Origin of the sequence: Haemophilus sp. HMSC066D02 (genome assembly GCF_001810545.1) — a bacterium.
Lineage (GTDB): Bacteria > Pseudomonadota > Gammaproteobacteria > Enterobacterales > Pasteurellaceae > Haemophilus_D.
This window is the reverse complement of record NZ_KV801824.1, coordinates 81,936-124,271: the sequence shown is the minus strand read 5'-3', so window position 1 is coordinate 124,271 and position 42,336 is coordinate 81,936. Positions and strand designations below refer to the sequence as shown.

The following is a 42,336-nucleotide window of genomic DNA, read 5'->3' as shown; positions in this document are numbered from 1 at the left end:
TATCCCAACAGTTACCTCGGCGACTCATACTTTGAGTTACCTGAATGAAGGTTGAGCGGAATAGCTACACCTTGAGTTTGAAAAAATGGAAAATTGATGTGAAAAATTGCGAGATTATTGTTTACGCCACGTCGTGCCGTTGGCGCCATCCTCTAACACGATGCCCATTGCCGTAAGTTCATTACGAGCCGCATCCGCAGCTGCCCAATCTTTAGCAGCACGCGCTTCGTTGCGTTGTTTGATGAGCGCTTCAATTTTTGCGACTTCATCATCGTCTGAGCCGGCTTGTAAGAATTTTTCTGGATCTTGTTGAAGTAAACCTAAGATACCCGCTAACTCACGTAAACGCGCTGCAAGGCCATTGGCTTTTTCTGCATCTTCAGTTTTCAATTTATTGATTTCACGCGCCATTTCAAATAAGACAGAAAGGGCATTCGGCGTATTGAAATCATCGTCCATTGCTTCACGGAAGGCTTCGACAAAATTTTCACCGCCTGAAGCGACCGCACTTTGATCGGTGCCACGTAAAGCCGTGTACAAACGTTCTAATGCACCTTGTGCTAAGTTCAGGTTTTCTTCGCTGTAATTGAGCTGGCTGCGATAGTGTGCGGTTAATAAGAAATAACGCACCGCTTCTGCATTGTAATGGTTTAATACATCACGAATAGTGAAGAAGTTGCCGAGGGATTTCGACATTTTTTCTTTATCCACCATAATCATGCCGGAATGGATCCAATAATTGACATATTGACCGTCATGAGCACAGCAAGATTGCGCAATTTCATTTTCGTGGTGTGGGAACATTAAATCAGAACCACCACCATGAATATCAAAATGTTCACCAAGTTGTTTGCAGTTCATTGCTGAACATTCAATGTGCCAACCAGGACGACCTGCGCCCCATGGGGATGGCCAGCTTGGTTCGTTTTCTTTTGACATTTTCCAAAGCACGAAATCCATTGGATTTTTCTTAATTTCATTAATTTCAATACGTGCACCGGCTTGTAACTGGTCGAGATCTTGGCGTGATAATTTGCCGTATTCCTTAAAGCTTTCCACATCAAACATCACGTCGCCATTGTCTGCAACATAAGCATGACCACGTGCAATCAGTTTTTCCACAATCTCAATAATTTCAGGAATATGATGTGTCGCACGAGGCTCAAAATCTGGACGTAGTACGTTTAACGCATCAAAATCTTTATACATTTCTTGCACCATGCGATCTACAAGTTGATCGCAGGTTTCTTTGTTTTCTAATGCACGTTTAATGATTTTATCGTCCACATCAGTGATATTACGCACATAAGTTAAATCGTAACCTAAAGAACGTAAATAGCGGGCAATCACATCAAAACATACAAAGGTACGACCATGGCCAATATGGCATAAATCGTAAACGGTCACGCCGCACACGTACATACCCACTTTTCCTTCATGGATAGGTTTGAATACTTCTTTTTCTCGAGTGAGGGTATTAAAGATCTTTAGCATATTTTTTCTCTTAGAACTGGTTGGAAAACGACCGCACTTTTTCTGCTCATGGTGGCACTTTCTCGCCATTTGTGGAATAATGAATGCCTTAATTTTCAAGAGGAAAACAACATGGTTACATTACACACAAATTTTGGCGATATTAAAATTAAACTTGATTTTGATAAAGCGCCAATCACTGCAGAAAACTTTTTAAACTATTGTAAAAACGGTTTCTATGATAACACAATTTTTCATCGTGTTATTGATGGATTTATGATTCAGGGCGGTGGTATGGAAAGCGGAATGCGTGAAAAAGCAACAAACGCACCGATCCAAAATGAAGCTAACAATCGTTTAAGTAACAAACGTGGCACAATCGCCATGGCGCGTACCTCTGATCCACATTCTGCAACGGCACAATTCTTCATTAACGTGGCAGATAATGACTTCTTAAACTACCGTTCAAAAGAGATGTTTGGCCGTGAAGTTGTGCAAGAATGGGGATATGCCGTATTCGGTGAAGTGGTTGAAGGCATGGATGTGGTTGATAAAATCAAGAAAGTAAAAACCGGTAATAAAGGCTTCCACCAAGATGTTCCGACCGAAGATGTGGTGATTACATCCGTTTCTGTTGAATAATTAATTCGGTGTGTGGATGCGCAATCTACACACCTTTTTTCTTAACTGAAATAACACTATGCCTTTCTTCGATACTCATACTCACCTTGATTATCTTCATCATGACACAGGTGAGCCATTAGCTCAGCTGGTGGATAACGCTAAGCAAGCTGATGTGCAAAAAATCTTGATTGTGGCGGTAAAAGAGTTGGATTTTAAAACGATCCAAAATATGACCGTACTTTTTCCTGAGCATCTTTATTGTGGACTTGGATTACATCCTCTTTATATCAAAGAGCATCAAGAGCATGATTTAGAGATATTGGATGCGGCATTATCCGTTCGTAATCAAAATTGTACAGCCGTAGCAGAAATAGGCTTAGAATGTGCGATTCCAGATTTATTAACGGATGAATTATGGCAAAAGCAGCAGCACTTTTTGGAAAGTCAGCTTTATTTAGCGAAGAAATACAATCTGTCGATCAATTTACATAGTCGTAAATCCCACGAGCAATTATTCCGCTTTTTGAAACAGGCTAATTTGACAAAATGTGGTGTGGTGCATGGTTTTTCAGGAAGTTACGATCAAGCAAAACGATTTGTGGATTTAGGCTATAAAATTGGCGTAGGCGGTACCATTACTTATGAACGCGCGAATAAAACACGCCAAGCGATTGCGAAGTTGCCATTAGAGGCGTTGGTATTAGAAACGGATACACCAGATATGCCGGTGTTTGGTTTTCAAGGACAACCTAATCGACCGGAGCGGATTGTTCACACCTTTGAGGCGTTATGCCGTTTAAGAAGTGAAAATGCTGAAGTGATTAAAGAAACGGCTTGGCAGAATAGCTTAACCTTATTCGGTTAAACCTTAAAACGATAAATCACTTGATTGGCTGAACCGCGCCAAACCAAGCTTGGGTCAGCCTGTTCTTGTATAAATTTCCCATCAATGAGCACGTCAATATAAGGCAACATTTGACGTTGATAATCATCCAGTTCATCCAGTTTATATCCCGTCCATACCCAAATATCCTTATCAGGGCATTCTTTTTTTACACGTTGTATAAAAGGAAGTAAGGCTTCGACATTACGAGGATGCATCGGATCTCCACCTGAAAGCGTGAGCCCTTGACGTTTAATGCGCGTATCTTTTAAATCATTGATGATCTGTTGTTCCATCGCTTCATCGAATAATACGCCATTATCAAAAGACCAGCTCTTTTGATTGTAACAACCACGGCAACCATGCGTACAGCCGCTAACGAAAAGGGTGCAACGGGTGCCTTCGCCATTTACAACATCTGTCGGGTAGTATTGGAGATAGTTCATGGTTTTGCCTTAAAAGTGCGGTTGATTTTCTCGTCAAATTCACCGAATTGATAAATTAACCTTTGCAATACAGGGCCAATTCTTGCATAATAGCCCACCTAATCGCATTGCGATATCAATGGAAATCTTCTCGGTCTCTCGCAACGGTGTCTGGTTTACTCGGTCAGGTTCGGAAGAAAGCAGCCAAAGTCGGAATTTCTGTGTGCCGAGAATAAGCTGGGAAGATTTCCACCCAACTTATCCTTTCTTATTTTACACTCGCTCTACTAATTGTTTGAAGAACCCTTTTTCTAATTGCAATAATTCTACATAAGTGCCTTTTTCAATTAGCTTCGCTTCATCAATCACACAAAGTTCATCAAATTGCTCAATCGCCGTTAAGCGGTGAGTCACCATAATTAAGGTTTTATTTTCAGCATGGGCAAGAATCAAACGCAGAATTTGGCGTTCAGTTTCGCGGTCTAAACCTTCAGTTGGCTCATCTAATAATAAAATTGGCGCATCATTAAGCAAAATACGTGCTAAGCCTAAACGACGTTGTTCTCCACCAGAAAGTGGACGGCCGCCATCACCTAGCCAAATATCTAAGCCTTGTTCTTGTTCCAACAATTTGCCTAAACCAACTTGATTTAACACCTCGATCATTTTTTCATCTGAAATATTGACCGCACTTGCGAATTGCAGATTTTGACGAAGTGTATCGCTAAATACATGGACACGTTGTGTTAAAAAGCAGAATTGGCTGCGTAATGTGTTTTCTGCATAATCAGCAATTGGTTGACCAGCAAGGCGTAATTCTCCTTGATTGGCATCATAATTACGCACTAAAAGCTGCAATAACGTGGATTTCCCGCTACCTGTTTTACCTAAAATTGCGACTTTTTTACCTTTTTGAATGGTTAAATTCAAATTTTCTAAAGCACGATTTTGACGTTCAGGATAAGTGAAAGAAAGATCTTTCGCTTCAATTAATGTTGTGGCGTTTTGATCGAACTCCGCTTTGCCATTAAAAGCTACTAATGGTTGTTGTTCGATAATATCTGTTACACGTTCAGCTGACGCAATTACTTGCCCGATATGTAAGAACGCCGAGCCTAATGGCATTAGGATTTCAAATGATGCAAGGGCGGCAAAAATGAAGAGCGCAATAAACGCCATACGGTATTCATCGTTACCAAACTCAGCTTGTGAGCTAAACCACAACATTGCGGCAATAATCAAACCATTTAAGAAGAGTGAAAGAGCGGTTGAAAATCCGCTTAAATTGGCTTCTTTTTGTTGGTCTGCTTGCCAGTTAGCTTCGGTTTTTGCCATGTTATTTTTCAATTTATCTTCGGCATTAAAGAGCAATAATTCAGCTTGCGCTTGGATAAATTCTAGGAATTGTGTGCGGTAAAGTGCACGTGAATGCACGAGTTTGTCGCCAAATTTTTTACCCAGTTGGTAGAAAACGGTTGGAATAACGAATACCAATAAAAGTAGGCTAATGCCTAAACCTAAGGCTAAAGGAGTATTGATGAAACTTAGGCCAATACACATAGCTAGAATCACAAAAATAGCCGTAATAAATGGCGCAATTAAGCGAAGATAAAGGCTATCGAGGGTATCTACATCAGACACTAAGCGGTTTAATAAATCGCTGTTACGATAACGATTTAACACCGCAGGGCTTAAGGGGATAATCTTCTCAAAAACCTGTACTCGTAATTTAGCCAAGATGCGGAAAGTCGCATCGTGCGTGACCAACTTTTCGAAATAACGGAAAAGGGTACGGCTAATAGCAAGCCCACGCACAGAAGCAGATGGGTAGAAGAAATTAAATAACGTGCCAAGACCTGCAATAGCTGTTGCCGCTAAAAACCAACCAGATGTGGTCAGCAAGCCTATGCTAGATGCAAGACCTGTGATCATTAAAAACAAGCCTAAAAATAAAGGCAACTTGGCGAATTTAAATAAACGTAAAAAGGGAAGTAAAGCCCGCATTATTGAATATCCTCTTTTCGTTGAGCCAATAATTCGGCAAAGAAGCCTTGATCTTTTAATTGGTTGAAATGGCCTTGTTGAACAATTTCACCTTCTTGCATCACTAAAATGTTGTCACATTGTTTCAGATCTTCAATGCGGTGTGTGATCATTAAGGTGGTTTGGTTATGGCTCATTTCTGCAAGGGCAGCAAGTACCAGATTTTCAGATTGAGCATCGAGGCTAGCCGTTGGCTCATCGAGTAATAATAAATTGCCTTTGCGTAGTAAAGCGCGAGCGATAGCTAAGCGTTGCGCTTGGCCTACGGATACCCCTATCCCACCATCTTTAATTTCACTATCTAAGCCTAATTTATCGGTAAACTCTTTCGCTTGCGCAGAAATCAAGGCTTGCTCGATTTGAGCATCAGTTGCTTGAATATCACCTAAAAGTAGGTTTTCTTTGATGCTACCTTGTAGTAGTAATGGGTTTTGACCTACCCAAGCAATTTGTTTGCGCCAGTCGCTTAAACGGCTTTGGTTAAGTTCCACACCGTTAATTTTTAAGCTCCCTTCATAAGGCAAGAAACCGAGTAATACATTGATTAAAGAGGTTTTTCCTGCACCACTTTGGCCGACAAGAGCAATATGGCTTTCTTTCGGAATATGGAATGAAAGAGGCTTCGTTAATGGTTGACCTTGTGGCGAAAGCGCCACTAAATTTTCAGCCTGAATTTCGACCGCACTTTGTGCTGGAATTTGTTCATTGCCTTGATGGGCAATTAAATAATCGGCTTCTAAGAAATCGACAATAGCATCAGCAGCACCAATACCTGCTGCACGATCGTGATAGTAAGTCCCGAGATCTCGCAATGGTTGATAAAACTCTGGCGCCAGAATTAAGCAGAAAAAGCCGGTAAATAAGGTCAGCGTGGTGCCATAAGTACCAAATTCGACTTGCCCTAAATAACTAAAACCAAAGTACACCGCCATTAAAGCAATGGAAATAGAGGTGAAAAACTCTAACACGGCAGAAGAGAGAAAGGCCATTTTAAGTACTGTCATGGTCGTTTCACGGAAGTCTTCCGTTGTACTTTCAATATGTTGAGTTTGTTCTGAAGTGCGGTTGAAAAGACGCAAGGTTTCTAAACCGCGTAAGCGATCCAAGAATTGAGCACTTAAGCGAGAAAGGGTCGCCATATTTTTTTGGCTACTGTCTGCCGCCGCAATCCCTACCAGAATCATAAAAACTGGTACAAGTGGTGCAGTGACCATCAAAATCAGTCCAGCTGCCCAGTTGAGCGGGAATACAGCAATTAAAATCACCATTGGTACAATGGCAGACAAACTTTGTTGTGGTAAGAAGCGCGCATAGAAGTTATGCAGATTTTCCACTTGTTCAAGCATGATACTTGCCCAGCTTCCGGCGGGTTTGTTATTGATAGTCGCAGGTCCCACTTGGTGGATTTTGTCTAAGATCTTTTGGCGCATATGGTTGCGTAGTAATCGACCTGCTTTAAAGCCAATTTTTTCGCGTAGCCATAAAATGACCGCACGCAAAGCAAAAGTAATGATTAATGCAATAAAATATGGAATCAGTTCAGTGCGATCGACATTTTGCATAATCAGCTTGTCGAGCAAGGTCGCAAGAAAATAGGTTTGAGCCACAAGAATTAAGGAGGAAAGTGTGGCAAGGGCAATATTGGTGCGCATTAATTTTTTTACAGGTTGTTGCTGCGCACGAAGCCATTTTTGTAAATATTTTTGGCGAAGTTTGTCCATAGATTTGTAGAGTTAGTATTTAAAAAGTTCTCCCTCTCTATTGAGAGGGAGCTTGAAGGGCGAGTTTATTGATACAAAATTGATTCTTTAAAATCTCCCTTAACCCCTCTTGGCTAAAGAGGGGGAAATAAATAAGGAAATTTATTTATTCTTGAGCATCTAAATAACGTTCAGCATCTAATGCAGCCATACAGCCTGTACCCGCTGAAGTAATGGCTTGGCGATAGTTGTGATCCATCACATCACCTGCAGCAAACACACCTTCCACAGAGGTCGCTGTTGCATTGCCTTCAAGACCTGATTTGACAACGATATAACCGTTATTAAGTTCAAGCTGGCCTTGGAAGATTTCAGTGTTTGGCGCATGACCGATAGCAATAAATAAACCGTCTAATTTCACGTCTTCTTTTTCGCCGGTTTTTACGTTTTCTAAACGTACACCTGTTACGCCCATGTTATCGCCTAACACTTCATTCAAAGTGCGGTCAGTATGAAGCACGATTTTGCCTTCTTCGACTTTTTTGTATAAGCGATCGATTAAGATTTTTTCTGCACGGAAACTATCACGACGGTGGATTAAATGCACTTCAGACGCAATGTTAGCCAAGTAAAGTGCTTCTTCAACGGCAGTATTCCCACCACCGACAACGGCAACCGGTTTATTACGATAGAAGAAGCCATCACAGGTTGCGCAAGCTGAAACGCCGCGGCCTTTATACGCGGTTTCTGACTCTAATCCGATATAACGTGCTGATGCCCCTGTTGCGATGATTAACGCATCACATGTGAAGGTTTGCATATCGCCATAAAGTTTGAACGGGCGAGAAGATAAATCGACTTTATTAATATGATCAAACACGATTTCGGTTTCAAATTTTTCGGCGTGTTGCAACATACGTTGCATTAAACCTGGACCAGTGGTCATTTCAAAATCACCTGGCCAGTTTTCAATTTCATCAGTAGTGGTAAGTTGACCGCCTTGTTGAAGACCGGTCACTAAAACAGGTTTTAAGTTTGCACGTGCGGCATAAATAGCGGCGGTATAACCTGCAGGACCTGAACCTAAAATTAATAATTTGCTGTGTTTAACGTCTGACATAAAGAATCCTTTGTTTATAAAATAAAGCATGAGGCTTTTGGAATTCGTTCATTATAAAGCCTTCATGCATAAAAAAATAGTTGATCGTATTAGTAAAGCAATGAATACAGCAATCGGCGATATTTATTGGTGATAGGATCTGCATTGCCAATGGCTGATAAAATAGATAAAAACTGTTGTTTCACTTCACCATTTTCTGCAGAAAGATCTTGTTTAAGAATGCTAAATAATAAATCCAATGCTTCTTCGTTTCGGTTGGCTTGATGTAGCTGAACTGCCAATTTCAACGCAATTTCAGGCGTTGGATTTTTCGCATAATCCGCTTGTAATTGCTGAATTTCTGGTGTATCAGCCGCTTTAATTAAAAGGTCAATCTGCGCTTGTAAGCCATGCCAACGGCTGTCGCGATCCTGAATCGGAATTTGCGCTAAAATATCTGCAGCAGGCTCCGTTTTCTTCATGGCAATATAGGTTTCCGCATAAAGTAATGCGACATCGCTGTTTTTCTTATCCGAAAGTTCCCAGGCTTCTTTCAATAATGGAAGAGCAGAGTCGTAATCTTCCACTTGTAAAAAATCCAAGGCTTTTTGGAATTTTAAATCTTCTTCTTTTGGCAAAATGGCGCTTAAACGTTGTAATAAGTTGGTTTCATCTAATGCACCTGGGAACGCATCTAATGCTTGTGCTTCTTTGAAAAGGTAAGTCGTTGGCAACGCTTGAATACGAAATTGAGCAGCAATCATTTGCTCCGTTTCACAATTGACTAAGCCGAGAATAAATTGCCCTTGGTGTTGTTCTGCAACACGCTGTAATACATTGGCAAAATCTGCCGATTCTTTATGGCTTGGCGCATAAAAGTTAATGACAAGCGGGGTTTCGACGGAACGTTGCAACGTTTCGGTAAGGTTTTGTTCGTTGAGTTCAACTAAAAAAGGTAAATCTGCCATTTTTATTCCTTGATAAATGGAAAATGATGCCTGATTTTAACAAAGTGCGGTTAGTTTTAGAAATGTTTTACAGGAAAAGAAAAGGGCAGCGTTAATCTGCCCTTATTCGCTATCTATTTTTATTCTTTTGTTTCTTCCACTTTATCTTCTGGAAGCACGAGGTTAAGAATTAAGGCAAGTAATGAACCTACGGTAATGCCTGAACCGAGCACTTCTTTGAAAAAGTGCGGTAATTTATCAAGCAATTCTGGACGAGTCGTCACGGCTAAGCCACAGCCAATGGAAATCGCGATAATTAAACCATTGCGTTTGCTACGTGCCACTTTATCCAACATTTGGATACCCGCGGCGATAATCATCGCGAACATCATTAAGCCTGCACCACCTAATACTGGTAATGGAATTGATACAATTAATGCACCGAATACAGGGAATAAGCCCGCTAGCGCTAGAAGTACACCGGTTAGCGCAACCACGTGACGGCTAGCCACGCCAGTTAGAGAAATGACACCAATGTTTTGTGAGAATGAAGAGAATGGTGTGGTGGACATAATAGCGGCTAAGGCAGATCCTAAACCATCAGCTAAAACCCCACCGCGTAAATGTCTGCCGGTGATTTCGGTTTTGGTTGCGTTACCTAGCGCTAAGAAGTTACCGCTTGATTCAACAATCGTGACTAAGTACGCAATGGACATGCCGATAATGCCTGAAATTGGGAAGGCTAAGCCAAAGTGTAGTGGTTGTGGAATCGCGAAAGTTTGTGCTTGTTTTACGCCTTCAAAGCTTACCCAGCCCATGGCTAAACAAACGAGATAACCAGTCATCATCCCAATAACGATGGCGGCAGCAGAGAAAATCCCTTTACCCCATTGTACGAGAGCGACCACGATGACTAATACAAAGCTCGCCATCATTAAATTTTCTGGCGTAGCATAATTCGCATCACCACGTTGACCACCCGCGAACCAGTCAACGGCAACAGGAATCAGGCTTAAACCGATCATCATGACAACGGTACCGGTTACAATCGGTGGGAATAATTTACGAATATACGGCATAAAGAAGCTGCCGATAATCATCACTAATGAGCCAACCAGAGATGCGCCTAAGATACCCGCAATGCCATATTCACTAAAACCAATGGCCAGTGCTGCGGCAACGAAAGTAAAACTGGTTCCCATCACACTTGGCAAACGAATGCCCACAGGCCCCAAGCCTTTACATTGAATAACGGTCACCACGCCAGAAATTAAAAGCGCAGCATTCACTAGCGTAATGGTATCTTCGGTAGGTAATTTTAAGACGTTACCAATGACCAATGGTACAGCAATAATTCCCCCGAGTGCGGCAAGTAAATGTTGTGCAGCAAGGAGTAAACTCAATCCGAAAGGTGGTTTGTCTTCCACCGTATAGAGCAGGTTGTTATTCATTTGGTTTCCCTAAGTAAAAAAATTGTGCGAATTATACGTTAATTTTGATTTGAGGCAAACGTTTGCGTAATAAAATAAAAAAGTGCGGTTAAAAATCATCTTGTTTTTAACCGCACTTATTAGGTTTTAAAGGTTACATCCAGAAGATATAAGCAATTGTCCCGATAATTAGCATACAGGTTAAATCAATAAATTTACCCACGCGGATCATTTCGGATTGTTTAACAAAACCTGTCGAGTACACAATCGCATTCGGTGGGGTACCAACCGGCATCATAAAGGCACAAGATGCTCCGAGGCCGATAATCATCGCAAAACCAAGCGGTGGCATATTCAGTGCTTGTGCGATGGAAATAAAGATTGGAACCAGTAAAGCTGCACTTGCAGTGTTTGAGGTAAATTCAGTCAAGCAGACAATAAAGGCAGCAACAATTAATGCCATCACATAGTAGTGGCCACCCTCAATAATGAAGACTATACCATCTGCCATGATTTTACTTGCACCTGAATGGGTGAGTACAGAACTTAAGGTTAAGCCGCCACCGAAGAGGAATAACACGCCCCATTCTGTATTTTCTTGCACTTCTTTCCAGCTTGCGATACCGGTTACACAGATGACAATTGCTGCTGAGAGCGCAACCATACTGTCAAAGCTGCCAATTGGTTTTGGTAAACCTAATAATTGAGAAAGAATAGGGTTGATGTAGCCACCAAAAATCCAAAGAATCGCTACGGTGATAAAAATAACCAACGTTAATACACGTTGTTTAGTCATGTGAATTTTTTCAAATTCAGCAGCAAAACGAAGGTCTAATTTGGGTTTAAATACAATATATAACCAACCAATAATAAGCGGGAATAAAATTAACATGACTGGCGTGCCATACATTAACCAGTCAGCAAAACCTAAATGAAGTTGGGAGGCTGCAATCGCATTAGGTGGGCTTCCCACAAGTGTTCCCATCCCTCCGATGGTGGCACTATAGGCAATCCCTAATAACACGAATACGTAAGTATTGTGATCTTTATTACGGTCTAACTGACTTAAAATGGTCATTGAAAGCGGGATCATCATCGCCGCAGTGGCCGTATTACTCATCCACATGGATAAAAATGCTGTTGCTAAGAAGAGGTAAAGCACCGCAACAAAGAGACGACCTTTCGCTAATTGCATGATTTTATTCGAAATCATTTTGTCAATTTTTTGCACATTTAATGCAGTAGCAAGGGCAAAACCACCAAAGAATAAGAAAATGGTCGGATCCGCAAAGGCAACAAGCGCTTCACGACTATTAGCCAATCCTAACAGAACAGATAAAATAGGCACGAACAATGCAGTGATCGTTACACTGACGGCTTCGGTAAGCCATAAAATAGCTACAAACGCGAGTAAAGATAATCCTTTGTTTGCCGCAGGTTCAAAAGGAAGGGTATTAAGTAAAATAAAAAATAGCGCGACATCAAAGAGGAATATAATGGTTTGTTTATTCCATGCTTTTCGTTGAGAATTGGTGACGGGGATTGATTGCATATTTCTCCTTATATTTTTTATGGCCGCCGATTGTAGCACAAGAGTAATTAATCAGAAAATAATGCATACTAAAAATTGATTAGTATTAAAGCAAAGTACGGTCAAAAACCTCCTGATTTTTGACCGCACTTTATGAGTGGAATATTTGTTTAACGAGATAAAATCGCTTTCACTTGCTTTTGCAATGTTGGCACTATCTCTTGTTCAAACCATGGATTTTTCTTGAGCCAAATTTGGTTACGTGGAGAAGGGTGAACAAGCGGAAGAAAGTGAGGAAGAAAATCACGAAAATGGTGAACCGTCTCAGTGACATTAAGGTTATTTTCTGGCAAATAGTATTTTTGTGCATATTGTCCAATAAGAATCGTCAGCTCAATATTAGGCAAATTAGCGAGAATTAGCGGATGCCATTTTTCTGCGAAGCCTTTGCGCGGTGGTAAATCACCGGATTTGCCTTTTCCAGGGTAATAAAAGTCCATCGGGATGACAGCAAACAAACCAGAATGATAGAAGGTATCGCGATCCACACCGAGCCATTCACGTAGGCGATCACCGCTTTTATCATTCCAATATAAACGACTTTCTTGGGCTTTAATTCCAGGGGCTTGTCCGACAATGTTAATGCGAGCTGTCGTTGGTGCAGCAAAAAGCGGTTCAATGCCTTGTGACGTAAAAGATTGATTGTCGGGGTCTTGCATAATGGATTGTGTGATTTGACTAAGTGTTGGCATGATTCTTCCTTATTTATTGAAATAAAAATAGCTCATTTCTGATGAGCTATTTTATCATAATAACGAAATGACCATTATAGATGTTTTACACGGCGTTTTACTTCTTCCTGTTTGCCCGCATTGAATGGACGAGCATCAGGACTGCCGAGATAACCACAAACCCGTCGGGTCACGGAGACTTTTGCACTGTCATGATTACCGCATTTCGGACAGACAAAGCCTTTACTTGTGCAATTAAACTCTCCTGTAAAACCACATTCATAACATTCATCAATTGGCGTATTAGTGCCGTAATAAGGCACGCGATCGTAGCTATAATCCCATACATCTTCGAGTGCTTTCAGGTTATGTTGAATATTTGGGTATTCGCCATAACAGATAAAGCCGCCACTCGCTAATTCAGGATAAGGCATTTCAAAGTCTAATTTATCGTATGGATTCACTTTTTTCTCTACATCTAAGTGATAGCTGTTAGTGTAGTAGCCTTTATCGGTAACGCCGTCAATGACACCAAATTGTTTGGTATCTAAACGGCAGAAACGATCGCACAAGTTTTCACTTGGTGTGGAATAAAGGCTAAATGCATAACCCGTTTCTTTCTGCCATTGTTTTACTGCTTCATTTAAACGACGCACAATCGCAATACCTTTTTCACGTAGTTGCTCATCGTCAAAAATATGCCCTTGTTTATACAGCGCATTGATGGTTTCATGAATACCAATATAGCCTAAAGAAATTGATGCTCGTCCATTTTTGAAAATATCCGCAACATTATCATCGGCTTTTAGTCGAACGCCGCAAGCGCCTTCCATATAGAGAATTGGCGCGACACGGGCTTTGGTATTTTCTAAGCGAGCAATACGGGTAAGCAAGGCTTTCTTTGCGAGGGCTAAGCGTTCATCTAAAGTGCGGTAGAATTTTTCTTCATTTCCTTGTGCTTCAAGAGCAATGCGAGGCAGATTCAGACTTACCACGCCTAAATTATTGCGACCATCATGCACTTCATGGCCGTTTTCTTCATAAGCACCCAAGAAGCTACGACAACCCATTGGCGCTTTGAATGAGCCTGTAACTTTAACCACTTGATCATAGTTTAAAATATCTGGATACATGCGTTTTGAAGCACATTCTAATGCCAGTTTTTTAATGTCATAGTTCGGATCTTGTTCGTTTTGGTTCACACCTTTTTTAATGGTAAAGACCAGTTTAGGGAAGACCGGTGTTTTATGATTTTTACCCAAGCCACGAATACGGTTTTTCAAGATTGATTGCTGAATTAAACGTTCTTGCCAACTTGTGCCTAAGCCAAAACCAAAGGTAACAAACGGCGTTTGGCCATTTGACGTATGGAGCGTATTAACTTCATATTCAAGGGATTGAAACGCATCAAAACATTCTTTTTCAATCAACGCTTTTGCATAACCTTCAGCATCCGGAATTTGCCATTGGGCGGCATTTTTCAAATGTTTTTCAAAGCTGAGTTGAACATAAGGTGCAAGCACTTCATCAATGCGATTAATGGTTGTACCGCCATAAATATGGCTGGCTACTTGAGCAATAATTTGTGCGGTAACGGCTGTTGCCGTGCTGATAGATTTCGGTGGTTCAATTTCGGCATTGCCCATTTTAAAACCATGTGAAAGCATGCCTTTTAGATCAACGAGCATGCAGTTAAACATCGGGAAAAATGGCGCGTAATCTAAGTCGTGATAGTGGATTTCCCCTTTTTCATGGGCTTCAACAACATCTCTTGGCAGAATATGACGTTTAGCATAATGTTTTGCCACAATACCTGCCAGTAAATCACGTTGGGTAGGGATAACTTTCGCATCTTTATTTGCGTTTTCATTAAGCAATTCCACGTTGCTTTGCTCAATCAGCCCTTCAATTTCTTTGGTTAATTGGCTGCGTTTTTCACGTGCCAGGTCGCGATCGTGACGATATTCAATATAAGCACGTGCAATTTGTGGATACTTGCTTGTCATTAAGTGATTTTCAACAATTTTTTGAATCTGGTTGATATCAATTTCATGCTGATAATGACTAAAAATTTCAGTATTAATCTGCTGGCTCAGATCATGGATATACATGTCATCAACAATATTAACCGCACTTGCTGCTTTTTTGATTGCATTAGTAATACGTTGTAGGTCAAACCCAATTCGTGAACCATCACGCTTAATCACAAAGAAAGCGTTCATTTTATGACTCCTGTAAGGTAGCTATGAAAAAAATCGAAAGCACTATATATAGTTTTATTTAATAGATCAACACACAATATGTAGTGTTATTTGTCAGTTTTTGATGGTTAAAATTGAGTCGAAACCTTGTTAAATCTGGCAAGAAAGAGTGTTTTTGTTGAGAATTATTCTCAAATTATTTTTTAATAAATTTGATCTAAATCAAGTTTTTTAGCAATAAAAAACGGACGAAAAATCGTCCGCTCTTTAAGTCATAGAAAAGAAATTAAGCTGCAACCATTACCATAGCTGGGCGAATCACACGACCATTTAAGGTATAGCCTTTTTGTAAAACGGTGGTGATTTGGTTGCTTTCAAACCCTTCAGCTGGTTGCATAGAGATGGCTTGGTGGAGATCCGGGTTAAAGGTTTCACCCACTGCGCCAACAGGTTCAACACCAAAGCGAGCCACCGTTGAGAGTAACTCTTTTAAGGTTAGCTCCACACCATCGAATAACGCTTTGATGCTTTCATCTTCCTTATTGGCAGGTGTTGAAAGCGCACGCTCTAAGTTATCAATGGTATTTAAAATGTCTTTTGAAAATTTTTCTAATGCAAATTTATGCGCTTTTTCAACATCTTGTTCGCTACGACGACGCATATTGTCAATTTCTGCACGAGTACGAAGCAATAAATCTTGTTCTTTTTTAGAGGTTTCTTCTACTTGTGCTTTTAATTGTTCTTCAAGTTCTTGTACACGAGCGATCGCTTCCTCTAATGGATCTTCCGTTGATGTGGTTTCTTGTTGCACTTCTTCAACAAGTTCTTCATTTAAGTTTTGTGCTTGTTCTGACATTTTTTTCTCCATTAATCAAAAATTAGTGCTATTTTAGCAAAACTGAATTGCTATGTAATATAATGGCAAAAATTTTAAATTCAAGTGCGGTCAGAAATCGGTGAGTTTGCACTTGGGAGCAATCATAGTTATGGATGAATTAGTCAAATCATTTAAAACCATCGCCTTGATGGGAAAACCACGTCGCGATATTAATTTGCAAATGCATAAAAACTTGTATCAATGGTTGAAAGAGCGAGGATATCAAGTTTTAGTGGAAAAAGACGTCGGTGAAAAATTTGGTTTGCCCGAAGAGGTTTTAGCGACAGTTGAACAAATTGGTGAGCAAGCACAACTTGTGATTGTGATCGGTGGTGATGGCAATATGCTAGGGCGTGCTCGCATTTTGGCTAAATATCATATTCCAATGATTGGTATTAACCGAGGTAACTTAGGCTTTTTGACCGATATCGACCCGAAAAATGCTTATGCACAGCTTGAAGCTTGTTTAGAACGTGGCGAGTTTTTTGTCGAAGAGCGTTTTTTATTGGAAGCTAAAATTGAACGCAATGGCGAAATTATTTCTAGTGGTAATGCAGTAAATGAGGCGGTGATTCACCCTGCTAAAATTGCTCACATGATTGATTTCCATGTTTATATTAATGATAAATTTGCCTTTTCTCAACGTTCAGATGGTTTGATTGTTTCCACTCCCACAGGTTCAACCGCTTATTCGCTTTCCGCAGGCGGCCCAATTTTAACGCCAAATTTAAATGCGATTGCTCTTGTGCCGATGTTCCCACACACACTTTCTTCTCGACCATTGGTGATTGATGGTGATAGTAAAATTTCAATTCGCTTTGCAGAACATAACACTTCACAGTTGGAATTAGGCTGTGATAGCCAAATTGCGCTAGATTTTTCTCCTGATGATATCGTTCATATTGAAAAAAGCCCGCATAAACTGCGCCTATTACACCTGAAAAATTATAATTATTACAATGTATTAAGCACGAAATTAGGCTGGCTTAAAAATTTCTAATCCCAAAAGTTAAAAATCTCTTTACTGTATATTGCAACAGTTATAATATATGGATATACAGTTAAGGAGATTTTTTATGTTAACCCAACTTACCATCAATAATTTTGCAATTGTTCGTCAATTAGAGATTGAATTGTCGAAAGGAATGTCTGTGATCACGGGTGAAACCGGCGCAGGAAAATCTATTGCTATTGATGCGTTGGGGTTATGCTTGGGGCAGCGTATTGAAACGTCTATGGTTCGAGAAGGGCAGGAAAGAGCTGAAATCTGCGCCTCCTTTTTTATTGAACCAACGAACCCCGCTTATCAATGGTTGCAAGAGCAAGAATTGCAGGATCCTGATAATCCCTCCGATTGTATTTTACGCCGTGTCATTAATGCTGATGGGCGTTCTAAAGCCTTTATTAATAGCACGCCTGTATCGGCTTCTCAATTAAAAGAAATTGGTCAATATCTTATTCATATTAATGGGCAGCACGCTTCACAATTATTATTGAAAAATGACTACCAACTTCAGTTGGTGGATACATTTGCACATCACCATGATTTGCTCGCACAAATGCGAGAAGATTATCGCACGTGGAAAAATCTCCAAACACAAGTTAAAACCTTCCAACAAAAAGTTGCTGAAAATGAAGCGAAGAAACAGCTTTTACAATATCAGGTTGAGGAGTTGGATGAGTTTGCGCTTCGTCCAAATGAATATTTGGAATTGGAAGAGGATCAACGTCGTCTATCAAATAGCGAACAGCTGACACAGTTATCACAATCAGCTTTACAGCTACTCAGTGAAAATGAGACCGTGAGTATCGATTCTATGCTTTATCGTGCGACACAGTATATTGATGAATTAAGCAAGTTAGATCCTCGATATGTTTCCGTTCAAACAATGTTGAATGATGCACTTATCCAAGTGCAAGAGGCGACAAGTGAAGTTCAACATCTTGCTTCTCATATTGAGCAAGATCCGATGTTATTACAAGAGATTGAACAACGTTTGGGGCAAGCTTTACAACTTGCACGTAAGCACAATGTGAAACCTGAAGAGTTAGTGGAGTGGCACCAAAAATTAAAAGCGGAATTGACTGCACTTTTAGATTTTTCAGAAAGTGAAGAGCGTCTGATTCTAGAAGAAAAAGTCGCCTTTGAGAAAATGCAACATACAGCAAAACAATTGCATGAAAGTCGTTGCCAAGCTGCAGGAAAATTAGCACAACAGGTTACACATTCTATCAAAGGGCTTGCAATGGAAAATGCAGAATTTTTCATTGAAGTGAATTCAGATTTAACTAAAGTGACGGCAAATGGGGCAGATAATATCGTCTTTACTTTACGCAGTAATCTAGGACAGCAGGCACAACCGCTAGCAAAAGTGGCATCAGGTGGTGAGCTTTCTCGTATTTCATTAGCGATCCAAGTATTAACATCCGATCAATCGGCGATTCCAACGTTAATCTTTGATGAAGTTGATGTTGGCATTAGTGGTAAAACGGCGAGTGTAGTGGGTAAATTATTACGTCAATTAGGCGATAAATGCCAAGTACTTTGTGTAACTCATTTACCACAAGTAGCATGTCATGGACATCAGCAATTTAATGTTGAGAAATTTACCGTTGATGATAAAACAGAAACTAAAATGACCGCACTTTCTCAAGAAGAGAGAGTTCCGGCTCTTGCAAGATTACTCGGCGGCAGTGAAATTACAGAGCTTGCCTTGGCGAATGCACAAGAAATGTTGGATTTAGTGAAGTAAAATCAGGTAAATAAATGGGCGTTTGTCGCCCAGTTTATGCATTAATGAGCTGAATTCTGTCGTAAAGCTTAGGTTCTTCTTATCACATTTCAAAAATACTTGATAGGAATGCTTGCTTATTAGTCAAAAAAGCGTATTATAGACGTCTATACGTCAATACATCCAAAAGAAGAGGACTTATGTCTAGCTATTTATTTACTTCTGAATCCGTTTCAGAAGGACATCCAGATAAGATTGCCGATCAAATTTCTGATGCGGTACTTGATGAAATTTTAAAACAAGATCCTAAAGCTCGTGTGGCTTGCGAAACCTATGTAAAAACAGGGATGGCGTTAGTCGGTGGTGAAATTACTACATCAGCATGGGTTGATATTGAAAATCTCACTCGCCAAGTCATTTGTGATATTGGTTACAAACACTCAGAGATGGGTTTTGATGGCAATTCTTGCGCGGTATTAAATGCGATTGGTAAGCAATCATCTGATATTAACCAAGGTGTGGATCGTGAGAATCCATTAGATCAAGGTGCGGGTGACCAAGGGATTATGTTTGGTTATGCGACAAATGAAACCGAAGTCTTGATGCCTGCGGCGATTACTTATGCGCATCGTTTAATGGAAAAACAAGCAGAAGTGCGTAAAAGCGGAAAATTAGCATGGTTACGCCCTGATGCGAAAAGTCAAGTGACCTTAAAATACGAAGATAACAAAATCGTGGGAGTGGATGCCATTGTTCTTTCTACACAACACAGTGAAGAAGTGTCACAAAAAGAAATTTACGAAGGTGTGATGGAAGAAATCATCAAGCCAATTTTGCCAAGCGAATGGTTATCTCAACAAACAAAATATTTCATCAACCCAACTGGTCGTTTTGTGATTGGCGGGCCTATGGGCGATTGTGGCTTAACAGGTCGTAAAATCATTGTCGATACATACGGCGGCGCAGCTCGTCATGGTGGTGGTGCATTTTCTGGTAAAGATCCATCAAAAGTAGACCGTTCAGCTGCTTATGCTGCGCGTTATGTGGCAAAAAATATCGTTGCGGCAGGCCTTGCAGATCGTTGTGAAATTCAACTTTCTTATGCAATTGGTGTGGCAGAGCCAACTTCTATCATGGTGGAAACTTTTGGTACAGGAAAAGTATCAAACGAAGTATTGGTTAAGTTAGTGCGTGAATTCTTTGATTTACGTCCTTATGGTTTAATTAAAATGTTAAATTTAATTCAACCAATTTATCGCCAAACTGCTGCGTATGGACACTTCGGTCGTGAACAGTTCCCATGGGAAAAAGTAGATCGCGCTGAAGAATTACGTGCGGCAGCAGGTCTAAAATAAGTAAATTAAATGTATATGATAAAAACCGCTAATTTAGCGGTTTTTGTTTACTTAGTATGATGATGTCATCTCAAACTCAGTTTCGGCATTTAAAAATGCAGGTGCAACGCAAGCTTGCAGAAACATTACAACTCGCTGAAAATCACTTTCAAAGGAAGTTTCCAGTCCCGACAATCAGTTATGACTTGCGAGGTATGAAGGCAGGCGTCGCATACTTGCAGAAAAATGAGATTAAATTTAACCGCACTTTGCTACTTGAGAACTCAGATGAATTTATTCGTCAGGTAGTTCCGCATGAATTAGCCCATCTTATTGTGTATCAAGTATTTGGTCGGGTGAAACCGCATGGGCAGGAATGGAAAGCGGTGATGACACAGTTATTTAATCTTCCGGCTGATACTTGCCATCAATTTGATGTAGAGAATGTACAAGGCAAAATGTTTACCTATCAATGTGAATGTCAGACTCATTATTTAACGATTCGTCGGCATAATCGTATTCAACGCGATAAAATTGCTTATTTATGCCGAAAATGTCAGGGAAAATTGGTTTTTCATAGTGAAAATTCATAAGCAGTGTGGTATATTTCTAGTGTTTTCAATCAAATAACAGGGGTTATCCAATGAAAAAATCATTATTAGCTATCGTTGTCGGTGCATTAGCGGTTGCTTCAACTGCAAATGCAGGTTTATATGCAGAAGGTGATCTTGGCCTTTCAAGAACTAAATTAAGTAATGGTGGCTCAAGCAAAACTAAAGTTGAGCCTCGTGTTGCAGTAGGTTACAAATTAGGTAATGTACGTGTAGCAGGTGATTATACTCATCACGGTAACTTCCAAGGCACTAAAGTTCAAGGTTTAGGCGCGACAGTATTCTATGACTTCGATACCAACTCTCAAATTGAACCTTATGTTGGTGCTCGTCTTGCGGCTAACCGTTTCAAATTTGAAGACCGCGCAGAACAACGTTATAAAAGTTCTTCTGAAACAAAAGTGGGTTATGGTGTAGTTGCGGGTGCTAAATATAAATTAGCAGACAAAGTGTATGCAAATGGTGGTTTAGAATATAACCGTTTAGGTAGCTTTGACGATACTAAAGTGAATAACTATGGCGCTAAAGTGGGCGTGGGTTACGAATTCTAATTTCCCTTTTGAAAAGTGCGGTTGATTTTTACCGCACTTTTTCTTTTGAATGCATAAGTTATATAGGGTTAATCTATTTGTGATTAATTCGTGTAGCAGTTAAAATCCTCGTTCTAAATGAAATCGAGGATTTTTTATTTTTAGAGGTGAGAATATGATTATCGTTTATGGCATTAAAAACTGCGATACGGTGAAAAAAGCATTGAAGTGGTTAACTGAGCATAGTATTGAACATAAATTGCATGATTACCGTGTCGATGGATTAGATACTCAATTCTTACAACGAGTAGAAGCACAATTTGGTTGGGAAAATTTAGTCAATAAACGTAGTACAACTTGGCGTAATCTTGATGAAAATGTGAAAAATACACTCTCAAAGTCCACTGCACTTTCCGTATTAGCTGAAAATCCAACGTTAATTAAACGACCGATTATTTTGCAAGATGGTAAGGCATTGATTGGCTTCAACGAAAAAGAATATAGTACAGCATTTGCTTAAAAGAACAGTATTTCTTAGGAGTTTTTATGAAAGAAAAAGTGATTTCTTTGGCACAAGATCTCATTCGTCGCCCCTCTATTAGCCCAAATGATGAAGGCTGTCAGCAAATGATTGCGGAACGTTTAGAAAAACTCGGCTTTCAAATTGAATGGATGCCTTTCAACGATACGTTAAATTTATGGGCGAAGCATGGCAGTGGTGAGCCGGTCATCGCCTTTGCAGGGCATACCGATGTGGTACCGACGGGAGATGAAACGCAATGGAACTATCCGCCGTTTTCTGCCGAAATTGTGGATGATATGCTTTATGGTCGTGGTGCAGCAGATATGAAAGGCTCATTGGCGGCGATGATTGTGGCAGCGGAAGAGTATGTGAAAGCCAATCCGAATCATAAAGGAACGATTGCTTTGTTGATTACTTCTGACGAAGAGGCTGCTGCGAAAGATGGCACCGTGCGTGTTGTCGAAACGTTAATGGCGCGCGGTGAAAAAATCACTTATTGCATGGTGGGGGAGCCGTCTAGTTCTAAAGCATTAGGCGATGTGGTTAAAAATGGTCGTCGTGGTTCGATTACTGGTAACCTCTACATTCAAGGTATTCAAGGTCATGTAGCTTATCCTCATTTAGCGGAAAATCCAATTCACAAAGCGGCGCCTTTCTTGCAGGAATTAACCACATATCAATGGGATAATGGTAACGAATTTTTCCCGCCGACCAGTTTACAAATTGCAAATATTCATGCGGGTACAGGGAGTAATAATGTCATCCCTGGTGAGCTTTATGTGCAATTCAATTTACGTTATTGTACGGAGGTCACTGACGAAAGCATTAAGCAGAAAGTGGCAGAAATGCTCGAAAAGCATAGCTTGAAACACCGTATCGATTGGAATTTATCGGGTAAACCATTTTTAACGAAACCGGGCAAATTATTAGATGCGTTAACGACGGCAATTGAGCAAACAACCAGTGTTACGCCACAAGCCGAAACTGGCGGTGGTACCTCTGACGGACGTTTTATTGCATTGATGGGTGCTGAAGTTGTGGAATTTGGACCGCTTAATGCAACGATTCATAAAGTGAATGAATGTGTAAACGTTGATGATCTTGCCAAGTGCGGCCAAATTTATCATCAAATGTTAGTAAATTTATTGGACAAGTAAGATGAAATTAACGCCAGAAATGTTAACCGGCAAATCTCGTGAACATTTGATCAATTTGCCTACACCTCATTCTTCGAATCATTTTTTGCAAGCAGAGGCAATGAAAGCGTTTCAAGGATTGCAACAAAGTGCGGTCAAAAATGACTTTAATTTGCAACCCGCGAGTAGCTTTCGTGATTTTGAACGTCAACAACTCATTTGGAATGGTAAATTTAGCGGTGAACGCAAGGTTCATGATGATGCGGGAAATCCATTAGATTTAGCGTTATTAGATGATTGGCAAAAAGCACAAGCTATTTTACGTTGGTCATCGCTTCCAGGTGGCAGTCGTCATCATTGGGGAACAGAAATCGATATTTTTGATCCTGATCTTTTGCCTCAAGGTCAATCTTTACAACTTGAACCTTGGGAATATGAAAAGGGGGGCTATTTCTTTGAACTTAGTGAATTTCTCACTGAAAATCTACCGCACTTTGATTTTGCTTTGCCATTTATCAGCCAACCAGAAGGTAAAAAAATTGGCCGAGAGCCTTGGCATATTAGCTATTTACCGTTGGCAGAGCAAGCCTCACGATTATTTAAGCCAAATGTGCTATTGCAGGTTTGGCAGCATGAAACCGTGGCTGGAAAAGAAACGTTAATTGAACATTTACCCGAGATTTTTGAGCAATATGTGGTTTAACAAAAAACGCAGCAAGTCGCTGCGTTTTTTTATGGTTTGATTAATTCTTTTTATTCTTTTCTAAGGATTTGTGCTGAATCTTCACATCCTTACCTTTAGCTTGAAAATATTCACCAATTTGTTGAGCGATATAAACAGAACGATGTTTACCTCCTGTACAGCCGATGGCAATAGTGAGATAGCTTCGGTTATTTTGCTCTAACATCGGTAACCATGCTTCAATGTAATTGCGTGTTTGGTAGATAAAATTATTCACTTCATCATGCGCAAGTAAAAATTGTGCAACAGGTTCATCAAGCCCCGTCATTGGGCGCAGTTCTGGGCTCCAGTGCGGGTTAGGTAGAAAACGCACATCAAAGACGTAATCGGCATCAAGCGGAATACCATATTTAAAGCCAAACGATTCAACCACGATCTTAAGTTCTTTATCTGTATTTCCGCGTAAAACTTCTCTTAAACGTTCAGATAACGCATGAGTGGAAAGTGGTGCGGTATCAATAATAAAATTAGCATGTTGAATTAAAGGTTCAAGCTGCTGATATTCTAAATCAATCGCTGATTCAAGCGGGAGATCTTGAGCCGAAAGTGGGTGAAGACGACGTGAATCGCTATAACGGCGAATAAGTGTACTGCGATCGCTGTCCAGAAAGATGATTTTGACGGAATAAGTAGCTTGAATATCTGTCAGGATTTTGTCTAAATCGGCACTTGAATGAGGAAGATTTCGAATATCGAGGCTGATGGCAACAGCCGTTTGAGTTTTGGCGAGAATATTGGTGAGCTGAGGAAGTAAATCAAGTGGGAGATTATCCACGCAATAATAGCCCATATCTTCCAAAGCTCGTAATGCGACAGATTTCCCCGCACCGGAGCGACCGCTGATAATAATAATTTCCATCTGCGTGATTCCTTATGGTTAGTTGGTTAGGTTATACCTCTTGAGGTGCAATATTATCTAAATTTGTGTCATCTTCAGATTCCTCTGAATGATCGGCACATTCAAAAATTTGCCAAATTTCATCCGCACTTTGTGCTGAACGAAGTTGTTTAATTAAGTTTTTATCAGTTAATTTTTCATTGAGTTCTGCCAGAACAGGAATATATTCTTGGCAGTGATTTTCGGGTACGAGCACAGCAAAAATGATATCCACCGGTTTATTATCGGCGGCATCATATTCGACAGGCGTTTCTAATTGCATAAATACCGTCAGGATCTTATCTGACACAGTAGCAGGTAACTTAGCTTTAGGCATGGCGACACCATTGCCTAATCCTGAATTACCTAATTTTTCTCGTTCAAATAAACATTCAAAACAAGCTTGTTCACCATTTTCAGAGTGAAGTTTTTCCACAACGAAAGTGGCAATAGATTCAAATAATCGTTTCTTGCTAGAAAAAGCAACCCCCTGACGAATATCATCAGGGGAGAGCAATGTAGTAAATTTCATAGGTTATAGTTTAAATTGTTCGCCTAAATAGACACGTTTAACGTGCTCATCATTCATGACTTCTTCCGGTGTGCCGGTTGCGATAATTTTCCCTTCACCAACAATGTAGGCACGTTCACAAACATCAAGGGTTTCGCGTACGTTGTGGTCGGTAATTAACACACCTAAGCCACGATTACGGAGATCCGTGATGATTTTCTTAATATCCGTGACTGAAATTGGATCTACACCCGCAAAAGGTTCATCTAATAAAATAAACTTTGGATTTGCCGCTAAGGCGCGTGCAATTTCCACACGACGACGTTCACCACCAGAAAGAGATTGCCCCAGGCTATCACGAATATGGCTAATATTGAACTCATCAATTAACTCATCCGCTCTCTCTCGGCGTTGTTCTGCAGTGAGATCTTTACGAATTTCTAATACCGCCATGAGGTTTTCATAGACTGTTAAACGACGGAAAATAGAGGCTTCTTGTGGTAAATAGCCAATTCCTCGACGTGCACGTTCATGCATAGGCAATACGCTAATATCATCACCATCAATGGTGATTTTTCCCTGATCGTGACGCACTAAACCCACCACCATATAGAAAGTGGTGGTTTTACCCGCACCATTTGGACCAAGTAGGCCAACAATTTCATTGGAGTTTACGGTTAAACTCACATCAGAAACCACTTTTCGGCTCTTGTAGCTTTTTGCGAGAAATTCAGCTTGTAATACAGACATCGGTTATTTTTTACCTTTTTGTTGTAATTGGGTCGGAATTAAGACGGTTTGCACACGTGATTTTCCATTACCATTGGCTTTTAACTGTTGTTTTTTCACATCATAAGTGATGCGTTCACCGTTAATTTTGCTATCTAATTGTTTTAATTCAGCATTACCGGTCAATGTTAAAAATTCAGTACCTAAATCGTAGTGAACTTTATTCGCTCTACCATCAACAGGCTTACCATCATCAAGTTGTTGGTGGAAGGTAACAGGGCTACCAAAGGCTTCGACGGTCTCTTTTTTGCCTGAATTTTCTGGCGGACGAGTAATAACCACTTTATTGGCTTTAATCAAAATAGAACCTTGTGTAATCACAACGTTATCCGTAAAGGTCACCACGCTGTTTTCCATATCTAAAGATTGATTATCTGAGACGATATTGATCGGTTTATTGGTATCGTCTTTTAACGCAAAAGCAGATAAAGAAGTCATCATTAACGCTGTTAAAAGCAGAATTTTATTGTTTGTTGATTTCATAATATGTTTTTACCTGTTCCTTTAGAGTTGCAACTTGCTGACGTAAATTTCCGACCAACTTTAATCCACTTGAGTTAAAGTTTAATCCGTTAATTTTTACTTGTGTATCGGAAGTAATGTCTTGTGTTTTTAAATTAATCACTGCGGCTTCGGTCTCAACACGTTGCAGACGAGATAAAGGGTCAAGGCTCTCGGCAACCACGCCACCTTCAAGATAGAGCATTTGATCTTTCGTTAATTTTGCCTTTTGCGCGCTAAGTTTCCAATTTTGTTTTTCTAATTGAATTTTATCGGTTTTCGCTTCCTTGTCTTTATTGTCCAAAGAGACATCAAAAAGATAGACTAACGGCGAAATAAAATCTGTATGACCGTCTTGTGTGTAATATTCTACCTTATCGGAAATCGCGAGATATTGTTTTTTTCCTTCTGGCGAGAATACAGTCGTTTCCATTTTATTACCGACGTATTCTGGGCTATCAGGTTTTTTGATTAGGCTTTGTAAATCGCCATGATCTTGATTAAGCGAATAATACCAGCCTAATAAAACCAAGGCGATGACACCTAAAATAATATTCCAACGAATATTCATAAATAACGTTTTTTCCTTCTTAAAAGGGTAGCTAATCATAGCACTTTTTTGACACAAAGTGTGGTCAAAAATAGCCGTATTTTAGTCTTCTAAAATGAGTGTTTTTAAGATCTGATAAATCTCGCGATAAGCTTTTGACGGCTTATTTTGTTCCTTCTCTTTTTGTGCTGCACGAATCAAATTACGTAATTGTTGGCGATCTGCAGAAGGACGCTCATTTAACAAATCAGTCAGTGCTACATCACCTTTCGCAACTAATTCATCACGTAAGATTTCCAACTTATGCAGCATCGCTTGTTGTTGATTATGTTTGTTTTCAATTTTTTCTAAAGCTTCACGAATAGGCTCTGCATCAATTGAGCGTAAGAGCTTACCAATATATTGCAATTGGCGACGACGCGCCTCTTTTTGCAGACGTTGTGCTAATTCAATGGCATCTTTCAAGCTATCGTCTAGTGGAACCTTAGTCAGATTTGCTTTGGTTAAGTTCACCAATTTCTCGCCGAGCTGTTTTAAATCCTCAGCGTCTCGTTTGATTTCACTTTTACTTACCCAAATAATCTCTTCTTGGTCTTCATCTTCCCAATCAAAGGCTTCTTTTTTCTTACGTTTTGCCATTCTATTACCTTATGAAAAATTTGGTGCATTTTAGCATAAACTTTCAAAATAAGATAAAATGGCGCAAATTTTTAATAGGATTATCATCATGAAAACAGCAGAAAATTTAACCGCACTTTTAAAATCTCAAGAGCAAACATTGCGTGATGCAGTCAGTTTTGCGATTGAAACTGCACAGAAAGCGGGAGCCACCGCTGAAGTCGGTGTGACAAATGTGAGTGGTTTATCGGTTTCAACCCGTCTGCAAGAGATTGAAAATGTTGAATTTACTAATGATGGAGCATTAGGCATTTCTGTTTATTTAGGCCAACAAAAAGGCAATGCTTCTACCTCAGACTTAAGTGAAGAAGCGATTAAAAATACCGTTGAAGCAGCACTTGCTATTGCAAAATATACTTCACCAGATGATTGCACAGGGCTAGCCGATAAAGAACTAATGGCTTTTGAAGCACCCGATTTAGCGCTTTATCATAGTGCAAATGTTGATGTCGAACAGGCTACAAAATTAGCTTTAGAAGCTGAAAAATCAGCGTTGGAATACGATGCTAAAATTGTGAATAGTAATGGCGCAAGCTTTAATTCTCATACCGGTGTGCGTGTTTATGGTAATACACATGGCATGCTACAAAGTTACTTATCTAGCCGCTATTCTTTATCCTGTTCGGTGATTGGTGGCGAGCTAGATCAACTTGAAAATGACTACGAATATACAGTTTCACGTGAGTTTGATGCCCTTTCTTCAGCGGATTGGGTAGGGCAGAATTGTGCAAAAAAAGTGATTGCGCGTTTAAATCCACAAAAATTAACGACACGTGAAGTGCCAGTGATTTTCTTAAATGATGTAGCAACTGGATTAATTTCTCATTTAACGGGCGCGATTAGTGGCGGCAGCTTATATCGTAAATCCAGTTTCTTGCTCGATCATCTTGGAAAACAAGTATTACCAGATTGGTTCCAAATTAGTGAGCGTCCACATTTGTTAAAACGTTTAGCCTCTACGCCTTTTGACAGCGAAGGGGTGCGAACACAGGATCTTGAAATTATTCAAGATGGCGTATTGCAAACCTATTTGCTCACCAGTTACAGCGGTAGAAAAATGGGCATGCAAAGTACCGGTCATGCAGGCGGTATTCATAACTGGCTTGTGAAACCAAATTTAACGGGCGGATTGACCGCACTTTTACGTCAAATGGGCACCGGTTTATTAGTGACAGATGTCATGGGGCAAGGCGTAAATATTGTGACGGGGGATTATTCCCGTGGCGCAGCAGGCTTCTGGGTGGAGAATGGCGAGATCCAATATCCAGTTGCTGAAATTACTATTGCTGGTCAATTGCAGGATATGTTAAAAAATATTGTGGCAGTAGCAGATGATATTGAACATCGATCCAATATTCAAACAGGTTCAATCTTGTTAGATAAGATGAAAATTTCAGGAAATTAATAATTTTTTAAAAATGATAATAATTCTTATTGACATGTAATTTCTTTCTGCTACTATACGCACATCTGTTTAGCAGCGATTGCAGATTGCTCCAACAGGTAGAGTAGAAAGTAAATTCGTTAGGGTTAAAAAGGCTGAAGGTTTAAACTTCAGCCTTTTTTATTGTAGAATACGCAAACGATTAAATTAAAAAGGAAAGACCATGAAAAAACACCACGTCGATATTTTAATTTCAGAAGTGGATGTCCGTAGTCGCATAGCTGAACTTGGCGCGGAAATTACGCATTTTTATCAACAAAAAGCCATTGATAAACTGATTGTTGTTGGGCTTTTACGTGGTTCATTTATGTTCATGGCCGATCTCGTGCGTGAATTAAAATTACCGGTAGAAGTGGAGTTTATGACAACTTCAAGCTATGGTTGCGGAATGACAAGTAATCACGATGTGAAAATTTCGAAAGATCTTGAGGGCGATATTCGCAATGAACACGTGCTAATTGTTGAGGATATTATTGATACGGGTTATACCCTTGAAAAAGTGCGCGGCATTTTAAATTTACGCGATCCTGCAAGCTTGGCGATTTGTACCTTATTAGATAAACCTTCTCGTCGAGAAGTGGAAGTACCGGTTGAATGGATTGGTTTTTCTATTCCGGATGAATTTGTTGTCGGCTATGGTATTGATTATGCTCAACGTTATCGTAATCTAGGCTATATTGGCAAAGTGGTTATAGACGAATAATTTATTTTTCAATAAAAAGAGCGGTCAAAATTCACAGTGATTTTTGACCGCTCTTTGTTTGTTAAGATTAGCGTTTCGCTTTTTTGATAAACTTCATCAAGCGTTTACGTTTACGTAATTGGTTTGGTGTGAGTTTATTTTTTCTACCCGCGAATGGGTTTGAACCTTCTTGGAATAGCAAGCGAATTGGCGAACCAATAATTTTCAAACTCTTACGATAATAATTAGATAAATAACGTTTGTATGAATCCGGTAATTTATCCATTTGGTTACCATGCACCACGATAATTGGTGGGTTATAACCACCTGGGTGAGCATATTTTAATTTAATGCGACGACCGCCAATCATTGGTGGTTGATGCTCATCCGTCGCCATTTGTAAAATACGGGTGAGAAGGGACGTCGTCATTTTTTGCGTCGCACAAGCATAAGCTTCTTTAATCGAATCAAAAAGATTACCCACGCCACTGCCATGTAAAGCAGAAATAAAATGCACACGGGCGAAGTCGATGAAATCAAGACGGCGATCTAATTCGGATTTGACGCGATCTTTCACATCTTGATCTAAGCCATCCCATTTATTCACGACGATCACAAGCGAGCGACCTGCATTTAAGATAAAGCCAAGTAGAGAGAGATCTTGGTCTGAAATGTTTTCACGCGCATCAATTGTGAGTAACACCACGTTTGCATCTTGAATCGCTTGTAATGTTTTGATGACAGAGAATTTCTCAACGGCTAAATGCACTTTACCACGTTTACGCACACCCGCTGTATCAATTAAGGTGTATTGTTGCCCATCGCGTTCCATTGGAATGTAGATACTGTCGCGTGTTGTGCCTGGCATATCGTAAACCACCACGCGATCTTCACCTAAAATACGATTGGTTAATGTCGATTTACCAACGTTTGGACGGCCTACAATCGCAATTTTGATATTTTTATCTTGTTCTTCTTCAAGCTCTTCGTCTAACGCTTCATCAATTAATGACGTATCTTCCTCTGAATCGAAGTCAAATTCGTGATCCCATTCATCTTTTTCTTCTTCATCAGAAGTGCGGTCATTTTCTGCTTCGTTTTCTTGTAATTTTTCCGCTAAAGGAGCAAGTACTTGCTCCATTAATTGAGTCACGCCACGGCCTTGTGATGCGGCGATTTGTTCAATTTCACCTAAGCCTAATTGATAGAATTCCGCACAGTGCGAGTCTGCATCAATACCGTCAGTTTTATTTGCTACAACCACGGTTGTTTTATTAGTACGTTGGCGTAAGTAATTGGCAATGCCAATGTCTGCAGCCGTTAAACCTGCGCGCGCATCCACTAAGAAAAGCACTACATCGGCTTCTTCAATCGCTAATAAGGATTGTTCTGCCATTTTTTCTTCAACACCTTCTTCAGTGCCATCAATACCGCCGGTATCGATCACAATGAAATCATAGCCAGAAATATTGGCATGACCGTATTTACGATCTCGGGTTAAACCAGGAAAGTCAGCGACAAGCGCATCACGAGTACGGGTTAAACGGTTGAATAGGGTGGATTTACCTACGTTTGGGCGACCCACTAAGGCAACGACAGGAGTTGTCATAAAAATATCTCTGTAAAGTGTAAATTTGGTTAATTATAGCGAATGTTGGCTGGCAGGTAAAATTCGGGCATAAAAAAAGCACCTTCTGGTGCTTCATTATCTCGGCTTAATTGGCGGAATGGACGGGACTCGAACCCGCGACCCCCTGCGTGACAGGCAGGTATTCTAACCAGCTGAACTACCACTCCGTGAGTATATTAAGACAAGTTTTAAATTGGCGGAATGGACGGGACTCGAACCCGCGACCCCCTGCGTGACAGGCAGGTATTCTAACCAGCTGAACTACCACTCCGCTAAGTGCTGGGTATAATAATGATGAACGTTAAAACCGTCAATCTTTTTTTTCTTTTTTATGTTTATCTGATTAATAGATAACCGATTAATGTGAGGTTTCATCCCCCGCACGAATAGACCAAAAACATTTGCCATCGCTTTTTTTATTGACCAATTTAAGGAAATCTAAATGGGCTTGGAGTTCATCATCAGTGGGTTGTAACACTTTTAAATTTTGCGAAAAATTGACCGCACTTTGAAGATCTTGCATATTAGCACCCGCTTGGATAATTGAACTATCCGCATGATCTTCATCAAATAGACTGGTTTGACCGCCCGTCATGGATAAATAAACGTCGGCTAAAATCTCCGCATCCAGTAACGCACCGTGGAGTGTTCGTTTGCTGTTATCAATGCCTAAACGATCACACAAAGCATCTAAGCTATTACGTTTTCCCGGGTACATTTGGCGAGCCATTTGCAATGTATCAGTGACGAGGCAAATGTCGGTTGTTTTGATATCTAACCCAAGTTTACGGAATTCATAGTCCATAAAGCCCACGTCGAAGGGGGCATTATGAATCAGCAGTTCGGCACCACGAATGTATTCAATAAAGTCTTGTGCAATCGTTTTGAAATCCGGTTTATCCGCCAGCATTTCATCCGTAATACCATGAACTTTAATAGCATCAGGATCAACCAAACGATCCGGTTTAATATAAATATGAAAATTATTGCCCGTATATTTACGGTTGATCATTTCCACGGCGCCAATTTCAATAATGCAATGCCCTTCGTAATGCGCACCAATTTGGTTCATACCGGTGGTTTCAGTATCCAGTACAATCTGGCGATCCGGATTTATCATTGTTCTACCTATCTGTTTCCTTTAAAATACTGCCTATTTTACACAAGCTCGAATTAGTTATGCAAAAACAGATTGAAATTTTTACGGATGGATCTTGCCTAGGCAATCCGGGAGCCGGTGGCATAGGGATTGTCCTGCGCTATAAACAGCACGAAAAACATATTTCAAAAGGGTATTTCAAAACCACCAATAATCGCATGGAATTACGAGCAGTGATTGAGGCTTTAAATAGCTTAAAAGAACCTTGCCATGTGACGCTTTATAGCGATAGCCAATATATGAAAAATGGCATCACACAATGGATTTACAATTGGAAGAAAAACAATTGGAAAGCGAGCACGGGCAAAGCGGTAAAAAATCAGGATTTATGGATTGCGTTAGATCAGGCGATTCAAACCCATAACATTGATTGGCAGTGGGTGAAAGGCCATTCAGGCCATCGTGAAAATGAAATTTGTGATGAATTAGCTAAACAAGGGGCAGAAAATCCGACCTTCGAAGATATCGGTTACGAAGGATAGTCTGCACCTTGTTTTAAGAGCGGTTATTCTTGATAACGAATTAACCCTTCTTGCTGTGTAGTGGCAATTAATGTGCCATCTGCAGCAAAAATTTGTCCTCTCGCTAAACCACGCCCAGCAAAAGCATTATTACTTTCAATGGCATGTAAGTGCCAATTATTTAAATTGAAAGGGCGGTGGAACCAAATGCTGTGGTCGATTGTAGCCACTTTCATCCCTTTCTGTAAAAAGCCTTTCCCATGTGGGTGAAGTGCGGTCAAAATACAGTGGAAATCAGAAAAATAGGCCAAGAGGCATTGTTGAGTCTGCAAATCCAGTGGTGCCTCTCCATTGGTTTTAAACCAAGCATATTGTTCTGGCGGCAGTTCTCGACCATCAAATGGATTGTTCAAATATCGGCTATGAATCTGAAATGGTCGCTCTTGAGCAAATTTTTCACTCAAGCTTTCAGGCAAAGTCTGCGCCACTTTTAACATGATTTCGTGTTCATCAATGCATTGTTCAGGGCCTGGCACTTGCGGCATGGCTGATTGATGCTCGAAGCCTTCTTCGGGTACTTGAAATGATGCAGTGACATGACAAATCACATTTTTATGTTGAATAGCTTTTACGCGTAACGCAGAGAAGTTGCGTCCTTCACGTAAAGTTTCTACATCATAAATAATCGGGTATTGACTGTCGCCAGGTGCTAAAAAGTAAGCATGGCAAGAATGGAGTACTCGCTCCGGCGGGGCAACTTGCATCGCGGCAGAAAGAGATTGTGCCACGACTTGGCCACCAAATACTTGGCGAAAACCTAAGTCTTCACTGGCTCCGCGAAAGATAAGATCATCAATTTTTTCTAATTTTAACAATTCGATGAGTTGATTTAATTTATCCGACATTGTTTTTTCCTTTTATAAATACAAAAAGACCGCATAGTTATGCGGTCTGAAGCGTTTTTATACGTTAAAGCGGAAGTGCATGACATCACCATCTTGGACGATGTAGTCTTTACCTTCTAAGCGCCATTTACCTGCTTCTTTTGCTCCGTTTTCACCTTTGAATTGGATGAAGTCATCGTAAGCAATTACTTCTGCACGGATGAAGCCTTTTTCAAAGTCAGTATGGATTACAGCCGCTGCTTTAGGGGCGGTTGCACCCACAGAAACCGTCCATGCGCGCACTTCTTTCACACCTGCAGTGAAGTAAGTTTGAAGATTTAATAAGGCATAACCTGCACGAATTACACGGTTTAAGCCTGGTTCTTCAATACCAAGGTCTTGTAAGAATTCGATTTTTTCATCATCATCAAGCTCAGCAATTTCTGCTTCAATCGCCGCACATACAGGCACCACAACAGAGCCTTCTTTTTCTGCAAACTCACGTACTTTGTCTAAATACGAGTTATTTTCAAAACCGTCTTCATTTACGTTCGCAATGTACATGGTTGGTTTTAATGTGAGGAAGTTATAGCTTTTAATTGCTAATAGTTCATCTTTATCTAACTCAACAGAACGAATCATGCCTGCTTCAGAAAGTACAGGAAGGATTTTTTCCATCACCGAGAGTTCAAATTTTGCGTCTTTATCACCACCTTTAGCGCGTTTTTGTAAACGTTGGATTGCACGTTCACAGCTGTCTAAGTCAGCAAGGGCTAATTCAGTATTGATGGTTTCGATATCGCTTAATGGATCGATTTTACCCGCAACGTGCACGATGTCGTCGTTTTCAAAACAACGAACAACATGACCAATTGCATCAGTTTCACGGATATTAGCTAGGAATTTATTACCTAAGCCTTCACCTTTACTTGCACCCGCAACCAAACCCGCGATATCCACAAACTCCATGGTGGTGGGTAATACGCGTTCAGGTTTAACAATTTCCGCTAACGCATCTAAACGCGGATCCGGCATTGGTACCACGCCAGTATTTGGTTCGATTGTACAAAACGGATAGTTTGCCGCTTCGATACCAGCTTTGGTTAATGCATTAAAAAGGGTAGATTTACCGACGTTTGGCAAACCAACGATACCACATTTAAATCCCATGATGTTTTCCTTATTGTAAGCGTAAGTGCGGTTAAAATTTATGGTGTTTTTTCACCGCACTTCTGAGTTAAATTTTAAAACTGTTTAAGCGATTGGTGGCTTTCACCATGCCTTCTTTGAAAAGCAATTCAATGCAATCGGTGGCTTCATCTAAAGCTTTATCGAGTGCTTCTCTTTCTGCAGGCGCGGGTTTGTTAAGCACAAAACCTGAAACTAAATCACGGTGTCCAGGATGGCCAATGCCAATGCGTAAACGATAGAAATTGTTGCTGTTACCAAGCTGAGCCACGATATCTTTTAAACCATTGTGTCCGCCATGTCCGCCACCTTGTTTTAATTTTACGGTGCCAGGCGGTAAGTCTAATTCATCGTGTAGCACTAAAATTTCTTCTGGTTTGATGCGATAAAAATTAGCAAGTGCGCCTACGGCTTTTCCACTTAAATTCATAAACGTCGTTGGCACTAAAAAACGGACTTCTTTGCCATTGATTAGTGTTTTTCCTACATAACCGAAGAATTTATTTTCTGCATTAAGCGAAACATTAAAGCGACGAGCCAAACGCTCAATCAGCCATTCCCCTGCATTGTGGCGGGTTTCCGCATATTTATCGCCAGGGTTTCCCAGCCCCACGATGAGTTTAATTTCAGACATAGTTTTCTACTTGAATAAAAATAGTGGCGTATTGTAGCGAAAAAGGGCTAATTTCTCAATCTATAAGGCTAAGACTAAAACACCTGAGAGAATTAATAGACTTCCTATAACTAATTTCATACTTAAAGGTTCGCCTAATAAAACTACACCTAAAATAATAGCAATAACCACACTGAGTTTATCAATGGGCGCAACCCAAGAGGCGGGCGCCATTTGTAACGCGCGATAATAACAAAGCCAAGATAGGCCTGTAGCAACACCAGAAAGAACTAAAAAGGTGAATGGTTTTGCGGCAATATGTTGTGGCAGTTGCCATTCGTTACGTGCGCTAATGATACCCGCTGTAACGAGTAAAACCACAATCGTACGGATAAATGTCGCAAGATTGCTGTTAATGCCTTCAACCCCTAATTTGCCTAAAATAGCGGTAAGTCCAGCGAAAAAGGCTGAACCAATAGCAAAAAATACCCAATTCATGATGTGCTCCTGATTTTATCGTTAATATTGACTGCACTTTTCCGCTATAATAACGGAAAACTCATTAAGACAGAATAAAACATGAAACAAATTAATATTGAAATCGCTTATGCCTTGCCGGATCGCTATTATTTGAAGTCCTTCAAAGTGGATGAAGGCACAATGATTCAAACGGCTATTTTACAATCGGGCATTTTACAACAGTTTACCGAGATCGATTTGCGTGAAAATAAAGTGGGGATTTATTCCCGTCCAGCAAAACTAAACGATCAATTAAAAGACGGCGATCGTATTGAAATTTACCGCCCATTATTAGCCGATCCTAAAGAAATTCGTCGTAAACGTGCAGCAGAGCAAGCCAAAGCCGCACAAGAAAAAGCTCAACAAGAAAAACAGGAAAAGGAGTAAAAAAATGACCGCACTTTCCAACCAATATTGTCTGCCTGATGGCATTACCCCTGAAATTTTCCTGCGTGATTATTGGCAGAAAAAACCATTAATTATTCGTAATGGTTTGCCTGAAATTGTTGGTCAATTTGAGCCTGACGATATCATCGAATTAGCACAAGGCGAAGATGTGACCGCGCGTTTAGTGAAAACCTTTTCAGATGATAATTGGAAAGTGTTTTTCAGTCCGTTATCCGAAGAAGATTTTGCAGATGTACCGGAGAAATGGTCGGTGCTCGTCCAAAATCTAGAACAATGGAGTACAGAACTTGGTCAGCTTTGGAATAAGTTTGGCTTTATTCCACAATGGCAACGTGACGATATTATGGTGTCCTATGCACCTAAAGGCGGTTCCGTTGGTAAACATTATGACGAATATGATGTGTTCTTGGTGCAGGGCTATGGTCATCGTCGTTGGCAGTTAGGTAAATGGTGTGATTCTTCCACAGAATTTAAACCGAATCAGCCGATTCGTATTTTTGATGACATGGGCGAATTGGTGATTGATGAAGTGATGAATCCGGGAGATATTCTTTATATTCCGGCTCGTATGTCACATTATGGTGTGGCTGAAGATGATTGTTTGACCTTTTCTTTTGGTTTGCGTTACCCGAATTTAGCAGATATTTTCGATAACGTGAATAAAGCGTTTTGTCATCAAGATCCTGAATTGAATTTAAGCGAATTCCAATTACCGTTACGCTTAACGCAATCAGAGCAGCGTACGGGCAAATTGGCAGATGAAAATATTCAAGCAATGAAAAAGCAATTCTTAGCGAAATTAGCAGAGTCTGAAGCCTTTGATGCCTTGTTCAAACAAGCAGTAGCCAGTACAGTGAGTTCGCGTCGTTATGAAATGTTGGTATCGGATGAAATGTCCGATCCTGACGAAGTGCAGTCAATTTTAGAAGAGGAACAAGGTGTATTAATGCAGGACAATAACTGCAAATTGCTTTACACCGAAAATCCGCTCCGCATTTATGCTAATGGCGAATGGTTAGATGAAGTGAATGTCATTGAAGCGGAAGTGCTGAAACGTCTTTCTGATGGTGAAGCGCTAGATTGGACATTCTTAAATAATTTAGTGAATGATACAGAAGATCCTGAAAGCACGATGGAATTATTACTTGATTCGATTTGTAACTGGCTGGATGACGGTTGGGTATTGATTGAATAATGTCTGAAAACATTTACTCTGTTTCCCAACTGAACAGCGCCGCCCGCCAAATGCTGGAAGGGAATTTTTCACAGATTTGGCTTACGGGGGAGATTTCCAATTTCACTCAACCTGTATCTGGGCATTGGTATTTAACGCTGAAAGATGAAAATGCCCAAGTTCGCGGTGCGATGTTCCGTATGAAAAATTTGCGCGTGGGGTTTCGTCCGCAAAACGGCATGCAAGTCTTGGTACGGGCAAATGTTAGTTTATATGAACCTCGCGGTGATTATCAGCTGATTATTGAATCTATGCACCCTGCTGGCGAAGGATTATTGCAACAGCAATTTGAAGCACTCAAAATGAAATTGGCGGCTGAAGGATTGTTTGCACAAAACTTGAAGAAAAGCTTACCGGACTTTGCTAAAGCCGTAGGTATTGTGACCTCTTCGACTGGCGCAGCTCTACAAGATATTCTGCATATTTTGGCTCGCCGAGATCCCAGTTTAAAAGTAGTGATTTATCCAACGGCAGTGCAAGGCAAGGAAGCAACGGCTGAAATCGTCCAAATGATAGATCTCGCTAATGCGCGTCAAGAAGTGGATGTATTGATTGTCGGTCGTGGTGGTGGTTCTTTAGAAGATCTTTGGTGCTTTAATGAAGAAGAAGTGGCACGTGCGATTTTCCGTTCTAATTTACCAATTATCAGTGCGGTAGGTCACGAAACCGATGTCACCATCGCCGATTTTGTGGCTGATTTACGTGCACCAACCCCCTCTGCAGCGGCGGAGTTAGTGAGTCGCAATCAGCAGGAATTACTTCAACAGTTAGCTTATAAGCAACAGCGTTTGGAGATGGCATTAGATCGTATTTTTAGTCATCAACAACAACGTTTACAACAGTTACGTTTGCGCCTGCAAAATCAACATCCGCAAAATCAATTGTTGATGCAAAAAGCCAAAACGGAGCAATTACATCATCGTCTCTTGTTAGCGATGCAGCGTCAAATGGATAAAACGCAGCAAAAATTGACCGCACTTTCAGCGCGCTTAAAACAAAATCCGTTGCCTTATCGATTGCAAAAACAATCCCAATATTTAGCTCAGTTACAAGTGCGGTTAAATTTAGGGGCGAATCGTCAAGTCACGGAACGTCAAAATAAATTGGCAACGTTGTGTGGCAAGTTAGATGGATTAAGTCCATTAAAAGTATTAGCGCGAGGATATTCCATCGCAGAAGATGCCAAAGGACATGCTATTGTGAGTGTGAAACAAGTCAAAACAGGCGACACCATTAAAACGAAGGTGGCAGATGGGGAAATAACCAGCCACGTTTGTTAATTTAAATAAATTTTTAATGTAAACCTATGATGAATAAGAAATCATCATAGGTTTTCTTTTTTTGTGACCGGCTTCAAAGTTTCGACAAAAAAATAGAGGGTTCAGTTTTTTTTATTTTTTTATGGGAGTATTATGCGACCTCGATACTAGGAGAGTAATGATGTCAGAAATTCAACAGTTTAGTCAGCATGATATAGAAGTTCTTAATGAAGAAACTGTTTATAAAGGTTTTTTTACACTTAAGAAAGTACAGTTTAAACATAAGCTTTTTGCTGGTGGCGAAAGTGGCGTTGTGACACGTGAATTATTAGTCAAAGGTGCTGCTTCTGCAGTGATTGCTTACGATCCGAAAGAAGATGCGGTGGTTTTAGTTGAGCAAGTACGTATTGGTGCATATCAACCTGAATCAGCTCGTTCCCCTTGGTTATTAGAATTGATCGCCGGCATGGTCGAAGAGGGTGAACAACCTGAAGAAGTCGCTTTGCGTGAAAGTGAAGAGGAAGCAGGCGTATCCGTTCAAGATCTCACTCATTGTTTAAGCGTGTGGGATAGCCCGGGTGGTGTCGTCGAACGTATTCATTTGTTTGTCGGTCGAGTAGATAGCTCGCAAGCCAAGGGACTTCATGGTTTAGCTGAAGAGAATGAAGACATTCGTGTTCATGTGATGAAACGTGAGCAAGCCTATCGATGGATGTGTGATGGCAAAATTGATAATGGCATTGCAGTAATGGGCTTGCAATGGCTTCAATTAAATTACGCCCAATTGCAGCAACGCTGGCGATAGGAGTCCCATGAACAATAGATTTGAATACGAACCCGCGAGTGAAGTTGTTAAATTATTACAAATTACCGATCCTCATTTGTTTAAAGATACAAGCAAAGACTTATTAGGTATCAACACGCACGAAAGTTTTTCTCAGGTGTTAAAAGAAATTCAGGCAGAATCTTTTGATTATGATGTCGTGCTTGCGACAGGTGATTTGGTACAAGATAGTAGCGATGAAGGTTATCTACGATTTGTTGAAATGGTTAAACCATTAAATAAGTCAGTATTTTGGCTTCCGGGTAACCATGATTTTCAACCCAAAATGGTCGAGCATTTAAGCCAATCGCCTATTAATGCGTCAAAACATTTACTTCTTGGTAAACATTGGCAAGTGATTTTGTTAGATAGCCAAGTTTTCGGTGTGCCTCATGGTGAATTGAGCGCTTATCAGCTAGATTGGTTAAAAACAAAATTATCTGAAAATCCAGCACGTCATAGCTTAGTCGTATTGCATCATCATTTATTGCCAACAAATTCAGCATGGCTTGATCAGCATAACTTACGTAATGCTCACGAATTCTCGGAGGTTCTGGCTCAATTCAACAATGTAAAAGGGATTTTATACGGTCATATTCATCAAGAGGTTGATGGCTATTGGCAAGGTTATCAAACCATGGCAACACCAGCGACTTGCATTCAATTTAAGCCGGACAGCAACCATTTTGCTTTAGATACCTTACAACCAGGTTGGCGTGAAATTGAGCTACATCCAGATGGGCGAATTGAAACGAGAGTGAAACGAATCAAACACAAAACGTTCCTGCCAAATATGGAGGAAGAAGGATACTAAACAAAGTGCGGTTAAAATTCAGGTGATTTTAACCGCACTTTTTCTATACCGAAAGGGGTAAAAGTCCATTTTACACTAGCCAGCATTCCCACAAATCTGTACAATAGCCGACCGATTTTATCTTTTTACTAATCTTTATTTTTTAAGCAATATGACGCAAAAATTACATATTAAAACATGGGGCTGTCAGATGAATGAATACGATTCATCAAAAATGGCCGATCTTCTTTTAAATACTCATGGTCTAGAATTAACTGATATTCCAGAAGAAGCCGATGTGTTGCTTCTTAACACCTGTTCTATCCGTGAAAAAGCACAAGAAAAAGTGTTCCACCAATTAGGGCGTTGGAAAGAATTAAAAAAACAAAATCCAAACTTAGTGATTGGTGTGGGCGGCTGTGTGGCTTCACAAGAGGGGGAGCATATTCGTCATCGTGCACCTTACGTAGATATCGTATTTGGTCCGCAAACTTTACATCGCTTACCAGAAATGATTAACCAAATTCGTGGTGGTAAAAGTTCGGTGGTAGATGTGAGTTTCCCAGAAATTGAGAAATTTGACCGCTTACCGGAACCCCGCGCAGAAGGCCCAACCGCGTTTGTGTCTATTATGGAAGGCTGTAATAAATATTGTACTTACTGCGTGGTACCTTATACCCGTGGTGAAGAAGTGAGCCGTCCTGTTGATGATGTATTATTTGAAATTGCGCAGTTGGCCGATCAAGGTGTTCGTGAAATCAATTTATTAGGCCAAAACGTAAATGCGTATCGTGGCCCGACATTTGATGGCGGTATCTGTACATTTGCGGAATTATTGCGTTTAGTAGCATCTATTGACGGTATCGACCGTTTACGTTTTACCACCAGCCATCCAATCGAATTTACTGACGATATTATTGACGTGTATCGCGATACACCAGAATTAGTAGACTTCGTACACTTGCCGGTGCAAGCTGGTTCTGACCGTATTTTAACCATGATGAAACGTGGTCATACCGCGTTAGAATATAAATCGATCATTCGTAAATTACGTGCCGTGCGTCCAAATATTCAAATCAGCTCAGATTTCATTGTAGGCTTCCCAGGTGAAACCAATGAAGAGTTTGAACAAACAATGAACCTAATCGCACAAGTGAATTTTGATATGAGCTTTAGCTTTATCTATTCTGCGCGTCCAGGTACACCTGCAGCAGACATGCCAGATGATGTAACCGAAGAAGAGAAAAAACAACGTCTCTATCTGTTACAAGAGCGTATCAACCAACAAGCGGCACAATATAGCCGTCGTATGCTTGGCACAGAGCAACGCGTATTGGTGGAAGGGCCGTCTAAGAAAGATATTATGGAATTAACAGGACGTACTGAAAACAACCGTATTGTGAATTTCCAAGGCTCACCAGATATGATTGGTAAATTTGTCGATATCAAGATTACGGATGTGTACACTAACTCTCTACGTGGCGAGGTGGTGCGTACTGAAGATCAAATGGGATTACGTATTGCGCAATCACCACAAGAAGTGATGAGTCGTACTCGTAAAGAAGATGAATTAGGCGTAGGACGTTATCACGGCTAATCATTTAAGAATATAGGTAAGTAACCGTACGAAAGTGCGGTTATTTTTTATGTGTTTTTTAGAAAAGAGAGCCGGAAAGTCTTTACCCTAAATTTTAGGCATAAAAAAACACCAATTAAGGTGCTAATTTAAAGTGGTGGGTCGTGAAGGATTCGAACCTTCGA

General features: G+C 40.3%; 42 protein-coding genes, 2 tRNA genes and 1 other RNA gene. 20 read left to right on the top strand and 25 right to left on the bottom strand.

What is annotated here, in order from left to right:
- Positions 1–114: 114 nt before the first annotated feature.
- Entirely contained in the window at positions 115–1,494 is a 1,380-nt protein-coding gene (cysS, locus tag HMPREF2750_RS07755) for a cysteine--tRNA ligase (RefSeq protein ID WP_070583292.1), read from the bottom strand.
- 111 nt (positions 1,495–1,605) lie between these two features.
- Between cysS and HMPREF2750_RS07750 the strand changes: the two genes are divergently transcribed.
- On the top strand, positions 1,606–2,115 hold the full coding sequence (locus HMPREF2750_RS07750; RefSeq protein ID WP_049384402.1) for a peptidylprolyl isomerase: 510 nt from the start codon (positions 1,606–1,608) through the stop codon (positions 2,113–2,115).
- 58 nt (positions 2,116–2,173) lie between these two features.
- A complete protein-coding gene (locus HMPREF2750_RS07745; protein ID WP_070583290.1) occupies positions 2,174–2,962 on the top strand; it encodes a TatD family hydrolase in 789 nt (262 codons plus the stop codon).
- On the opposite strand, the gene nrdG is transcribed toward HMPREF2750_RS07745, so the two are convergent.
- Entirely contained in the window at positions 2,959–3,426 is a 468-nt protein-coding gene (nrdG, locus tag HMPREF2750_RS07740; RefSeq protein ID WP_070583289.1) for an anaerobic ribonucleoside-triphosphate reductase-activating protein, read from the bottom strand. The two genes, HMPREF2750_RS07745 and nrdG, sit on opposite strands and share 4 nt — an antisense overlap.
- Positions 3,427–3,553: 127 nt before the next feature.
- On the opposite strand from nrdG, the gene ffs reads away from it, so the two are divergent.
- An RNA gene (gene ffs / locus HMPREF2750_RS07735) (signal recognition particle sRNA small type) lies at positions 3,554–3,652 on the top strand.
- Positions 3,653–3,678: 26 nt separating this feature from the next.
- Here the strand turns inward: ffs and cydC are convergent.
- From cydC to grpE, 9 genes are all read right to left on the bottom strand, one after another.
- Positions 3,679–5,409 carry a heme ABC transporter ATP-binding protein/permease CydC gene (cydC, locus tag HMPREF2750_RS07730; protein WP_070583286.1) on the bottom strand — a complete coding sequence of 577 codons (1,731 nt, stop codon included), beginning with the start codon at positions 5,407–5,409 and terminating at the stop codon, positions 3,679–3,681.
- Positions 5,409–7,169, bottom strand: a complete 1,761-nt coding sequence (cydD, locus tag HMPREF2750_RS07725; protein ID WP_070583284.1) for a heme ABC transporter permease/ATP-binding protein CydD — start codon at positions 7,167–7,169, stop codon at positions 5,409–5,411. Before cydD ends, cydC begins: the two co-directional genes overlap by 1 nt.
- 145 nt (positions 7,170–7,314) lie before the next feature.
- A complete protein-coding gene (gene trxB / locus HMPREF2750_RS07720) occupies positions 7,315–8,268 on the bottom strand; it encodes a thioredoxin-disulfide reductase (protein WP_005699879.1) in 954 nt (317 codons plus the stop codon).
- Between the two features lie 89 nt (positions 8,269–8,357).
- Entirely contained in the window at positions 8,358–9,215 is an 858-nt protein-coding gene (locus HMPREF2750_RS07715; protein ID WP_070583282.1) for a co-chaperone YbbN, read from the bottom strand.
- Between the two features lie 119 nt (positions 9,216–9,334).
- Positions 9,335–10,645, bottom strand: coding sequence for a nucleobase:cation symporter-2 family protein (locus HMPREF2750_RS07710; protein ID WP_070583280.1), 1,311 nt, complete (start codon positions 10,643–10,645; stop codon positions 9,335–9,337).
- Between the two features lie 133 nt (positions 10,646–10,778).
- Complete coding sequence (locus tag HMPREF2750_RS07705) at positions 10,779–12,176, bottom strand: DASS family sodium-coupled anion symporter (RefSeq protein WP_070583278.1); 1,398 nt, start codon at positions 12,174–12,176, stop codon at positions 10,779–10,781.
- A gap of 149 nt (positions 12,177–12,325) precedes the next feature.
- The gene (locus HMPREF2750_RS07700; RefSeq protein WP_070583276.1) at positions 12,326–12,907 is read right to left on the bottom strand and encodes a uracil-DNA glycosylase family protein; all 582 of its coding nucleotides are present in this window, start codon (positions 12,905–12,907) and stop codon (positions 12,326–12,328) included.
- Positions 12,908–12,981: 74 nt separating this feature from the next.
- Positions 12,982–15,108 carry an anaerobic ribonucleoside-triphosphate reductase gene (nrdD, locus tag HMPREF2750_RS07695; protein ID WP_070583275.1) on the bottom strand — a complete coding sequence of 709 codons (2,127 nt, stop codon included), beginning with the start codon at positions 15,106–15,108 and terminating at the stop codon, positions 12,982–12,984.
- Between the two features lie 265 nt (positions 15,109–15,373).
- Positions 15,374–15,943 carry a nucleotide exchange factor GrpE gene (gene grpE, locus HMPREF2750_RS07690; RefSeq protein ID WP_054418109.1) on the bottom strand — a complete coding sequence of 190 codons (570 nt, stop codon included), beginning with the start codon at positions 15,941–15,943 and terminating at the stop codon, positions 15,374–15,376.
- Positions 15,944–16,073: 130 nt separating this feature from the next.
- Here grpE and HMPREF2750_RS07685 point away from each other — a divergent pair, with 130 nt between their 5' ends.
- From HMPREF2750_RS07685 to HMPREF2750_RS07650, 8 genes are all read left to right on the top strand, one after another.
- Positions 16,074–16,964, top strand: a complete 891-nt coding sequence (locus tag HMPREF2750_RS07685; protein WP_070583271.1) for an NAD(+) kinase — start codon at positions 16,074–16,076, stop codon at positions 16,962–16,964.
- A 76-nt stretch (positions 16,965–17,040) separates the two neighbouring features.
- Positions 17,041–18,717, top strand: coding sequence for a DNA repair protein RecN (recN, locus tag HMPREF2750_RS07680; protein WP_070583269.1), 1,677 nt, complete (start codon positions 17,041–17,043; stop codon positions 18,715–18,717).
- A gap of 179 nt (positions 18,718–18,896) precedes the next feature.
- Positions 18,897–20,051: a methionine adenosyltransferase gene (gene metK / locus HMPREF2750_RS07675; RefSeq protein ID WP_070583267.1), complete on the top strand. Its 1,155-nt coding sequence runs from the start codon at positions 18,897–18,899 to the stop codon at positions 20,049–20,051.
- 56 nt (positions 20,052–20,107) lie between these two features.
- Positions 20,108–20,623 carry a SprT family zinc-dependent metalloprotease gene (locus tag HMPREF2750_RS07670; protein ID WP_070583265.1) on the top strand — a complete coding sequence of 172 codons (516 nt, stop codon included), beginning with the start codon at positions 20,108–20,110 and terminating at the stop codon, positions 20,621–20,623.
- A 50-nt stretch (positions 20,624–20,673) separates the two neighbouring features.
- On the top strand, positions 20,674–21,192 hold the full coding sequence (locus tag HMPREF2750_RS07665) for an opacity family porin (RefSeq protein WP_049373899.1): 519 nt from the start codon (positions 20,674–20,676) through the stop codon (positions 21,190–21,192).
- Between the two features lie 154 nt (positions 21,193–21,346).
- Entirely contained in the window at positions 21,347–21,691 is a 345-nt protein-coding gene (locus tag HMPREF2750_RS07660) for an ArsC family reductase (RefSeq protein WP_070583263.1), read from the top strand.
- A gap of 26 nt (positions 21,692–21,717) precedes the next feature.
- Entirely contained in the window at positions 21,718–22,851 is a 1,134-nt protein-coding gene (gene dapE, locus HMPREF2750_RS07655) for a succinyl-diaminopimelate desuccinylase (protein WP_070583262.1), read from the top strand.
- Position 22,852: 1 nt separating this feature from the next.
- Positions 22,853–23,533 carry a M15 family metallopeptidase gene (locus HMPREF2750_RS07650; protein ID WP_070583260.1) on the top strand — a complete coding sequence of 227 codons (681 nt, stop codon included), beginning with the start codon at positions 22,853–22,855 and terminating at the stop codon, positions 23,531–23,533.
- Between the two features lie 40 nt (positions 23,534–23,573).
- Here HMPREF2750_RS07650 and rapZ read toward each other — a convergent pair whose 3' ends face one another.
- From rapZ to yjgA, 6 genes are all read right to left on the bottom strand, one after another.
- Complete coding sequence (gene rapZ / locus HMPREF2750_RS07645; protein ID WP_070583258.1) at positions 23,574–24,431, bottom strand: RNase adapter RapZ; 858 nt, start codon at positions 24,429–24,431, stop codon at positions 23,574–23,576.
- A gap of 31 nt (positions 24,432–24,462) precedes the next feature.
- Positions 24,463–24,981, bottom strand: a complete 519-nt coding sequence (ptsN, locus tag HMPREF2750_RS07640; RefSeq protein WP_070583256.1) for a PTS IIA-like nitrogen regulatory protein PtsN — start codon at positions 24,979–24,981, stop codon at positions 24,463–24,465.
- Positions 24,982–24,984: 3 nt separating this feature from the next.
- Positions 24,985–25,710: an LPS export ABC transporter ATP-binding protein gene (lptB, locus tag HMPREF2750_RS07635; RefSeq protein WP_049364392.1), complete on the bottom strand. Its 726-nt coding sequence runs from the start codon at positions 25,708–25,710 to the stop codon at positions 24,985–24,987.
- A gap of 3 nt (positions 25,711–25,713) precedes the next feature.
- A complete protein-coding gene (gene lptA, locus HMPREF2750_RS07630) occupies positions 25,714–26,232 on the bottom strand; it encodes a lipopolysaccharide transport periplasmic protein LptA (RefSeq protein ID WP_005696469.1) in 519 nt (172 codons plus the stop codon).
- Positions 26,213–26,821 (bottom strand): LPS export ABC transporter periplasmic protein LptC, encoded by a 609-nt coding sequence (gene lptC, locus HMPREF2750_RS07625; RefSeq protein WP_070583255.1) that lies wholly within the window; start codon positions 26,819–26,821, stop codon positions 26,213–26,215. The genes lptA and lptC overlap by 20 nt, the downstream gene beginning before the upstream one ends.
- Positions 26,822–26,902: 81 nt before the next feature.
- Positions 26,903–27,439 (bottom strand): ribosome biogenesis factor YjgA, encoded by a 537-nt coding sequence (gene yjgA, locus HMPREF2750_RS07620; RefSeq protein ID WP_070583254.1) that lies wholly within the window; start codon positions 27,437–27,439, stop codon positions 26,903–26,905.
- 88 nt (positions 27,440–27,527) lie between these two features.
- On the opposite strand from yjgA, the gene pmbA reads away from it, so the two are divergent.
- Entirely contained in the window at positions 27,528–28,883 is a 1,356-nt protein-coding gene (gene pmbA / locus HMPREF2750_RS07615) for a metalloprotease PmbA (protein WP_070583253.1), read from the top strand.
- Positions 28,884–29,085: 202 nt separating this feature from the next.
- Positions 29,086–29,625: a hypoxanthine phosphoribosyltransferase gene (gene hpt, locus HMPREF2750_RS07610; protein ID WP_070583252.1), complete on the top strand. Its 540-nt coding sequence runs from the start codon at positions 29,086–29,088 to the stop codon at positions 29,623–29,625.
- A 67-nt stretch (positions 29,626–29,692) separates the two neighbouring features.
- Here the strand turns inward: hpt and der are convergent, their stop codons facing one another.
- The 4 genes from der to dnaQ form a co-directional block, all read right to left on the bottom strand.
- Entirely contained in the window at positions 29,693–31,213 is a 1,521-nt protein-coding gene (gene der, locus HMPREF2750_RS07605; protein ID WP_049384377.1) for a ribosome biogenesis GTPase Der, read from the bottom strand.
- Between the two features lie 111 nt (positions 31,214–31,324).
- Positions 31,325–31,401 (bottom strand) — tRNA-Asp (locus tag HMPREF2750_RS07600).
- Positions 31,402–31,428: 27 nt separating this feature from the next.
- Positions 31,429–31,505, bottom strand: a tRNA-Asp gene (locus HMPREF2750_RS07595).
- Between the two features lie 87 nt (positions 31,506–31,592).
- On the bottom strand, positions 31,593–32,354 hold the full coding sequence (dnaQ, locus tag HMPREF2750_RS07590) for a DNA polymerase III subunit epsilon (RefSeq protein WP_070583251.1): 762 nt from the start codon (positions 32,352–32,354) through the stop codon (positions 31,593–31,595).
- A 59-nt stretch (positions 32,355–32,413) separates the two neighbouring features.
- On the opposite strand from dnaQ, the gene rnhA reads away from it, so the two are divergent.
- Entirely contained in the window at positions 32,414–32,875 is a 462-nt protein-coding gene (gene rnhA / locus HMPREF2750_RS07585) for a ribonuclease HI (RefSeq protein ID WP_005699219.1), read from the top strand.
- Between the two features lie 23 nt (positions 32,876–32,898).
- On the opposite strand, the gene tesB is transcribed toward rnhA, so the two are convergent.
- From tesB to HMPREF2750_RS07565, 4 genes are all read right to left on the bottom strand, one after another.
- The gene (tesB, locus tag HMPREF2750_RS07580) at positions 32,899–33,759 is read right to left on the bottom strand and encodes an acyl-CoA thioesterase II (RefSeq protein WP_070583250.1); all 861 of its coding nucleotides are present in this window, start codon (positions 33,757–33,759) and stop codon (positions 32,899–32,901) included.
- Between the two features lie 57 nt (positions 33,760–33,816).
- Complete coding sequence (gene ychF, locus HMPREF2750_RS07575; RefSeq protein WP_070583249.1) at positions 33,817–34,908, bottom strand: redox-regulated ATPase YchF; 1,092 nt, start codon at positions 34,906–34,908, stop codon at positions 33,817–33,819.
- A 67-nt stretch (positions 34,909–34,975) separates the two neighbouring features.
- Positions 34,976–35,560, bottom strand: coding sequence for an aminoacyl-tRNA hydrolase (gene pth, locus HMPREF2750_RS07570; protein WP_014065080.1), 585 nt, complete (start codon positions 35,558–35,560; stop codon positions 34,976–34,978).
- A gap of 60 nt (positions 35,561–35,620) precedes the next feature.
- Positions 35,621–36,037 carry an EamA family transporter gene (locus tag HMPREF2750_RS07565; RefSeq protein WP_070583248.1) on the bottom strand — a complete coding sequence of 139 codons (417 nt, stop codon included), beginning with the start codon at positions 36,035–36,037 and terminating at the stop codon, positions 35,621–35,623.
- An 81-nt stretch (positions 36,038–36,118) separates the two neighbouring features.
- On the opposite strand from HMPREF2750_RS07565, the gene HMPREF2750_RS07560 reads away from it, so the two are divergent.
- The 6 genes from HMPREF2750_RS07560 to miaB all read left to right on the top strand — a co-directional run bounded on the left by HMPREF2750_RS07560 (position 36,119) and on the right by miaB (position 42,172).
- Positions 36,119–36,445 (top strand): RnfH family protein, encoded by a 327-nt coding sequence (locus tag HMPREF2750_RS07560; RefSeq protein ID WP_049355806.1) that lies wholly within the window; start codon positions 36,119–36,121, stop codon positions 36,443–36,445.
- Between the two features lie 4 nt (positions 36,446–36,449).
- The gene (locus HMPREF2750_RS07555) at positions 36,450–37,661 is read left to right on the top strand and encodes a ribosomal protein uL16 3-hydroxylase (protein WP_070583247.1); all 1,212 of its coding nucleotides are present in this window, start codon (positions 36,450–36,452) and stop codon (positions 37,659–37,661) included.
- Positions 37,661–38,980: an exodeoxyribonuclease VII large subunit gene (xseA, locus tag HMPREF2750_RS07550; RefSeq protein WP_070583246.1), complete on the top strand. Its 1,320-nt coding sequence runs from the start codon at positions 37,661–37,663 to the stop codon at positions 38,978–38,980. The genes HMPREF2750_RS07555 and xseA overlap by 1 nt, the downstream gene beginning before the upstream one ends.
- Positions 38,981–39,140: 160 nt before the next feature.
- Positions 39,141–39,764, top strand: a complete 624-nt coding sequence (gene nudF / locus HMPREF2750_RS07545) for an ADP-ribose diphosphatase (protein WP_070583245.1) — start codon at positions 39,141–39,143, stop codon at positions 39,762–39,764.
- A gap of 7 nt (positions 39,765–39,771) precedes the next feature.
- Positions 39,772–40,596 (top strand): 3',5'-cyclic-AMP phosphodiesterase, encoded by an 825-nt coding sequence (cpdA, locus tag HMPREF2750_RS07540; protein WP_070583244.1) that lies wholly within the window; start codon positions 39,772–39,774, stop codon positions 40,594–40,596.
- Positions 40,597–40,747: 151 nt separating this feature from the next.
- On the top strand, positions 40,748–42,172 hold the full coding sequence (miaB, locus tag HMPREF2750_RS07535; protein WP_070583243.1) for a tRNA (N6-isopentenyl adenosine(37)-C2)-methylthiotransferase MiaB: 1,425 nt from the start codon (positions 40,748–40,750) through the stop codon (positions 42,170–42,172).
- Positions 42,173–42,336 lie beyond the last annotated feature (164 nt).

What these genes read in the sequence shown, in the direction of transcription:
- cysS (WP_070583292.1), bottom strand. Translation starts at nt 1,494, where the DNA reads ATGCTAAAGATCTTTAATACCCTCACTCGAGAAAAAGAAGTATTCAAA.
- HMPREF2750_RS07750 (WP_049384402.1), top strand. Translation starts at nt 1,606, where the DNA reads ATGGTTACATTACACACAAATTTTGGCGATATTAAAATTAAACTTGAT.
- HMPREF2750_RS07745 (WP_070583290.1), top strand. Translation starts at nt 2,174, where the DNA reads ATGCCTTTCTTCGATACTCATACTCACCTTGATTATCTTCATCATGAC.
- nrdG (WP_070583289.1), bottom strand. Translation starts at nt 3,426, where the DNA reads ATGAACTATCTCCAATACTACCCGACAGATGTTGTAAATGGCGAAGGC.
- cydC (WP_070583286.1), bottom strand. Translation starts at nt 5,409, where the DNA reads ATGCGGGCTTTACTTCCCTTTTTACGTTTATTTAAATTCGCCAAGTTG.
- cydD (WP_070583284.1), bottom strand. Translation starts at nt 7,169, where the DNA reads ATGGACAAACTTCGCCAAAAATATTTACAAAAATGGCTTCGTGCGCAG.
- trxB (WP_005699879.1), bottom strand. Translation starts at nt 8,268, where the DNA reads ATGTCAGACGTTAAACACAGCAAATTATTAATTTTAGGTTCAGGTCCT.
- HMPREF2750_RS07715 (WP_070583282.1), bottom strand. Translation starts at nt 9,215, where the DNA reads ATGGCAGATTTACCTTTTTTAGTTGAACTCAACGAACAAAACCTTACC.
- HMPREF2750_RS07710 (WP_070583280.1), bottom strand. Translation starts at nt 10,645, where the DNA reads ATGAATAACAACCTGCTCTATACGGTGGAAGACAAACCACCTTTCGGA.
- HMPREF2750_RS07705 (WP_070583278.1), bottom strand. Translation starts at nt 12,176, where the DNA reads ATGCAATCAATCCCCGTCACCAATTCTCAACGAAAAGCATGGAATAAA.
- HMPREF2750_RS07700 (WP_070583276.1), bottom strand. Translation starts at nt 12,907, where the DNA reads ATGCCAACACTTAGTCAAATCACACAATCCATTATGCAAGACCCCGAC.
- nrdD (WP_070583275.1), bottom strand. Translation starts at nt 15,108, where the DNA reads ATGAACGCTTTCTTTGTGATTAAGCGTGATGGTTCACGAATTGGGTTT.
- grpE (WP_054418109.1), bottom strand. Translation starts at nt 15,943, where the DNA reads ATGTCAGAACAAGCACAAAACTTAAATGAAGAACTTGTTGAAGAAGTG.
- HMPREF2750_RS07685 (WP_070583271.1), top strand. Translation starts at nt 16,074, where the DNA reads ATGGATGAATTAGTCAAATCATTTAAAACCATCGCCTTGATGGGAAAA.
- recN (WP_070583269.1), top strand. Translation starts at nt 17,041, where the DNA reads ATGTTAACCCAACTTACCATCAATAATTTTGCAATTGTTCGTCAATTA.
- metK (WP_070583267.1), top strand. Translation starts at nt 18,897, where the DNA reads ATGTCTAGCTATTTATTTACTTCTGAATCCGTTTCAGAAGGACATCCA.
- HMPREF2750_RS07670 (WP_070583265.1), top strand. Translation starts at nt 20,108, where the DNA reads ATGATGATGTCATCTCAAACTCAGTTTCGGCATTTAAAAATGCAGGTG.
- HMPREF2750_RS07665 (WP_049373899.1), top strand. Translation starts at nt 20,674, where the DNA reads ATGAAAAAATCATTATTAGCTATCGTTGTCGGTGCATTAGCGGTTGCT.
- HMPREF2750_RS07660 (WP_070583263.1), top strand. Translation starts at nt 21,347, where the DNA reads ATGATTATCGTTTATGGCATTAAAAACTGCGATACGGTGAAAAAAGCA.
- dapE (WP_070583262.1), top strand. Translation starts at nt 21,718, where the DNA reads ATGAAAGAAAAAGTGATTTCTTTGGCACAAGATCTCATTCGTCGCCCC.
- HMPREF2750_RS07650 (WP_070583260.1), top strand. Translation starts at nt 22,853, where the DNA reads ATGAAATTAACGCCAGAAATGTTAACCGGCAAATCTCGTGAACATTTG.
- rapZ (WP_070583258.1), bottom strand. Translation starts at nt 24,431, where the DNA reads ATGGAAATTATTATTATCAGCGGTCGCTCCGGTGCGGGGAAATCTGTC.
- ptsN (WP_070583256.1), bottom strand. Translation starts at nt 24,981, where the DNA reads ATGAAATTTACTACATTGCTCTCCCCTGATGATATTCGTCAGGGGGTT.
- lptB (WP_049364392.1), bottom strand. Translation starts at nt 25,710, where the DNA reads ATGTCTGTATTACAAGCTGAATTTCTCGCAAAAAGCTACAAGAGCCGA.
- lptA (WP_005696469.1), bottom strand. Translation starts at nt 26,232, where the DNA reads ATGAAATCAACAAACAATAAAATTCTGCTTTTAACAGCGTTAATGATG.
- lptC (WP_070583255.1), bottom strand. Translation starts at nt 26,821, where the DNA reads ATGAATATTCGTTGGAATATTATTTTAGGTGTCATCGCCTTGGTTTTA.
- yjgA (WP_070583254.1), bottom strand. Translation starts at nt 27,439, where the DNA reads ATGGCAAAACGTAAGAAAAAAGAAGCCTTTGATTGGGAAGATGAAGAC.
- pmbA (WP_070583253.1), top strand. Translation starts at nt 27,528, where the DNA reads ATGAAAACAGCAGAAAATTTAACCGCACTTTTAAAATCTCAAGAGCAA.
- hpt (WP_070583252.1), top strand. Translation starts at nt 29,086, where the DNA reads ATGAAAAAACACCACGTCGATATTTTAATTTCAGAAGTGGATGTCCGT.
- der (WP_049384377.1), bottom strand. Translation starts at nt 31,213, where the DNA reads ATGACAACTCCTGTCGTTGCCTTAGTGGGTCGCCCAAACGTAGGTAAA.
- dnaQ (WP_070583251.1), bottom strand. Translation starts at nt 32,354, where the DNA reads ATGATAAATCCGGATCGCCAGATTGTACTGGATACTGAAACCACCGGT.
- rnhA (WP_005699219.1), top strand. Translation starts at nt 32,414, where the DNA reads ATGCAAAAACAGATTGAAATTTTTACGGATGGATCTTGCCTAGGCAAT.
- tesB (WP_070583250.1), bottom strand. Translation starts at nt 33,759, where the DNA reads ATGTCGGATAAATTAAATCAACTCATCGAATTGTTAAAATTAGAAAAA.
- ychF (WP_070583249.1), bottom strand. Translation starts at nt 34,908, where the DNA reads ATGGGATTTAAATGTGGTATCGTTGGTTTGCCAAACGTCGGTAAATCT.
- pth (WP_014065080.1), bottom strand. Translation starts at nt 35,560, where the DNA reads ATGTCTGAAATTAAACTCATCGTGGGGCTGGGAAACCCTGGCGATAAA.
- HMPREF2750_RS07565 (WP_070583248.1), bottom strand. Translation starts at nt 36,037, where the DNA reads ATGAATTGGGTATTTTTTGCTATTGGTTCAGCCTTTTTCGCTGGACTT.
- HMPREF2750_RS07560 (WP_049355806.1), top strand. Translation starts at nt 36,119, where the DNA reads ATGAAACAAATTAATATTGAAATCGCTTATGCCTTGCCGGATCGCTAT.
- HMPREF2750_RS07555 (WP_070583247.1), top strand. Translation starts at nt 36,450, where the DNA reads ATGACCGCACTTTCCAACCAATATTGTCTGCCTGATGGCATTACCCCT.
- xseA (WP_070583246.1), top strand. Translation starts at nt 37,661, where the DNA reads ATGTCTGAAAACATTTACTCTGTTTCCCAACTGAACAGCGCCGCCCGC.
- nudF (WP_070583245.1), top strand. Translation starts at nt 39,141, where the DNA reads ATGTCAGAAATTCAACAGTTTAGTCAGCATGATATAGAAGTTCTTAAT.
- cpdA (WP_070583244.1), top strand. Translation starts at nt 39,772, where the DNA reads ATGAACAATAGATTTGAATACGAACCCGCGAGTGAAGTTGTTAAATTA.
- miaB (WP_070583243.1), top strand. Translation starts at nt 40,748, where the DNA reads ATGACGCAAAAATTACATATTAAAACATGGGGCTGTCAGATGAATGAA.